The organism is Pseudomonas sp. FG29, assembly GCF_057809355.1.
Genome location: NZ_JBMDJU010000029.1, coordinates 1 through 50,741, shown reverse-complemented (window position 1 = coordinate 50,741; position 50,741 = coordinate 1). Strand labels below are relative to the sequence as shown.

Genomic DNA, 50,741 nt, shown 5'->3' with positions numbered 1-50,741 from the left:
ATCAGGCTCATTTCAGGCCTCAAGTGACTTGACGCTGGACACGGTTGCTCGCCTGAGAAGGCGAAACCAAAAACATCAGCAGAAACGCGGCAATCCAGAACAAACACCCGAACAACCAGCAAGCCAACACAAACTTGCCAGTCCAGTCTCAACCCAAAAATTCGATACTCCATAAAAAACGCCCCGCAATGCGGGGCGTTCGTTTATCCGGCGTATGGCTCAGCGTGCATCAATCTGCTGCTGCAGATTCACCACCTGACTCTGCAGGGTACTGATATTACGCGTGACCTGCGCACGGAAGGCATCGAACTCGGCGGTGTTCGGGCCAGCACTGGCAGCCGGGCGATTCTCCATCTCGCTGCGCAGCACCACCAGATCCTGCTCCAGGCTCTGGATCGCTTGGCTCGGGTTGCCCTGCTTCTTCAGCGCCTCGATATCGCTGCTCAAGCTCTTGATCCGTGCATCGAGTTTGCCTACTTCGGCCTGCGCCGCCTTGGTATCGGCCTGGGCGGTTTTCAGGGTGCTCTGCTCGCTGCTCAGCGCCTGCAGGCGCTTGTCGAAGTCGGTACTGGCACCGATGCCGCTCTTGAGATCCGCGCCCAATTGCTCGACGCGCTTGTCCAGCGCGGCCTGGGCAGTGGCGCTCTGTTGCTGCTGCTTGGTCAGCTCGGCCACACGGTTCTCCAGTTGCTTGACCTGCAACTTGAGTGCCTCGCTGCCGGTGGTGACGTTCGACTCGGTGGCCACCACCTTGCCGGAGATGTCCTGAATGCGCCCGGCAGCTTCCTCGCTGATGCGCGCGAAGCTCTCTTGGGTCGCCACCAGGCGCTGCTCCATCAGGCCGATCTGCTGCAGGCTCCACCAGCCGAGGCCGGCCAGGGCGAAACTCAGCGCCCCGACCAGCGCCCATAGCGGGCCGGTGCTGCCGCCCTTGGCGACGGGCACCTTGGCGCTGGCGGCGCGCATGGAGCGCGGCGCGGGTTCATCCATGGGTTCGGCGAATTCCTCACGGCGCTCAGGGGTCAGGCTGGGCAGATTGTCGAACTCATCGTTGGCGTCGTTGCGCATGATCGAACCTATGGTTGGAGCTGGGTAAGCGGAAATGCCGCGCAGTATACCGATTCGCCATCATCGCTTCAGCGTCGCGCCAAGCCGGTGCGCGGCGCACCGACGAAGGGCGCGACAGGGCCATCGACCCGCCGACAGCCCAGCAGTTCCGCAAAGTTTGAACTGGTACGCACTTTGCTTCTCCGTTGTCGTGAGGCGCCACGTAGATGTCGCTCATGAGCCAGCAGGCGGCTAACTGTTCTGCACCGCACGAAGATGCGTCTCCAGCCGCTGGATAGCAGGCTGGTTCGGTTACGGAGGGCGACGGACGCTCACTGCCGTGACCTTTCGAATACACGGGGGTAGTTGGCAATGGAACTGAACAAAGAGGTACTGGACTGCATGAAGGCATTGCGTCGCCGCCTGCGCGAAGAACAGGCCGTCGACATTCGCCTGAGCCAGCCTGACGCGATCACCGCGATGCTCGCCGGCAGCCTGCGCTCCAGCGACGAGCAAACCCGCCATCTTGGCCTGCGCCTGGCCGAGCTCTCGGAACAGCCCCAACCCACCACCCCGTCCAGGCCGCAGCCCAGCGTCGAGCGAGCGACGGCCGAACCAGCCGGCTCGGTACGGATCTATCGCGGCCAGCGCATCTACGCCTGATCGCCCGTCTGCGCCTGCCACCAGGCGCAGAACTCATCCAGCGCATCCCATAGGCTCGCCTGCGGTTGATAGCCCAGGTACTCGCGGGCACGGCCGATATCCAGGGAGAAGTCGCGCGCCATCACCGCCACGCCCAGGCGAAACAGACTGGGCTCAGGCCTACCGGGCAGCACGCGGCAGATACCCTCGTTCAGCGCCGCCACGCCATAGGCCAGGCCGAATGGCAGGTGGCGGGTAACCGGTGGCAGGTCGAGGCGGCGCAGCACGTAGTTGACCACGTCCCACAGCGGCACCGGCTCGCCATTGCTGATGTTGTAGGGCTTGCCCAGCGCGGCACCCTCGGCCCTTAGCGCGCACAGCAGCGCAGCATTGAGATTGTGCACGCTGGTGAAATCGACCTTGTTCAGGCCATTGCCGATGATCGACAGGCGCCCCTTGCGCTGCATGGCGATCAGCCGGGGAAAGATGCTGGTATCGCCCGCCCCGGTGACGAAACGCGGGCGCAGCGCCAGCACCTCCAGGCCTTCGCGCTGGGCGGCGAACACCCGCTGCTCGGCAAGGAATTTGGTGCGCCCGTAGTGATCGGAGAAGCGCCGGGGCAACTGGTCTTCACGCACACCGACATGGGCGCGCCCGTCGAAATAGATCGACGGCGACGACAGGTGCACCAGGCGTCGCACCTTCTGCCGCAGGCAGGCGTCGACGACATGTTCGGTGAGGGTGACGTTGCCTCGGTGAAAATGCGCATAGTCGCCCCACACCCCGACCGCGCCGGCGCAGTGCACCACGGCCTCGACACCCTCGCACAGCTGCTGCACCAGTTCGGCATCGGTCAGGTCGCCCTGGATGAACTCGGCGCCACGGCTGATCAGGTGCTGCACGCCCTCGGCGCGGCGCCCGTTGACGCGCACGTCCAGCCCCTGCTCCAGGGCGAAACGGGCGAAGCGCCCGCCGATGAAGCCGCTTGCTCCGGTGACCAGGATTTTCATTGCTCCCTCCATACCCTGCATCGTGTCGGCGAAATGTAGCAGCGTGGACGCCGCTGCGCCCTGGCAGCGCGAGCCAGAACGCCGGCTGCTGAAGCCGGCACGCTCATCCCGCCTGCACCAGCGCCCCCGCTGCGGCGCGGCGCAGGTGCTCGGTCAGGCCGGCCAACAGTTCACCGCCGTTACGCCAGTGATGCCAGTACAGGGGCACATCAATGGCGTGCCCCGGCAGCAACTCGACCAAGGCGCCGCTGGCCAGTTCGCCGCGCACCTGCAACTCCGGCACCAGCCCCCAGCCCAGGCCGCTTTCGGCCAGACGCACGAAGCCTTCCGAGGAGGGGCACAGGTGGTAGGCAAAGCTGCCGGTAATGCCCAAACCCACCAGGTAACGGTGCTGCAATTGATCGTCCGGGCCAAAGACGATGGCCGGTAGACGCGCCAGGTCGGATGCTTGCCGCGTAGCGCCGAAATGCCGGGCGATGAAATCCGGGCTGGCTACCGCCAGATAGCGCATCGAACCCAGCGCCAGGCTGCGCGCACCCGCAACCGGACGCTCGGCCGCGCAGATGCAACCGGCCACTTCGCCAGCACGCATGCGCTTGAGGCCGACCTCCTGATCCTCCACCACCAGATCCATCAGCAGACGCTGCTCGGCACAGAATTCGGCGACCGCAGCCGCCCACCAGGTGGCCAGGCTGTCGGCGTTGATGGCGATACGCAGGCGCTCGGGCAAGGCCTGTTCGTCCAGCCCCGGCACCTGGCCCTGCAGATCGCGCTCGAGCAGGCGCACCTGCTGCACATGGTTGAGCAGGCGCCGACCGATCTCGGTGGGTGCTGGCGGCGTGGCACGCACCAGCACCGGCTGGCCGACCCGCGCCTCGAGCAGCTTGATGCGCTGCGACACCGCTGACTGCGACAAGCCCAGCACCTGCGCCGCCCGCTCGAAACCGGCCTGCTCCACCACCGCCGCCAGCGCGGCCAGAAGTTTGTAGTCGAACAATCGATTTTCCTAATGAGCAATCAGCAATATTGGTTTCTCTTATACATCCGCACGCAGCAGACTCGCCAGCATTCAGCCTCATCAGGAGCCCGCCATGCCCGGCGAAACCCATCTCGCACGCCTGCTGCAAAGCATGACGCCGCAACTCAACCCCGGTCAGTACGTGTTCTGCTGCTTGCCGGCCGAGCAGGACTGCAACGCCCTGCAGCCCATCGCCAGCCTGCGCGAGGGCGAAGGCCTGAGCCTGATCCTGGCGCGCGACACCGCCGATGCACACGGCCTGAGTTACGACTACGTCGCCGCCTGGATCACCCTGCAGGTGCATTCGTCGCTGGCTGCCGTGGGTTTGACCGCCGCCTTCTCCGCCGCCCTGGCGCAGGCTGGCATCAGTTGCAACGTGGTCGCCGGTTTCCACCACGACCATATTTTCGTCCCTATCGAGCGCGCCGAACGGGCGCTGTCCACCCTGCGCGCCCTGTCAGCGGCATCCATGCCGGAGCCTGCGTAATGTGGCAGAGCTACAGCAACGGCCTGCTGGTCGCCATCGGCCTGATCATGGCCATCGGCGCGCAGAATGCCTTCGTCCTGGCGCAGAGCCTGCGCCGCGAACATCACCTGCCGGTGGCGGCGCTGTGCATCCTTTGCGATGCCATCCTGGTGGCGGCTGGCGTGTTCGGCCTGGCCAGCCTGCTGGCGCAAAGCGCGACGCTGCTGGCCATCGCTCGCTGGGGCGGCGCGGCGTTTCTGCTCTGGTACGGCAGCCAGGCACTGCTGCGTGCCGCACGCCCGCAATCGTTACAGGCAGCCGGCAGTGAACCGCGATCATTACGCGCCGTGCTGCTGACGGCGCTGGCGGTCACCCTGCTCAACCCACACGTTTATCTGGATACCGTGCTGCTGATCGGCTCGCTCGGCGCTCAGCAAGTCGAGCCTGGCGCCTATGCCGCAGGTGCCGCCAGCGCGTCTTTCCTCTGGTTCAGTACCCTGGCGCTCGGTGCGGCGTGGCTGGCGCCCTGGCTGGCCCGACCACTGACCTGGCGGCTGATCGATCTGGGCGTGGCGGTGATGATGTTCAGCGTGGCGGCGCAACTTGTTCTGGGCTCGCTGTAATCGCGCATAATGCGCCTGACTCATTACGTCAGGAGCAACAATGGACGCTCTGCATGCGATGCGCGTGTTCGTTCAGGTGGTCGAACGCGGCAGCTTCACCGCGGCTGCGCAGGCGCTCGATCTCTCCACCGCCCAGGTGTCACGGCTGATCACCGATCTTGAGCAACACCTGCAAGCGCGCCTGTTGCAGCGCACCACACGGCGTCTGGCACTGACCGAAACCGGCGAGCGCTACCTGGAGCGCTGCAGACAGATTCTCGGCCAGATCGACGAAGCCGACGCCGAAGCACGTGGCGCCCATCAAACGCCCAGCGGACGCCTGCGCGTGCACACCATGACCGGCCTCGGCCTACAACACATCACCCCGTTGATCGCTCGTTATGCCGAGCGCTACCCGCAGGTGGTGATCGAACTGACCCTGGCGCAACGCACGCCGGATCTGCTCGAGGATGGCCACGACGTGACCATCGCCTTCGCGCAGGATCTGCCGGACTCACAGCTGGTCGCCCAGCGCCTGGGCGCGATCCACAGCGTGATCTGCGCAGCCCCCAGCTACCTCGCCGAGTACGGTATACCCGAGCACCCGCAGGATCTGCAAAAGCATCGCCATCTGCGCCTCACCGACCCGCTGTATCGCGGCCAATGGGATTTCGGCGACGAGCAACTGGAAGCCCTGCCGGCCGAGTGCTTTCAGGTCAACGTAGCTGAAGCACTGGTCAAGGCGGCGCAGGCGGGCATGGGTTTCTGCCTGCTGCCGTCGTTCGTCGCCAGCCAGCCTCTACGCGAAGGACGCCTGCTGCGCCTTCTGCCGCAGCGGCGCCTGCGCGCCCTGAATATCTACGCCATGTACCCGTCACGGCGCTTTCTCGATGCCAAGACGCGCACCTGGGTGGACTTCCTCAAGGAGGAACTGCCGCCCCTGCTGCACAGCGACGAAACCGTGCTGGAAAACCCTCAATGCTGGGCGACACCGCAAGCATTGTTGCGCCAAAGGTAACGGTGATTCACCCGGAACGCGCTTTTTCGGCAGGGTGCGCCTCTCTAGGATGACTTCGACCCCACGAAGAATCCGCCAGAGGATCGCATCATGAAAAACCTGTTCACTGCCACTGCCCTTTCCCTCGCCACCCTGCTCGGCGCCCAGGCCTGTTTTGCCGAAGAATCTGCCGCCTTCGTCGCGCAATCGCAGGCTCATCAGCACCTGCAGCAGAGCGCCGACGCCGAACAGCAGGCGCAATCGACGCATTCGGACACCACCGACCAGCGCGGCTGAAACCCTCACCTGGCGCTGGCCTCCCCCCGCTCCTGGCCAACGCCCTTCGGGCCGGCATGCCGGCCCTCTTTACTCACATCGGAGGTCATCATGCAACGTATCGCCTGCCTGCTCGCCCTCGGCTGCGCCGCCACCCTGGCTCATGCCGAAACACCCGAGCACTATCACTACGGCATGCAACTGGATATCGCCCAGGTCATCAGTCAGAGCCTGCCTCAGGGCTGCGACGTGGGAGAGGCTCGTATGGTCTACCTGGACTCCAAGGGCGAACAGCACACCCTCATCTATCAACGCCTCGGTGATGACTGCCGCGGCTGAGCCTGACCCACACACCTGCAGTCCGTCACCCCCGCCCCTCCGCCTCGCCATGGCGGTCTACCCTGAATCAAGGGCCAGCACCCTCGCACCGGTACAACCCTGGTTGCACCCAAGCCCGAATCGACACCGCTCCAGCGCTGCCTAGCGCATGCAAACGCCCTACGCAGCGCGGTCTGCAGGCTTGGCCCGCACCCTGTCGTTCGTCGCCCGGCATCCTTTATAGGTTGCACCTAGTTGCACCTTGCGTATTCTCGGGTTTACTCTCCCGCAGCTTTTTTGCTGGCCGCTGATTCGGGCCGTCGCAAGCGACGTCAAAAATTGCTCCGGCAGTTTTGTACCGTGCATAACTGACAAGTAGGACTCACCATGGCTACTACCACTCTTGGCGTAAAACTCGACGATGCCACCCGCGAACGCCTGAAACAGGCTGCCGCGCAAATCGACCGTACGCCGCACTGGATGATCAAGCAGGCGATCTTCAATTATCTGGAGCAAGTCGAGAGTGGCCTGACGCCCGCCGAGCATGCCGGCCTGGCCGCTGCCGCCGGTGAAGAGGCGCTGGAGTCGCTGACCGAGCAAGGTCTGCAGGTGTTCCTCGATTTCGCCGAAAGCATCCTCCCGCAATCCGTCCTGCGCGCCGCCATCACCAGCGCCTACCGCCGTCCGGAAACCGAAGTGGTGCCTATGCTGCTGGAGCAGGCGCGCCTGAACCCTCAGCAGGCCGAGGCTTCGCAGAAGCTGGCCCTGGGCATCGCCGAGAAGCTGCGCAACCAGAAGAACGCCAGCGGCCGTCAGGGCCTGGTGCAGGGCCTGCTGCAGGAGTTCTCGCTGTCGTCGCAGGAAGGCGTGGCGCTGATGTGCCTGGCCGAAGCCCTGCTGCGCATCCCCGACAAGGCCACCCGCGACGCGCTGATCCGCGACAAGATCGCCAACGGCAACTGGAGCCAGCACCTCGGCCAGAGCCCGTCGATGTTCGTCAACGCGGCGAGCTGGGGCCTGCTGATCACCGGCAAGCTGGTGTCGACCCACACCGAAGCCGGCATGACCTCGGCACTCAACCGCATCATCGGCAAGAGCGGCGAGCCGGTCATCCGTAAGGGCGTGGACATGGCCATGCGCCTGATGGGCGAGCAGTTCGTCACCGGCGAAACCATCGCCGAAGCCCTGGCCAACGCCTCCACCCTGGAAGCCAAAGGCTTCCGCTACTCCTACGACATGCTCGGTGAAGCCGCGCTGACCGAGGAAGACGCCAAGCGCTACCTGGCCTCCTACGAGCAGGCCATCCACGCCATCGGCAAGGCTTCTCATGGTCGCGGCATCTACGAAGGCCCCGGCATCTCGATCAAGCTCTCCGCCCTGCACCCGCGCTACAGCCGCGCGCAGTACGAGCGCGTGATGGACGAGCTGTACCCGACGCTGCTGGGCCTGACCCAGCTGGCCAAGCAGTACGACATCGGCCTCAACATCGACGCCGAGGAAGCCGACCGCCTGGAGCTGTCGCTGGATCTGCTCGAGCGCTTGTGCTTCGAGCCGAGCCTCGCTGGCTGGAACGGCATCGGTTTCGTCATCCAGGCCTACCAGAAGCGCTGCCCGTACGTGATCGACTACGTCATCGACCTGGCCAAGCGCAGCCGCCACCGCCTGATGATCCGCCTGGTGAAAGGCGCCTACTGGGACAGCGAGATCAAGCTGGCCCAGGTCAATGGCCTGGAAGGCTACCCGGTGTACACCCGCAAGCCGTATACCGACGTTTCCTACATCGCCTGCGCACGCAAGCTGCTGGCCGCGCCGGAAGCCATCTACCCGCAGTTCGCCACCCACAACGCCCACTCGCTGTCGGCCATCTACCACCTGGCCGGACAGAACTACTACCCGGGCCAGTACGAGTTCCAGTGCCTGCACGGCATGGGTGAACCGCTGTACGAGCAGGTGGTGGGCAAGATTGCCGATGGCAAGCTGAACCGTCCGTGCCGCATCTACGCACCGGTGGGCAGCCACGAAACCCTGCTGGCCTATCTGGTACGCCGCCTGCTGGAAAACGGCGCCAACACCAGCTTCGTCAACCGCATCGCCGACCACAGCATCTCGCTGAAAGACCTGGTGCTCGACCCGGTGCTGCAGGTCGAGCAGATGGCCGCGCAGGAAGGCACCATCGGCCTGCCGCATCCGCGCATCGCCCTGCCGCGTGATCTGTATGGCAAGGAGCGGGTCAACTCGTCGGGCCTGGATCTGGCCAACGAACACCGCCTCGGCTCGCTGTCCTCGGCGCTGCTGTCGACCGCCAACCACAGCTATCTGGCCGAGCCGATGCTCGGTTGCGATGGCGCCAATCAGGGCGAGCCGGAGCCAGTGCGCAACCCGGCCGATCACCGCGACCTGGTCGGCCATGTGCGCGAAGCCAGCGTCAAGGACGTCGACAGCGCCATCCTCTGCGCCCTGGCCAGCGGGCAGATCTGGCAGTCCACCCGTCCCGCCGAGCGCGCCGCCGTGCTGGAGCGCGCCGCCGACCTGATGGAAGCCGAGCTGCAGCAACTGATGGGCCTGCTGGTGCGCGAGTCCGGCAAGACCTTCGCCAACGCCATCGCCGAAGTGCGCGAGGCGGTGGACTTCCTGCGTTACTACGCGATCCAGGCACGCAGCTTCGGCAACGACAGCCACCGCCCACTGGGCCCGGTGGTGTGCATCAGCCCGTGGAACTTCCCGCTGGCGATCTTCAGTGGCCAGGTGGCCGCTGCGCTGGCCGCCGGCAACACCGTGCTGGCCAAACCGGCCGAGCAGACCCCGCTGATCGCCGCCCAAGCCGTGCGTATCCTGCGCGAGGCCGGCGTGCCGGCTGGCGCCGTGCAGTTGCTGCCGGGCCGTGGCGAAACCGTCGGTGCGCGCCTGGTGGGTGACGAGCGCGTGCGTGGCGTGATGTTCACCGGCTCCACCGAAGTGGCTGGCATCCTCCAGCGCAACATCGCCGGTCGCCTGGATGCCCAGGGCCGCACCATTCCGCTGATCGCCGAAACCGGCGGCCTCAACGCCATGATCGTCGACTCCTCGGCACTGACCGAGCAGGTGGTGATGGACGTGGTCGCCTCTGCCTTCGACAGCGCCGGCCAGCGCTGCTCGGCTCTGCGCGTGCTGTGCGTGCAGGACGACGTGGCCGACCGCGTGCTGACCATGCTCAAGGGCGCCATGGCCGAATACAGCCTGGGCAACCCGGAGCGCCTGAACACTGACATCGGCCCGGTGATCGACGCCGAAGCCAAGGCAGGTATCGACACCCACATCGCCAAGCTGCGCGAGAAAGGCCGCAAGGTCACCCAGCTGGCAAGGGTCAACGGTGAGGAGATCAAGCGCGGCACCTTCGTCGTGCCGACCCTGATCGAGCTGGACAGCTTCGATGAGATGAAGCGCGAGATCTTCGGCCCGGTGCTGCACGTGGTGCGCTACCAGCGCGCGGATCTGGGCAAGCTGCTGCAGCAGATCAACGACAGCGGCTACGGCCTGACCCTCGGCGTGCACACGCGCATCGACGAGACCATCGCCCAGGTGGTCGGCACCGCCAAGGTCGGCAACCTGTATGTGAACCGCAACATGGTCGGTGCCGTGGTCGGCGTGCAGCCGTTCGGCGGCGAAGGCCTGTCCGGCACCGGCCCGAAAGCCGGTGGCCCGCTGTACCTGTTCCGCCTGCTGTCGACTCGCCCACAGGAAGCGGTCGCCCAGTATCTGCAGCAGGCCGAGGTGCAGACCCTGCCGACTCCGACCGAGCTGGACAAGGTGCGCGCTGCCTTCGCCGAATGGGCGGGCAAGCAGGAGCCGGCCATCGCCGCGCTGTTCGAGCAGTACCGCGGCCTGTCGCAGAGCTACAGCAGCCACACGCTGACCGGCCCGACCGGCGAGCGCAACAGCTACACCCTGCTGCCGCGCGAGCACGTGCTGAACCTGGCCGACGAGCGCGGTGATCTGCTGGCGCAACTGGCGGCCACACTGGCCGTCGGCAGTCGGGCGATCTGGCTGGAAAGCCAGCGCGCGCTGTACAGCGAGCTGCCGAAGGAGGTGCAGAAGCACATCCAGCTGGTGGCCGACTGGAACAGCGTCGACGTGGAGCTGGACGCCATCCTGCACCACGGCGACTCCGACCAGTTGCGCGCAGTCAGCGAGCAGGCAGCGCAGCGCAAGGGCGCCATCGTGGGTGTGCACGGCCTGAACAAGGGCGAGACCGACATCCCGCTGGAACGCCTGCTGATCGAGCACGCGCTGAGCGTCAACACCGCAGCCGCTGGTGGTAACGCCAGTCTGATGACCATTGGTTAAACGCCAGGGTCTTCAATAAGTCATGGCGTGGAAAGCTTGCTGAAAGCTTCCCACGCCATGCTGTACCCACATGACGCAACTGCCTGCAGGGGCTACCCGCCCAGTGTCATGTTCTTTCCTTCCGACCTTCGGGTCTGCGCCAGCCTATCCGGCCGGCGCGTCGAGCGGGGCCAACCGCCCCGCCCGCTCCCTTCCTATCGCAAAAAGCCACCATTGCATCCCGAAAAATCAGGACTATGGTGTCCGTACTGACGTACCACTACGCCAGCCAGAGCTGCAGTCCTGATATTCGTCAGGTACTCGACAACGCTTACTACACGGATGTGCGTTGACGAATCCCGACTGTTGACTCATGTCAGGATGCAGTGCTCGCCAAACGCGCTCAATGCCTATGTCCCCTCGTGACACGGAGGTAATTGAGATGTCTGACTCGACGCAAAAACTCCGCCTCGGCGCGCTGATCGCGCTGGTCGTCGGCTCCATGGTCGGCGGCGGTATCTTCTCGCTACCGCAAAACATCGCCGCCAGCGCCAGTGCTGGCGCCACCCTGATCGGCTGGCTGATCACCGGGGTCGGTATGCTGACCCTGGCCTTCGTCTTCCAGACCCTGGCCAACCGCAAACCCGAACTCGACGGCGGCGTATACGCCTACGCCAAGGCAGGTTTCGGCGACTACATGGGCTTCTCCTCGGCCTGGGGCTACTGGATCAGCGCCTGGATCGGCAACGTCAGCTACATGGTGCTGCTGTTCTCCACCCTGGGTTACTTCTTCCCGGTATTCGGTGAAGGCAACACCCTGCCGGCAGTGCTCGGCGCCTCGGTGCTGCTCTGGCTGCTGCACTTTCTGGTGCTGCGCGGGATCAAGGAAGCGGCCTTCATCAACACCGTGACCACCATCGCCAAGATGCTGCCGCTGGCGCTGTTCATCGTCATCGCCGCCATCGCCTTCAAGCTGGACGTGTTCACTACGGACTTCTGGGGCGCTGGCAATCCCGAACTGGGCAGCGTGATGGATCAGGTGCGCAACATGATGCTGGTCACCGTCTGGGTGTTCATCGGTATCGAAGGCGCGAGCATCTTCTCCGCCCGTGCCGAAAAACGCAGCGATGTGGGCAAGGCCACGGTGATCGGTTTCGTCGGCGTGCTTCTGCTGCTGGTGCTGGTCAACGTGCTCAGCCAGGGCATTCTCGCCCAGGCGCAACTGGCCGGGCTGAAGAACCCGTCCATGGCCAGCGTGCTGGAGCAGGTGGCTGGCCCCTGGGGCGCGCAACTGATCTCCATCGGCCTGATCGTCTCGCTGGCCGGTGCACTGCTGTCCTGGACGCTGCTGTGCGCGGAGATTCTTTTCGCCAGCGCGCGCGACCACACCATGCCGGAGTTCCTGCGCAAGGAGAACGCCAACCACGTCCCGGCCAATGCGCTGTGGCTGTCCAACGGGCTGATCCAGCTGTTCCTGATCATCACCCTGTTCAGCGCCTCCACCTACCTCAGCCTGCTGTACCTGGCCACCTCGATGATCCTGGTGCCGTACTTCTGGTCCAGCGCCTATGCGGTGCTGCTGGCGGTGCGCGGCGAAACCTACGAAAACGCGGCGGGCGAGCGCAACAAGGATCTGCTGATCGCGCTGGTTTCAACCCTCTACGCGGTCTGGCTGGTGTATGCCGCCGGCATCCAGTACCTGCTGCTCTCCGCGCTGCTCTATGCCCCCGGCGCGATCCTCTTCGCCAAGGCCAAGCACGAACTGGGGCAAGCCATTTTCACCGGCATCGAAAAACTGATTTTCGCGGCCGTGTTGATAGGCGCCGCCATCGCGGCCTATGGGCTGTATGACGGTTTCCTGAGTCTGTAAGACCCCGTTTGCGACCTGCTGCGCGTCGGCCCTACTGCGTTAAAGACGGGCTCAGACTGCTCATTTACAGCTCGTAAACTCCGCATCCTCGCCCGTCTTTGCCTTGTATGGCTCTAGCTCGCGAGGTCGAAAACACGCTCTACGAGAAGGAGTTCTTTCATGAGCAAGAAACCCCTCGGCGTTCATTCCGAAGCCGGCAAACTGCACAAGGTAATGGTCTGTTCGCCGGGCCTGGCGCACCTGCGCCTGACCCCCGCCAACTGCGACGAATTGCTGTTCGACGACGTGATCTGGGTATCTCAGGCCAAGCGCGACCACTTCGACTTCATGACCAAGATGCGCGAGCGCGGCATCGAGGTGGTGGAGATGCACAACCTGCTGGAAGAAACCGTCAGCAAACCCGAAGCATTGAAGTGGATCCTCGACCGCAAGATCACCGCCAACAGCGTCGGCCTCGGCCTGCTGACGGAAGTACGCGATTTCGTCGAATCCCTGGAGCCACGACGCATCGCCGAATTCCTTATCGGCGGCGTGTCCGGCGCCGACCTGGCCAAGCACAAGGACTCCGAGGCGGCGAAGATGTTCAACGCCTACCTGGGCGAAGCCAGCTTCATCTTCCCGCCGCTGCCCAACACCCAGTTCACCCGCGACACCACCTGCTGGATCTACGGCGGCGTTACCCTCAACCCCATGCATTGGCCGGCTCGCCGTCAGGAAACCCTGCTGGCCAGCGCCATCTACAAATTCCACCCGGACTTCGCCGAGGAACCCTTCGAGATGTGGTACGGCGACCCGGATCAGGATCACGGCTCGGCCTCGCTGGAAGGCGGCGACGTCATGCCCATCGGTAACGGCACCGTGCTGATCGGCATGGGCGAGCGCACCTCGCACCAGGCCATTGGCCAGGTCGCCCGCGCGCTGTTTGCCAAGGGCGCGGCAGACAAGGTCGTCGTCGCCGGCCTCGATCGCTCCCGTGCGGCCATGCACCTGGACACGGTGTTCAGCTTCTGCGACCGCGACCTGGTGACCATCTTCCCGGAAGTGGCCAACAGCATCGTGCCCTTCACCCTGCGCCCGGACGAAAGCCGCCCCGGCGGCATCGACGTGCGCCGCGAAGACAAACCCTTCGTCGAGGTGGTCGCCGAATCTCTCGGCCTCAAGCAACTGCGCGTGGTGGAAACCGGCGGCGATGCCTACGAGGCCGAGCGCGAGCAATGGGATGACGGCAATAACGTGGTCTGCCTGGAGCCCGGCGTGGTCATCGGCTACGACCGCAACACCTACACCAACACCTTGCTGCGCAAGGCTGGCGTCGAGGTCATCACCATCAGCGCCAGCGAACTGGGACGCGGACGCGGCGGCGGCCACTGCATGACCTGCCCGATCATCCGCGACCCCATCGACTACTGACCCCGCCAACCCCGGCGGCCATCCGCTGCCGGGGTGCTTCGACGACCTACAAGGAGAGAGAACCATGGCGCTCAACATGCACAATCGCCACCTGCTCAGCCTGATGCACCACAGCACCCGTGAGCTGCGCTACCTGCTCGACCTGTCGCGCGACCTCAAGCGCGCCAAGTACACCGGCACCGAGCAACAGCACCTCAAGCGCAAGAACATCGCGCTGATCTTCGAAAAAACCTCCACACGCACCCGCTGCGCCTTCGAGGTGGCGGCCTACGACCAGGGCGCCAACGTCACCTACATCGACCCCAACTCCTCGCAGATCGGCCACAAGGAATCGATGAAAGACACCGCCCGCGTGCTCGGGCGCATGTACGACGCCATCGAGTACCGTGGCTTCAAGCAGGAAATCGTCGAGGAGTTGGCCACCTATGCCGGCGTGCCGGTGTTCAACGGCCTGACCGACGAATATCACCCGACACAGATGCTCGCCGACGTACTGACCATGCGCGAGCACAGCGACAAGCCGTTGCACGACATCGCCTACGCCTACCTCGGTGACGCGCGCAACAACATGGGCAACTCGCTGCTGCTGATCGGCGCCAAGCTCGGCATGGACGTGCGCATCGCCGCGCCCAAGGCACTCTGGCCGAGCGACGAACACGTCGCCGCCTGCAAGCAATTCGCCGAGGAAAGCGGTGCACGCATCCTGCTCACTGAAGACCCGAAGGCAGCCGTCAAGGGCGTGGATTTCGTCCACACCGACGTCTGGGTGTCCATGGGCGAGCCGGTGGAAGCCTGGGGCGAGCGTATCCAGGAACTGCTGCCCTACCAGGTCAACGCCGAGATCATGAAGGCCGCCGGCAACCCACGGGTGAAATTCATGCACTGCCTGCCCGCCTTCCATAACAGCGAAACCAAGGTCGGCAAGCAGATCGCGGAAAACTACCCTTACCTGGCCAATGGCATCGAGGTCACCGAAGACGTCTTCGAGTCGCCCTGGAACATCGCCTTCGAGCAAGCGGAGAACCGCATGCACACCATCAAGGCGATTCTGGTGGCCACTCTGGCTGATATTTAGGTTCACGTAGGGCTTGTCTCCCCTCTCCCATCAATGGGAGAGGGGCCGGGGGAGAGGGTCTGGCCGGCGACGCCGAGCCCAGACCACGCCCCGGATTCAATCCGAACGCCAAGGAGAACAACATGCGACTCGTCATCGCCCTGGGCGGCAACGCCCTGCTTCGTCGCGGTGAAGCCATGACCGCGGACAACCAACGTGACAATGTGCGCGTCGCCTGCCAGCAGATCGCCAAGGTGGCACCCGGCAACGAGCTGGTGATCGCCCACGGCAACGGCCCGCAGGTCGGCCTGCTGGCTCTGCAGGGCAACGCTTATGACGCCGCCAACCCCTACCCGCTGGACGTACTCGGCGCCGAAACCGAAGGCATGATCGGCTACATGATCGAACAGGAACTGGGCAACCTGCTGCCCTTCGAGGTGCCCTTCGCCACCATCCTCACCCAGGTGGAAGTGGACGGCGCCGACCCGGCCTTCAAGCACCCCAGCAAGCCCATCGGCCCGGTCTACAGCCGGGAAGAGGCCGAGCGCCTGGCCGCCGAAAAAGGCTGGAGCATCGCCGCCGACGGCGACAAGTTCCGCCGTGTGGTGGCCAGCCCGCGACCACAGCGCATCTTCGAGATCCGCCCGATCAAATGGCTGCTGGAAAAAGGCAGCGTGGTGATCTGCGCGGGCGGTGGCGGCATCCCGACGATGTACGACGGCAACCAGTTACGCGGCGTCGAGGCGGTGATCGACAAGGATCTGTGCTCGGCGCTGCTGGCCGAACAGCTCAACGCCGACCTGCTGGTGATCGCCACCGATGTCGACGCCGTCTACATCGATTGGGGCAAGCCAACACAGCACTCCATCGCCGAAGCCCACCCCGATGCCATCGAAACGCTCGGTTTCGCGGCCGGCTCAATGGGACCGAAGGTACAGGCCGCCTGCGAGTTCGCGCGCAATACCGGCAGCGCTGCGGTAATCGGCTCGCTGGAAAACATCGACGCCATCGTCCAGGGCCGTTCCGGTACGCGTATCAGCCTGGCCTGCAACGGCATCACCCATCGCTGAGGGAGGTTCGTCATGTTCACCCCTGGCCACCTGCACCGCGACAACCTCGACCTGCCGCCCGCCATGCGCCATGCCCCGCCCTTCTCGGTGGATTTCGACTATGCCGTGCGCCAGGATGCCGAGCGTGGCCCCATGCTGCACATGCGCCTGGCCGGCGAAGTCGATGGCAAGCCATTCACGGAAGAGTTCGAGCTGTACCGTGATGTCGCCTACAACTTCGCCAGCGTGGCCACCCGCATCGCCGCGCGCCACGGCCTGCCGATCAAGGCCAGCCCGGTGATGCGCGGCCACGACGAATACGACAAGGTTTTCGCCGATATCCGCGCCAAACTGCATGCGAAACCGGGGGAGCCGGTCAATCTCGATCACGTGATCTGAGGTCTTGCCTCGCGTTCAGGCCTGCATCGTCCAGCCATGCACACCCATCGCCGCCTGGCGCCCGGCCTCCGAGCGGGTCGGGTGCGGGTGGCAGGTCAGGGCGATGTCCTCGGCCGAGGCGGAGAACTCCATGGCCACGCAATACTCGCCGATCAGCTCGCCCACGCTCGGGCCGATCATGTGCACGCCGAGAATCTGGTCGGTATTGGCATCGGCGAGGATCTTCACGAAGCCTTCGGTCTCGTGATTGATCTTCGCCCGGCTGTTGGCCGTGAAAGGAAACTTGCCAACCTTGTAAGCGCGGCCTTCGGCCTTCAGCTCCTCCTCGCCCTTGCCGACACTGGCTACCTCCGGGCGGGTGTAGATCACGCCTGGGATCACTCCGTAGTTGACCTCCGCCTTGTGCCCGGCGATGCGTTCGATGCAGGCCACGGCCTCGTCCTCGGCCTTGTGCGCGAGCATTGGCCCGGAGGTGACGTCGCCGATCACCCATACGCCGGGTACGCCGCTCTGGTGTTTTTCGTTGGCGAGCATGCCGCGCTTGTCGGGGGTCAGGCCGACGCTTTCAAGCCCCAGTCCCTTGGTGTAGGGGCGCCGGCCGATGGCCACCAGCACGTAGTCGGCTTTCAGGGTTTCACTCGCGCCGCCTGCGGCAGGCTCCAGAGTCAGAGCCACGCCGGACTTGCTCGTCTGTGCGCCCGTGACCTTGGTGCCCAGCTTGAAACTCATGCCCTGCTTGCCCAGGGTGCGTTGCAGGGTCTTGGCCGTTTCGCCATCCAGGCCGGGGCAGATGCGGTCGAGGTATTCCACCACGGTCACCTGGCTCCCCAGGCGGCGCCATACCGAGCCCAGCTCCAGGCCGATCACCCCGGCGCCAATCACCACCAGGTGCTTGGGCACCTCAGGCAGCGACAACGCACCGGTGGAGTCGAGGATGCGCACATTATCGATGCTCACCCCAGGCAGCGGCGTCGGTTCGGAGCCAGTGGCGATGACGATGTTCTTCGTCTCCAGCAGGCGCTCGCCGCCCTCGTGCAGCTTGACCTGCACCCGGCCAGGGCCGTCGATGCACGCCCAGCCCTTGACCCACTCCACCTTGTTCTTGCGAAACAGGAATTCCACCCCCTTGGTCAGCGCTTCGACGCTGTCGGCCTTCTGCTTCATCATCTGCGCCAGGTTGAGCGTCGGCGTAACTTCCACACCCAACGCACTGAGCTCACCACCTGCCGCCGCCTCGTAGAGTTCGGAGGCGTGCAGCAGCGCCTTGGACGGCATGCAACCGACGTTCAGGCAGGTGCCGCCGAGAGTTTCACGTCCCTCTACGCAGGCCACCTTCAGCCCCAGTTGACCAGCACGAATGGCGGCGTTGTAGCCGCCGGGGCCGGCGCCGATGATGACCACGTCATAGCTGCTCATTGCTTTGTCCTCGAATCAGGGAAGTTTGCCGACCACCGCAGCCGTAACGACCGGGCGGGCGCGCAGAAGGTGGAAGAATAGAAACGCCAGCACGGCGAATAGCGCGTTCAGGGCAACCATAGGCCAGGCCGAGCCATCCTGCAGGGCGCCGAGCAGCAACCCTGCCAAGGTGGCACCAGCCATCTGCGAGAAGCCCATCAGGCCCGCCGCCAATCCGGCGCGTTGCGGGTTGGGAATTACCGCGCCTGCCACGGCGGCGGGCAGCAACATGCCACCGCCCAGCGTTACCAACACTTGCGGCAGCGACAGCCCCAGCAGCGAAAGGCCGAACAGCAGGTAGAACGCCAAGGTCAGCAGCGACCCGAGCAGCACCAGCGCCACACCAATGCCGACTACCCGCAGCGGCCCCAGACGCTGCACATTGCGCAGGGTGAACAGCGCACCACCGAGCAGGCCGGAAACGATCAGGCCGAAGGTCAGCCCGTACTGCACCGCGCTCAGCCCCAGCAGACCGATGTACACCGACGACGAACCGGCTACCACGACAAACATCGCGCCGTAGGTACAGGCGATGGTCAGCGCCAACGCGCGACAGCTGGGCCAGACCTGCAGATAGTTGGCCAGCAGTCCCTTGAGCCGGCCCGCCTGTGGATCACGCTGAAGATGCGTCTCGCGGTAGCGGCCAAGCGCCGATAGCAGAGCCAGGCTACCGAGCAGCAGGGTCGCCAATAGCGGTGCGCGCCAGCCGCCGTATTGAGTGAGCAGGCCACCGACCACCGGCGACAACACGATGGCCGCGAACATGCCCAGCACCGTCAATGCCAGCGCCGGCCCCGCACGCTCCTGCCACACATCGCGGACGATAGCCCGCGCCAACACCAGCGCTGCACAGGCGCCCAGGCCCTGCAGCACACGCATACCGATCAGCATCTCGATATTGGATGCCAGCAACATGCCCAGGGTCGCCAGCAGATAGAGGCTCAAGCCGGCGAGCAATACCGGCCGCCGCCCCAGGCGATCCGACAGCGGCCCGAGCCACAACTGGCCAAGGCCAAAGGCGCCGACGAACAACGACAGCGCCAGCAGGCTGCTACCCGGCCGGGCATGCAGGCCGCGCTCCAGCTCGCCCAGCGCAGGGATCAGCAACTGCGTGGAGGTTTCGCCCAGCGCAGTGAGCAGCATCAGGATGATCAACAGAACACGGGAAGGCTGCATGGCGGAACTCCGATCGACAGCGACTGGCAGCTATTTATATTTCGACCATAATATGAAACATTGAATGTCGTCCATCATATTTACCTGGAGCCTGTATGACCGCCTTATCCCGAGATGCCCGCCTCGCCACCTGGATCGCCGAAGAACAGGCGGTGCGCAACCAGCTCGCCGCCCCCGGCACCCTCAGTCTGGCGGAAGTGGCCGCCATGCCGCCGATGGACTTCTTCGACGGTATCGGTCGTGGCGACCTGCCCTCACCACCGATCAATGCGGTGCTCGACTTCACCCCGGTGCAGTGGGCCAGCGGCCTATTCGTGTTTCAGGGCACGCCCGACCAGCGCCACTACAACCCGCTAGGCAGCGTGCACGGCGGCTATATCGCCACCCTGCTCGACTCCTGTATGGGCTGCGCCGTACACACTCAGCTCAAGCCAGGCCAGGGTTACACCACCGCCGACCTGCGGGTGAGCTACATCCGCGCGCTGCGCAGCGAGGCCGGCCCGGTACGCGCTGAGGGCCGCATCATCCACCTCGGTCGCTCCACCGCCCTGGCCGAAGGGCGCCTGTACGACGTCGACGATCGCCTCTACGCCGTCGCCTCCACCACCTGCCTGATTCTCGACATGAGCCACTGAAGGAGTTCGCCATGACCCTCGCCGTGATCGCCGGCTTCGCCCGCTCACCCTTCCACTTCGCTCGCAAGGGTGCCCTCATCGACCTGCGCCCGGACGACCTCGCCGCCCAGGTGCTACGTGGCCTGGTCGAGCGCCTCGGGCTCGATCCAGCACGACTCGAGGACGTGATCATGGGCTGCGCCTACCCCGAGGCCGAACAGGGCATGAACATCGCCCGCATCGCCAGCTTCCGTGCAGGCTTCCCGGAAACCCTCGGCGGCGCCACGCTGAACCGCTTCTGCGGCTCGTCGATGAGCGCCGTACATTACGCCGCCGGGCAGATCGCCATCGGCGCCGGCGAGGCCTTTCTCTGCGCCGGGGTGGAATCCATGACCCGCGTGCCCATGGGCGGCTTCAACCTGTCGCCCAATCCAACCCTGCTGGCCGACTACCCCGAGATGTACATGGCCATGGGGCATACCGCCGAGGAAGTCGCACGGCGCTACGCCATCAGCCGCACCGACCAGGAGGCCATGGCCGTCGACTCCCACGCCAAGGCCGCACGTGCCCACGCGTTGGGCCTGTTCGCCGATGAGCTGCTGACCATCGACACACCACAGGGCCGCGTCGATGAAGACGGCTGCCTGCGGCCGGGCACCAACCTGGAGGCACTGGCGCAACTCAAACCGGTCTTCGGCGGCAGCGTCACCGCCGCCACCTCGTCACCACTGACCGACGGCGCAGCCGCCGTGCTGGTGTGCAGCGAGGCCTTCGCCCGCGAGCATGGTCTGAGCATTCTCGCCCGCATCAAGGCGGTGGCCGTGGCCGGTTGCGCGCCAGAGATCATGGGCATGGGGCCGGTGGCAGCGACCCGTAAGCTGCTGCAACGCACCGGCCTGTCGATTAGTGACATTGACCTGGTGGAAATCAACGAAGCCTTCGCCAGCCAGTCGCTGGCCTGCGTGCAGGAACTGGGCCTGGACATGGCCCGGGTCAACCTCGACGGCGGCGCCCTGGCCCTTGGTCACCCCCTCGGCGCCACCGGCGCGCGCATCACCGGCAAGGCTGCCAGCCTGCTGCGCCGCAGCGGCGGGCGCTACGCCATCGCCACCCAATGCATCGCCGGTGGCCAGGGCGTGGCGACCCTGCTCGAAGCTGTCGACGCCTGAACCATTCCCCCGGCTGCGCCACAAGTGCGCCGGGGTGTAACATGACGAGCAACATTTCACAGACGGGGATCGCCATGCGCTATTCGGAAGACCACAAGGCCAAGACCCATCAACGCATCATCGAAGAAGCCGCACTGCGCTTTCGCCGCGATGGCGTGAGCGCCACCGGCCTGCAACCGCTGATGAAGGCTCTGGGCCTGACTCATGGCGGCTTCTATGCGCACTTCAAGTCCAAGGACGATCTGGTGGAAACCGCGCTGCAGCATGCCGTGCAACAGCTTGAGACGAGCACCGCGGCGATGAGCGAAGGCGACACGCCATTGCAGAATTTCATCAGGGGCTATCTGTCGACGCGGCACCGCGACAACCCCGGAGCCGGCTGCCCGCTACCGACCATCTCCGCCGAACTGGGCCAGCGCGGCCAGGCCAGTGCAAGCACCGATGCCCTGGTACGCAACCGTCTATCCATGATCGAGCAGAACCTGGCTGGCGAAGAGGCCGCCGACGAGAGCGTGCTACTGCTGTCGGCCATGGTCGGCGCGCTGCTGCTTTCACGCAGCGTTCAGGATCCGCAACTGGCCGATCGACTGCTCAAGACCACGCGCGCGCAGCTACTGGCCAGAACCACTGGCGTCGATGCCTGAACGCCGGGTACCGCGCGGCACCCGGCACGGCCATCATTTGTAGCGAGCAGCCGCCTGGTTGTGCGACAGGTTCGGCCCCAGCACTGCGCGAGCAGCGACGAAGGCCTCCCAATCGGCGGCATCGGGCAGCGAGGGAATGGTCACCAACTCCTGTTGATCGAAACCCGCCAACGCGGCATCGACCAGTTCCTCCACCGCCATGATCATCGACGGCGGCAGCAACGAAGCATCGGTACCGCTGCGCTCGAAAATTTCGGTACGGGTAAGGCCCGGCAGTACGGCCTGCACCTGCACATTGGCGCTACGCAGCTCAGCCGCCAGGGTCTGGCTCAGGTTCAGCACATAAGCCTTGGTGGCGCTGTAGACGGCATTGAACATTTCCGGAGCCAGCGCCACTACAGAGCCAAGGTTGATGATGCCGCCACGCCCAACTGCAGAGAAATTGGCCGCAGCAGCAGCGGCCAGACGCGTCAGGGCAACCACATTGAGTTCGATCATCTGCTCGGCGTATTCCAGATCGGCTTGCGCCAGGGTTCCGTTCATCGAAACCCCCGCGTTATTCACCAACAGGCCGATTGCCGCATCCTCACGTAGGCGTTGCTCCACCTTCCGGACATCCGTCTTCTGCGTCAGATCGGCTGGCATCACCTCGACGGCAATGCCATAGGCACTGCGCAGACGCTCGGCCAGCACCTGCAGGCGCTGCGCGTCGCGGGCCACCAGCAGCAGGTCATGACCACGCCTGGCCAGACGGTCGGCATAGGTCGCGCCGATACCGGACGAAGCGCCGGTGATCAGGGCAGTGGGGTGGGCTTGAGTATTCATGGAGCTTCTCCTGGGGATGAAAGACGAGCGAGATCATTGCAGCAATTAAATTATAGTCATAATTCAATATTTATATGACACCCATAATCAAAACAATCAAACCAATGCCCTGGGTCTGCCAGGCAGACACGCACCAAGTTATGGCCATTTTTGTCCTTTCGGTCAGAAAAGAGTGCACCGCGTGCGTTCTTCAAGCTCACGGAACGTCGTGCATCCGATTGATTTGCAACGGATAAGCACAATCATGAGAATTGGCGCCGTTTTTGCTCTAGCAGCACCAGCCTGACCAGGCGGACAGGTTCATAACCATAACGACACGACATCCATCAGGAGCTCCGATGAACCGCACACTCTCTTCCCTGATCCTCGCCGGCGGCCTGCTTGCGGGTGGCCAGGCCAGCGCCGACGATCTGCTGCAGTGGCAGAACAATAGCCTCACCTACCTGTACGGCCACGACTTCAAGATCGACCCGGAAATCCAGCAGACCATCACCTTCGAGCATGCCAGCGGCTGGAGCTTCGGTGACCTGTTCTTCTTCACCGATCTGATCAAGTACAACACCGACGCCAAGAATGGTAACGGCGACGGCCACAGCTACTACGGTGAATTCAGCCCACGCCTGTCGTTCGGCAAGATCAGTGGTCACGACCTGTCGTTCGGCCCGATCAAGGACGTGCTGCTGGCCTTCACCTATGAATTCGGCGAGAAGGACAATGAGTCCTACCTGATCGGCCCGGCAGTGGATCTGGACATCCCTGGCTTCGACTACTTCCAGCTCAATACCTACCTGCGCACCACCGACGGCAGCCGTCCGGGCGACAATGTCTGGCAGATCACCCCGGTGTGGGCCTACACCCTGCCGGTGGGCGATTCGGACATCCTCATCGACGGCTTCATGGACTGGGTCGTCGACAACGACGAGAACCGTCGTGGCGAGTACCACGCCAACCTGCACTTCAACCCGCAGATCAAGTACGACCTGGGCAAGGCGCTGAAATGGGGCGAGAAGCAGCTCTATGTCGGCATCGAGTACGACTACTGGAAGAACAAGTACGGCATCAAGGATGGTGGCGCCGTCAGCGAATTCGTCGGCCCGACCGACCAGAACACCGCCAGCCTGCTGGTCAAGGTGCACTTCTGATCCCCCGCCGCGCCGGCTCTCGTCCGGCGCACGCCTGGCCAAGGTCGCAGACACTTGCGACCTTCCGCCAATGCCGCCACCCCTTCGAACATGCTTAGCTCTCTGGCATCCCAGACCTGCGCCAAAGGATGGACGATGCCACCGCGTACCCTGCTGCTCACCGCGCTCGCCATGCTGGCGTTCGCCGGCAACTCCCTGCTCTGTCGCCTGGCATTGCGGGAAACCGAGATCGACGCCGCCAGCTTCACCGCCGTGCGCCTGACCTCGGGGGCCTTGATGCTGGCCGTGCTGCTGCGCTTGCGCAGCGGCTCACGCCCCATGGCCGGCAGTTGGCCGGGAGCCCTCGCGCTGTTCACCTACGCGGCGGCGTTCTCCTTTGCCTATCTGCATCTGGATACCGGCATCGGCGCCCTGCTGCTGTTCGGCGCGGTACAACTGAGCATGCTGCTGTGGGGCCTCTGGCGCGGCGAACGCCTGCCGGCTCTGGCCACGCTCGGCACGCTGCTGGCGGGTGGCGGCCTGCTGTTTCTTCTGTTGCCCGGAGCCAGTGCACCGCCCCTTTCGGCAGCGCTGTTGATGCTGTTGGCCGGTTCGGCCTGGGGTGCCTATTCACTGCTCGGCCGGGGTCAGGGCGATCCACTCGCGGTGACCGCCGGCAACTTTCTGCGCGCCACTGCGCTCGGCCTGCTGCTCGCCGTGCCGTTGTTCGCCCAGTTGCAATGGGATGCTGCGGGCCTGTTCTATGCCGTGCTGTCAGGCGCGCTGACTTCCGGGATCGGCTACGCCATCTGGTACAGCGCCTTGCCAGGATTGCGCGCCAGCCAGGCGGCCACGGTGCAGCTCAGCGTGCCCATTCTCGCGGCGCTGGCTGGCAGCCTGGTGCTGGGCGAGGCACTCAGCTTGCGCCTGATGCTCAGCGCGGTTGCGGTATTGGGCGGCATCGCCCTGGTGCTGGGCAGTCGTCAGCCCCAGCAGAAGAAGTGAGCAAAAGGCTGATCGGGGTGGTCTTCTATGCTGAATCCATCACCGACGGGTGACTACCGTGCCTCGTTTGTTGCGCCTTGCCCTGACAACGCTGCTGGCCTTTGCCATGACCGGCTGCGCCAGCCTGCTCGACCAGGATCCCCTGCGCGTCGATCTTGCCGGACTGGAACCCCTGCCCGGCCAGGAACTGGAAATGCGCTTCGCGGTGAAACTGCGGGTACAAAACCCAAATGACCACGCCGTCGACTTCGACGGCGTAGCTCTGGATCTCGATATCAACGGCCAGCCGCTGGCCAGCGGCGTGAGCGATCAGCGTGGCAGCATCCCGCGTTTCGGCGAGACGCTGGTCACGGTGCCGCTGAGCATTTCGGCGTTCTCTGCCGTTCGCCAGGCCTGGGGGGCAGCCAATTACCAACCCGGCCAGGGCCTGCCCTACAGGCTGACGGGCAAGCTGGCGGGAGGCCTGTTCGGCACGCACCGCTTCAACGACAGCGGCACCCTGACCTGGCCGGAACCGGTCAACCCTTACTGAGCGGCCTCAGGCCGCACAGGCCGGTTGCTTGCCACGCTGCACCATCTGACGCCGGCAGGCCTCGCCGAAGGCCTGGAAGATCTTCACCGAGTCAGGATTGCTGGCCGCGCGCCATTCTGGGTGCCACTGCACGGCGAACAGGAACGGAGACAGTCGCGGCGCATGAATCGCTTCGATCAGCCCGTCCTCAGCGGTGGCCAGCACTTCGAGGCCCTTGCCCAAGGTGCGGATGGCCTGGCCATGCAGCGAGTTGACGCGAATTTCCGGCGCCCCCATCAGTTCAGCGAACCAGCTGCCTGGCACCGGACGCACCGCGTGGCTCGGCGCGTACTGCACCTCGACCGGGTCGTCGGGGTTCTCGCGGTGATCGTTGAAACCGGGCTCGGCATAGACCTTCTGATAGATATCGCCGCCCAGTGCCACGTTGATTTCCTGCATGCCACGGCAGATGGCGAAGATCGGCAGGCCACGGGCGATAGCCGCCTTGATCAGCGGCAGGTCGAACAGGTCGCGGTCGCGATCCTGAGTCTTGTCGGGGGTGAGGTTCTCCTGGCCATAGAGGCTCGGGTCGATATTGCTGCCGGCACCGGTCAGATAGATGCCGTCGGCCATATCCAGATACTGTTCGAGATCATCGGTACCACAGCAGGTGGGCACCAGCACCGGCACACAGCCGGAGAATTCGACCAGCGGGTTGATGTATTTGTGAGTCATGACCTGATAGTCGTGGCCCTTGCGCTCTTGAGCGCCCATGGACATCAACACGACGGGTTTGCGCGGGGTACTGCTCTTGTTGTTGGACATACGTCACCTTGGGACAGGCCGGGCCTGTCGTTGCTGTACAGGCGGGGCAAAAGCCCGTTGCCTGGTTGGCTAACTCCGCACGCAACCGAGCGTCCTGCACGCTGGCCACCTTCCGACGGCGACATGACCCAGGCCTTTTCACTCCATGAAAAGGGTTGCCCAGTGTGGCAACCGGCACCCGAACCAGTAGCGGAATCTGCAGCCAGTGTGCCTCAGCCGTAAAATATGTCAAACATTTAGCATCTATAGCTGCCGTACCAGATAGCGACCGAATAACCTCACAGAAAGCTATATCTGCACTTCCAGGCCTAAAAGGCCTGGCAGGCATGCTTCAGAAGTCCAATATTTTTGACACTGAAATTCGGAGTGCCTGATGACAGAACGGACAGGACAGAGCAAGACCCCATATACTATGCGGTTTCTACCAGCCACCGAGGACACCCCTTGAGCACCTTGCCGCCCTGCCCCAAATGCAATTCCGAATACACCTACGAAGACGGCGAGCAACTGGTCTGCCCAGAATGCGCCCACGAGTGGAAAGCCGGCGAAGCCAGCGCCAATGACGATGACGCGCGCGTGATCAAGGACTCGGTGGGCAACCTGCTGCAGGACGGCGATACCATCACCGTGATCAAGGATCTCAAGGTCAAGGGCTCGTCGCTGGTGGTCAAGGTCGGCACCAAGGTGAAGAACATCCGCCTGGTCGACGGCGATCACGACATCGATTGCAAGATCGACGGCATCGGCGCCATGAAGCTCAAGTCCGAGTTCGTCCGCAAGGTCTGAACCCTCCAAGCGCCGCGCTCGCGGCGCTTCGACTTCCCGCCTGCCCGGCACCACTCGGTGCTAGCCTCAAAGGCAGGACAGTCCCAGGAAACACCCCCATGCGCCATCTGCTCCCCCTTCTGCTGGTTCTGCTAAGCCCTGCACTGCATGCGCAGACCTGGCGCGTGGTGGGTGACGAACAATTCGCGCCCTATAGCTTCGTCACCGATGAAAACGAGACGCCTCAGGGCCTGGACGTGGAGCTGGTCGATGCCGTCCTGCGGCAGACCGGGGTGGCCTACGACATTCGCCTGTATCCCTGGGAGCGGGTCAAACGCATGCTCGACCGTGGCGAGGTACGCATGGCCTTCCAGTTCGCCGGGACGCCACAGCGCCAGGCGCAGTACGAGCTGGTCGGCCCATTGCGCACCGGCACCACGGTATTCATGACCACCGCCAAGACCGCCATTGATGATTGGCAAACGCTTGAGGATCTGAGCCCCTACGTAATCGGCCAGGTGCGCGGCTACGCCTATCAGGAAGATTTCGATCAGGCCGACCTGGCCCGTGACATCTCGGCGCAGAACCCGCGCCAACTGGTGTCGATGCTGCTGGCCGGACGCATCGACATCATCGTCGGAGACCGCGCGCAACTGCTGTATTTCGTCCGTGAGCAACGCGCGCAGGATCGTGTGCGCATTCTGCCCAGGCCGCTGGCACAGATGCCGCGCTTCGTCGCGTTCACCAAGGGCGACATCGAGCACGCGCGGCAGTTTTCCGAGGCGCTGGTGAAACTGCGGAAAGACGGCACGCTACAGCGAATCGAGCAGCGCTGGGCGCAGTGAAGGCTATTGCACCGGCAGGAAGTTAATCAGGAACAGACTCTGCGCATAGTTGGCCCCCATGCGCCGGTAGCGCTCCTCCAGCACATGGGTGAGGAGATCGAGACGGGCCACCATCTTGCCGAACTCCACCGCATAACTGAGGTTGCTGCCCAGGTCGGACACCTCGTTGGACAACAGCAGGGGCTGACCGCTGGCGTCACGCCGCTGCCCCAGCATCCAGGCAGCCTTTTCCAGATTGCGTGCGGCGTTGTAAATGAACTGCGCATTGAAGCTGTCGGTCAGGTAGAACTCGGTGCGTCCGCCATGCGCGGTGACCAGCATGCTGCCGATGGCGTAGGTGAAGGCGGCGACCCGGTCACCGCGAAACGCCGGGCTCAGGGCGTAATCCAGCGCCGCCACGTCATGCCGACCACCCAGGGTCGGCCAGTCCTCGTTGTGCTCGATGGCGTACTGGATCTTGCGCTCCATACTGACGCTGTCCGGCATGGCGTTCTTGCGCCATTCGCGCGGGTTGCGCTGGTAGAGCTTGTGCATCAGGCGATAGAGGCTGTTGAGGTTGTTGCGCATGGCCAGCGTCGCCATGCGGTCGACGTCGGTTTGCAGCAACTCAGCGGGTTTGACCGGGTTGCGTGTGTTGATGATCGAGTCGTTATCCAGGCGCCCGCTGCAGCCGGCGAGCAGCGACAGCAGCCCCAGCACCGGCAGCAGCCACTGCCAGCGTGCGGATAGGGGTGTCCGATTTCGTTCTGAACGCATCGCGCCAATCCCTGCAGCTTCGATCCCGCCAGCAGGCGGCACCGTTCAGATACCCAGTAAAGCGCAAAATTCCCTTGCCTGAGCGATGAAGCACACATGCGCCGACCGCAGATATTTACGCAAGACTTACACTGGCCCGGGTAACGAAGCTGAATGAAGGCTGTCTGATCCATCAGGCGGAGACCTTCCGCTTTCACAGGAGATAGCCAACATGCACTCGCGCATCCCTCTCATCACTGGCCTGGTGCTCAGCCTGGCGCTGGCCGGCCAGAGCACTGCCCAGGCGTCCGGTCGCAGCGATGCCGCCATCGCTGGTGTGGTGGCAGGTGCGGTCATCGGCGGCGTGATTGCTTCCAGTCGCCCCGCCCCGGTCTATCAGCCGGCGCCACCGCCGCCAGCCGTGGTGTACTACCCGCAGCAACCGGTGTACTACTCCCCACCACCGGTGTACTACGCGCCGCCGCCTCCGCCACCACCGGCCTACTATTACCCGGCACCGACAGTGGTGGTCGCCCCCGGCTATCGGCCCTATCCACCGCCCCGCTATCACCACGGTGGCTGGCGTCATGACGGCCGCTGGTAAGCCTTGAAAACAAAAGCCCGCATCCGAAGATGCGGGCTTTTGTTCATGAGCGACGCCGAATCGCGACCTTACACTGCGACGGGCGCGCGCTCGCAGAGGGTTTTCAGGGCTGCCGCCCATTGCGGGTGGTCGTTCAGGCAAGGCACCAGTTGCAGGCTCTCGCCCCCGGCCTCGACGAACTGCTCGCGGCCACGGTCGCCGATTTCCTCCAGCGTCTCGATGCAGTCGGCGACGAACGCCGGGCACATCACCAACAGCTTCTTCACCCCCTGCGCAGCCAGCTCGTCCAGACGATTCTCGGTGTAGGGCTCGATCCACTTGTCACGCCCCAGGCGCGACTGGAAGCTCACCGACCACTGCCCGGCCTGCAGGCCCATGCGCTCGGCGAACAGCTCGGCGCTGCGCAGGCACTGGGCCCGATAACACTTGGCCAGCACCTCTGGCGACGCCGTGCGGCAGCAGTCCGGCCCCTTCAGGCAGCGGCCGGTGGCGTCGAGCTTGCGCAGGTGGCGCTCCGGCAGGCCATGAAAACTCAGCAGCAGGTGATCGAAGCCCTGCTTCAGATACGGCTTGGCGCTGGCCACCAGAGCATCGAGGTATTCGGGTTGTTCGAAGAACGGCGGCAGGATGGAGAAGCGCATGTCCAGCCCATGCTCGCGAACCACCCGCTTGGCCTCTTCGATCACCGTGGTGGTGGTGCTGTCGGCGAATTGCGGGTAGAGCGGCGCCAGGGTGACCTCGCGGATGCCCTGCCCGGCCATGCGCAGCAGGGTCGATTCGATGGACGGCTGCCCATAACGCATGGCCAGCTCGACCGGGCCACGCGTCCAGTGCGCCTTCATCGCCTCCTGCAGGCGGCGGCTGAGCACGATCAAGGGCGAGCCGTCCTCCCACCAGATCGACGCGTAGGCATGCGCCGAGGCCGCCGGACGCTTGATCAGGATCAGCGAGACCAACAGGCGGCGCAGCGGCCAGGGCAGATCCACCACATACGGATCCATCAGAAACTGGTTGAGGTAACGCCGTACATCGGCCACCTCGGTGGACGCCGGGGAGCCCAGGTTAACCAGCAGCAGTGCGTGATCGGTCATGCGAAGTCCTAGTCGGTAACGTCAGTGGCCGAGCAGATCTGCCAGCGCCACATCCAGATGGGTAAAACGGAAATTGAAGCCGGCATCGAGCAAACGGCTCGGCAAGGCGCGTTGCCCGCCCAGCAGCAGCTCGGCCATTTCGCCCAGGGCCGCGCGCAGTACGAACGCGGGCGCCGGCAAGATGGTCGGGCGGCTCAGGGCCTGGCCGAGCGCGCGGGTAAATTCGGCGTTGCGCACCGGTAGCGGCGCGCAGGCATTATAAGGACCGCGCGCGTCGTCATGCTGCAAGAGAAAATCGATCAGCTCGATTTGATCGGCGATATGGATCCAGGGCATCCACTGCTGCCCATTGCCCAGACGCCCGCCCAGCCCCAGGCGAAAAGGCGTGCGCAAGCGACCAAGCAGGCCACCCTCAGGGGCCAGCACCAGACCGGTACGCAGCAGCACCACGCGAATGCCGAGTGCTTCGGCGCGCTGCGCCGTTTCCTCCCAGGCTGCGCAGAGCTGTGCAGCGAAGTCATTGCCCAGCGGCTGCATGTCTTCGCGCAGCTCAAGGTCAGCGCCATCGCCATACCAACCGACGGCAGAGCCGGACAGCAGCACCGACGGGCGTTGCTCGCGTTGCGCCAGCCAGCTCAGCAACTGCTCGGTCAGCCCGACACGGCTGGCCCACAGCAGTGCCTTGCGCTTGTCACTCCAGGGGCGGTCGGCAATCGGCGCACCAGCAAGGTTGATCACCGCATCCACGACTTCGCCGTCGAGCTCTTCCAACTGCGCAATGCCGCGTACCTGCGCACCACAAAGCGACGGCACCTTGGCTGGCTGACGACTCCAGACCGTCAGGCGATGGCCCTTGTCGATCCAGTTGGCGCACAGGGCGCGGCCAATCAGCCCGGTACCGCCGGTCAACAGGATATGCATGGCATCCTCCTCGCATGGCATTGGGTCAGTGCGCTGCCACAGTCTGGTCGATCAGTGCGACAAGTGTCTTTATTCATTGCCGGGTTTGTCCTAAACCTTAAGCAGGAGCGCTCGAAGGCAATACTGTACATCAAAACATTCTTGTATAGCTTTTGTCTAAAACGTAGCCTGTATAGCATTCAGCGCTGACGAGGTAACCATGAACGCATCCATTGCCATCATCGGCACCGGCCTGGCCGGGTTGTCTGCCGCCCAGACACTCACCGCTGCGGGTCACGACGTCCAACTGTTCGACAAGAGCCGAGGTAGCGGTGGACGCATGGCCAGCAAGCGCAGCGACGCCGGCAGCCTCGATCTGGGCGCACAGTATTTCACCGCGCGTGATCGCCGCTTCGTCGAGGTCGTGCAGCAGTGGCAGGCACGCGGCTGGGTCGAGGAATGGACGCCCAGCCTCTACAACAGCCAGGCCGGCCAGCTCAGCCCGTCACCGGATGAACAGGTGCGCTGGGTCGGCACCCCGCGCATGAGCGCGATCACCCGCGCCTTGCTCGGCGCCCTGCCGGTGCACTTCTCCTGCCGTATCACCGAAGTCTTTCGCGGCGACCAGTACTGGACGCTGCTCGACGCCGATGGCGAGAGCCATGGCCCCTTCAGCCACGTACTGGTGGCCACACCCGCGCCACAGGCCAGCGCCCTCCTGGCCGCAGCACCGAAGCTGGCAGGCGCCGCCGCCAGCGTGGCGATGGAGCCGACCTGGGCAGTCGCCCTGGCCTTCGACACGCCACTCGACACCCGCGTCGAAGGTTGCTTCGTGCAGGACAGCGCCCTCGACTGGCTGGCACGCAATCGCAGCAAGCCAGGCCGTGATCGTCAGCTCGACACCTGGGTGCTGCATGCCACCAGCGCCTGGAGCCGCCAGCATCTCGATCTGCCCAAGGAAGCCGTGATCGAGCAACTGCATGGCGCCTTTGCCGAAATGATCGGCTGCGCCGTACCGCCCCCCAGCCTCACGCTGGCTCACCGCTGGCTTTATGCCCGCCCGGCCCAGGCCCACCAGTGGGGCGCCCTGGCTGATGCCGACCTGGGGCTTTATGCATGCGGGGACTGGTGCCTGTCCGGGCGTGTCGAAGGCGCCTGGCTCAGCGGCCAGGATGCCGCCCGCCGTCTGCTCGAACACCTGGCATGAACACCCACTCCAGGCGCCGCCTGAACCCCCGCAAGCTGCTGCTCTCGAAGTGGACGGCCAGCCGTCCACAGAATCGCGAGCGGCACTTTCTGGTCACCGAACTGCTGCGCGATGAACAGGAACAGATCATCGGCGTCGAGTTGCAGGCCGTGCTGACCGGGCGCAGTGAGCACATCGACTGGCATCAGTTGCTGGACATGGAGCGCTGGCAGCAAGGCTGGCGCTGATCAGCCTTTACACAAAGCAATACAAAAGCTGTACAAGAATCTTGTATGCGTACAACTTCACGCCTATGATTGCCCCATAATTGTACAAGACCTTTACAAGGTACAAGTTCAGAGGGTATCAGCGATGCAAGCGATCAAACCCAGCCTGGGTATCAGCGCCTGCCTCATGGGCGACGAGGTTCGCTACAACGGTGGCCATAAGTTGTCGCAGCTCTGCAGCCGCGAGCTGACCCAGCATTTCGACTTCATCAAGGTCTGTCCCGAAGTCGGCATCGGCATGTCCACCCCGCGCGAGCCCATCCGCCTGGTGGGCGATCCGCAGATGCCGCGCGCCGTGGGCACGGTGGATCGCTCGCGCGATGTCACCGAAGCCCTGGCCAGCTATGGCGAGCGCATCGCGGGCGAACTGCAAGGGATCAGCGGCTACATCTTCATGCAGCAGTCGCCCTCCTGCGGCCTGTTTCGCGTCAAGGTCTACCAGGACGGCGGTCGCCCCAGCGAGCCGGGGCGTGGCATCTTCGCCGCGCACTTCTGCGCACGCCATCCGGATCTGCCGGTGGAGGAAGCCGGCCGCCTGATGGATCCGGTGCTGCGCGAAAACTTCATCACCCGCGTATACGCCTATGCCGAATGGCAGCGGCTGCTCGCCGAGGGCCTGACCCGCCGTTCGCTGATCGCCTTCCACTCGCGCTACAAGTACCTGCTGATGGCCACCGACCCGGCGCGCTACAAGTCCCTCGGCCGCCTGCTCGGCGACCTTGCCCAGCATGACCTGGCCAGCCTGGCGCCGCGCTACTTCAGCGAGCTGATGACCGCCCTGCGCAAGTGCGCCACGCGCGGCACCCACAGCAACGTCCTGCAGCACCTGAGCGGCTACCTCAAACGCGCCCTCAGCCCCGATGAAAAACAGGAAATGCAGCAACTGATCGGCCAGTACCGCGATGGCGTCGTACCGCTCGTCGTGCCGCTGACCCTGCTCAAGCATCATTTCCGCCGCCACCCGGATCGCTACATCGCCGACCAGGCGTATCTGCAGCCGCATCCGGAACCGCTCAGCCTGCGCAATGCGCTGTGATCCCATGACGACCGAAGACATCGCCGATGAAGAGATCGGCAACGACTACCGCCAGGCCCTGGACGAAGGTTACCTGCCCATTCGCGAAGTGGCGCGCAGTACCGGCATCAACGCCGTTACCCTGCGCGCCTGGGAGCGCCGCTACGGCCTGATCGTGCCCTACCGCACGCCCAAGGGGCATCGCCTCTACTCCCCCGCCAACCTCGAGCGCATCAACGCCATCCTCTCCTGGCTGGCACGCGGCGTCGCCGTCGGCCAGGTCAAGGCGCTGCTCGATCACGGCCAGATTCCGCAGGCGACGAGCACGGACAACTGGTCGCGCTTGCGCAATGAGCTACTCGGTTGCATTGCCCAGCTCGACGAGCGCCGCCTGGACGACCGCTTCAACGCGTCCCTGGCGCTCTACCCGGCGGCAACCCTGGTCGAGCAACTGCTCTGGCCACTGCTCGGTGATCTGCGCCAGCGCTGGCAGGGACAGTTCGGCGCGCGTGCCGAGCAGGTGTTCTTCTTTTCCTGGCTGCGCAGCAAGCTGGCCACGCGCATTTATCACAGCAATCGCCAGATCGGCGGCCCGCCCCTGCTGCTGATGAACCTCGGTGAAGCCCCGATGGAGCCCGGTTTGTGGTTGAGCGCCTGGCTGGCCAGTGCGGGCGAATGCCCGGTCGAGGTGTTCGACTGGCCGCTGCCGCCCACCGAACTGCTGGCAGCCCTGGAACACATCGCACCACGCGCCCTGCTGCTCTACGCCGAACAGGCGCTGGACGGCACGCTGGTGCGCCGCCAATTGCCGCGCCTGGCCGAACAATGCCCGGTACCACTGCTGATCGCCGGCCCCGCCGCCCACATTCACCGCGATGCGCTGGTCGATCTGCAGTCAGCCATCGACCCCCTGGCTGCACATGCCTGGCTGACCAACCAGGGCCTGCTCGGTGTTCGCGAGGTAACCCCATGCGCCGACTGATGTGGTTTCGCACTGACCTGCGCAGCCAGGACAACACCGCTCTGAGCGAGGCCATGCGTGCCGGCCCGACGCTCGCCCTGTACCTGATCACGCCCGAGCAATGGCAGCGTCATGACGACGCGCCGAGCAAGGTCGACTTCTGGCTGCGCAACCTCGCGCAATTGAGCCAGGCGCTAGCGGCGCTGAACGTGCCGCTGCTGGTACGTCACTGCGCGGACTGGCAGCAAGCACCGGCGGTAATCGCCGAGGTGTGCCACGAGCATGACGTCTGCGCGGTGCACGCCAACGAGGAATATGGCGTCAACGAAACCCACCGCGACCGCACCGTGGCGGCCTACCTGGCGCAGCAGGCCATCACCTGGCACAGCCACCTCGACCAGGTGTTCTTCCCGCCCGGCAGCGTGTTGACCCGTTCCGGCGGCTACTTCCAGGTCTACAGCCAGTTTCGTCGGGTCTGCTACGAGCGCCTGCATGCGGCGCTGCCAGCGATCGTCCCGCTACCGGCGGCGCAAACGCCATTGAGCATCGCCAGCGATCCACTGCCGACCGAGGTCACGGGTTTCGCATTACCCAGCGAGGTACTGCGCAGCCTCTGGCCAGCCGGCGAGCACGAGGCTCTGCAACGTCTTGCACGCTTCGCCGACGAGCAGGTCGCCTACTACCAGGACGAGCGCGATTTTCCCGCCAAACCCGGCACCAGCCAGTTGTCGCCCTACCTGGCCGCTGGCGTGGTATCGTCACGCCAGTGCCTGCATGCGGCGCTGGCGGCCAATGCCGGCGAGTTCGACAGCGGCAATCCCGGTGTCGTTACCTGGATCAACGAGCTGCTCTGGCGCGAGTTCTACAAGCACATCCTGGTCGGCTACCCGCGCGTTTCGATGCACCGCGCCTTCCGCCTGGAAACCGAAGCGGTGCCATGGCGCCACGCCCCTGACGAGCTGGCCGCCTGGCAGGAAGGCCGCACCGGCCTGCCGATCATCGACGCCGCCATGCGCCAGTTGCATGAAACCGGCTGGATGCACAACCGCCTGCGCATGATCGTCGCCATGTTCCTGACCAAGAACCTGCTGATCGACTGGCGTGAGGGCGAGCGCTTCTTCATGCGTCATCTGATCGACGGCGACCTGGCGGCGAACAATGGCGGCTGGCAATGGAGCGCCTCGACAGGCACCGACGCCGCCCCCTACTTCCGCATTTTCAACCCGATCAGCCAGTCGCAGAAATTCGACCCGGACGGTCGCTTCATCCGCCAATGGGTGCCGGAGCTGGCCGGCCTGAACAAGCGCGACATTCATGACCCGGCCAGCCTTGGCGGGCTGTTCGCGCCAGGCGGCTATCCGCGCCCGATCGTCGATCTGTCGCGCTCCCGCGAACGCGCCCTGGCGGCCTTCAAGAACCTGGCCGGCAGCGAAGAGGCCCTGGCATGAGCGACTTTCTCCGCCAGTTCGGCGAGCGCTTCGCTACGCTGAACAAGGACAACCTCGACCTGCTCGGCGAGCTGTACAGCGATGACGTGCTGTTTCGCGATCCTCTGCACGAGGTGCATGGCCTGAGCGCGGTGCGGCGCTACTTCGCCGAGTTGTACGCCAACGTCGAGGCCCTGCAGTTCGAGTTTCACGGGTTCGACCGGGTCGCCGAAAACGAAGGCTACCTGCGCTGGACCATGCGCTATCGCCATCCACGTCTGCGCGGCGGGGCCGAGATCGCCGTCGAGGGCTGCTCGCACCTGCGCTGGCGCGACAAGGTCTACCAGCACCGCGACTATTTTGACGCCGGTGCCCTGCTCTACGAACACCTGCCGTTGCTCGGCGGGGTCATCGGCTGGCTGAAGCGGAGGTTGGCATGAAACGCATCTGGCTCACCGGCGCCAGCAGCGGTATCGGCGCGGCGCTGGCCGAAGAGCTGCTGAGCGCTGGCCATCGCGTCGCACTCAGTGCCCGCAGCATCGAGCCGCTACAGGCGCTGGCCAAGCGCTACGGAGAGCGCGTGCTGGTTGCCCCGGGCGACCTCACCGATGCCGCCCAGGTGCGCGCCATCGGCCAGCGCATCGAACAGGTCTGGGGCGCGCTGGACTGCGCGATCCTCAATGCCGGCACCTGCGAATACGTCGAGGTGCGCCAGTTCGAGGCGGCGATGATCGAGCGCGTGGTAAGCGCCAACCTGTTCTCCGCCAGCCATTGCATCGAGGCCGCGCTGCCCCTGCTGCGCAATGGTCAGCGTCCGCATCTGGTCGGCGTCGGCAGTTCGGTGACCTACCTGCCTCTGCCGCGCTCCGAGGCCTACGGTGCCTCCAAGGCAGCCCTGCGCTACTTGCTGCAGAGCCTGCGTGTCGACCTCGCGGCGGAAGGCATCGACGTCACCCTGGTCAGCCCCGGCTTCGTCGACACACCGCTGACGCAGAAGAACGACTTTCCCATGCCCATGCGCTGGCCGGTGCAGCGCGCCGCGCGGCACATCGCCGAACGCCTGGACAAACGCCCGCACGAAATCGCCTTCCCCACTCCCTTCATCACCGTGCTGAAACTGCTCGGCAGCCTGCCCAGCCGCCTGCAACTGGCCATCGGCCGGCACCTGGCACGCAACGAGGACACTCCATGAGAATCGCCATCGTCGGCAGCGGTATCGCCGGCCTGACCTGCGCCTACCTGCTCAACCGCCACCACGACATCCAGGTGTTCGAGGCCAGCGACTGGATCGGCGGCCACACCCATACCGTCGACGTCGAGGTGAATGGCCGTCCCTACGCCATCGACACCGGCTTCATCGTCTTCAACGACTGGACTTACCCCAACTTCATCCGCCTGCTGAACGAACTGGGCGTGCCCTTCAAGCCCACCGAGATGAGCTTCTCGGTCAGCGATCCGGTGAGCGGTACGGAGTACAACGGCCACGACCTCAACACCCTGTTCGCCCAGCGCAGCAACCTGGTATCGCCAGCGTTCTGGGGCATGGTGCGCGACATCCTGCGCTTCAACCGCAACGCTCTGGACGACCTCGACCAGGGCCGCATCGCCGCCGACATGACGCTCGGTGACTACCTCACCCAGAACGGCTATGGCCGGCGCTTCATCGACCACTACATCGTGCCCATGGGTGCGGCGATCTGGTCGATGTCGCTGGTCGACATGCTCGCCTTCCCGCTGCAGTTCTTCGTGCGTTTCTTCAAGAACCACGGCCTGCTGTCGGTGAGCAATCGCCCGCAGTGGCACGTGGTCGAAGGGGGCTCGCGCAGCTACGTGGCGCCACTGACCGCCAGCTTCGCCGAGCGTATTCGTCTGAACTGCCCGGTGCTGCGCGTCGAGCGTGATGCCGAGGGCGTGACCCTGCACAGCGCCGCCGGCAGCGAGCGTTTCGACAAGGTGGTGTTCGCCTGCCACAGCGACCAGGCCCTGGCGCTGCTGGCCGAACCGACCCCGCTTGAGCGCGAGATCCTCGGCGCCCTGCCCTACGCCAACAACGACGTGGTACTGCACACCGACACCCGCCTGCTGCCCAAGCGCCCTCTGGCCTGGGCCAGCTGGAACTACCGCCTGGGCGGCCCCAGCGAGCACCCGGCGGCGGTCACCTACGACATGAACATCCTGCAGGGTATCGACAGCGACAGTACCTTCTGCGTCAGCCTCAACCAGACTGCCGCCATCGACCCCAGCAAGATCCTCGGCCGCTTCCAGTACGCTCACCCGCAATACAGCCTGGCCGGCATCGCCGCGCAGGCGCGCTGGCAGGAACTGCTCGCCGCACCGCACAGCTACTACTGCGGCGCCTACTGGGCCAACGGCTTCCACGAAGACGGCGTGGTCAGCGGGCTGCGCGTGGCGCGCGAGCTGGGGGAAAGCTGGTGATCAGCGCCCTGTACAGCGGCTGGGTGCAGCATCGCCGCTTCGCCCCGCGCGCGCATGCCTTCCGCTATCGCATGGGCCTGCTGTACCTGGATCTGAGCGAACAGGCGCAACTGTTCGCCCTGTCACGCCTGGCCGGTGCCAGTCGCTGGGCGCCCTTCACTTTCCGCGAAACCGACTACCTGCCCGAGGCCACGCGCCAGGGCACGCCGCTGCATGAGGCCGTGCGCGACCGCGTACAGGAGGCACTCGGCATCCGCCCGCAAGGACGTATCTGCGTGCTGACGCAACCGCGCAGCTGGGGCCTGGCGTTCAATCCGGTGAGCATCTTCTACTGCCACGACGCCGAACAGCGGCTGATGGCAGTGCTCTGCGAAGTGAGCAACACGCCCTGGCGCGAACGTTATCACTACGTCCTGCCGGCCACAGGCGAGGGGCGCCAACAGGTTCGCGTGGACAAGGCCTTCCACGTCTCGCCCTTCCTGCCGCGCGAGCTGGAGTACCGCATGAGCCTCAGCCCGGTGGGCGAGCGCCTGGGCGTGCATATGGCCGACTGGCAGGGTGAGACCAAGGTGTTCGATGCCAGCCTGGCCCTGCAGCGCCAGCCACTGACTCGCGCCAGCCTGCACCGCTACCTGCTCAGTTTTCCCTGGATGACCGGCAAGACCTTGCTGGCCATCTACTGGCAGGCCCTGCGCCTGCTGCTCAAACGCATCCCTATTTTCGACCACAGGCCCGCGGAAGGCAGCTTCCGCGTTGCCCGCCCGCTAGCGAAGGACATGCCTCATGAAAAGCTCTAGCCTGAACTCCGCGAAGAACCTGGTACGCAGCGGCAACGGTATCGGCGCCGGCCTGCTGCGCCGCGCCGTGCTGCGCCAGTTGCAGAACCTGCGACACGGCCTGCTGGTCATCCAGGAGGCCGGCGACAGCCTGCACTTCGGCGACCCGCATTCACGCCTGCGCGCCGAGATCAAGGTGCATGACCCGGCCGTCTGGGGCCTGGTGGCCGGCAACGGCTCGATCGGCTCCGGCGAGGCCTATATCCACGGCTACTGGAGCACGCCGGATCTGACGGCGGTGATCCGCATCTTCGTCGCCAACCTCGACGTGCTCGATGCCATGGAAGGTGGCCTGGCGCGCCTGGGTCGCCCGTTGATCCAGGGCCTGCACTGGCTCAACCGCAACACTCGCAGTGGCTCGCGGCGCAACATCGCCGCGCACTACGATCTGGGCAACGACCTGTTCGAGCAATTCCTCGACCCGACCATGATGTATTCGGCGGCCATGTTCCGCAGCGACGAGGACAGCCTGGAGCAAGCCCAGCTGAACAAGCTCGAACGCATCTGCCAGAAGCTCGAGCTCAAACCCGGCGACCACCTGCTGGAGATCGGCACCGGCTGGGGCAGCATGGCCATTCATGCTGCGACACGCTTCGGCTGCCGGGTGACGACCACCACCCTGTCACGCGAACAGTACGCCCATACCGAACGACGCATCCGCGAACTGGGTCTGGAAGATCGTGTCACTCTGCTGCTCGAGGATTACCGCGACCTGACCGGCCAGTACGACAAGCTGGTCTCCATCGAGATGATCGAGGCCGTCGGCCACCGCTTCCTGCCCACCTACTTTGAGCAGTGCGCGCGCCTGCTCAAGCCGGACGGGTTGATGCTGCTGCAGGCCATCACCATCCGCGATCAGCGCTACGAACAGGCACGCCGCAGCGTCGACTTCATTCAGCGCTACATCTTCCCCGGCGGCGCCCTGCCGTCGGTGCACAAGATGCTGGAGGTGGTCAGCCGCCATACCGACCTCAACCTGCATCACATGGAAGACTTCGGTCTGCACTACGCGCGCACCCTGCGCCTGTGGCACGACAACCTGCGCCGCGCCCGGCACAAGCTGGAACAGCTGGGCTACGACGATTACTTCTACCGCCTGTGGGAGTTCTACCTGTGCTATTGCGAGGGTGGCTTCCTGGAACGCACCATTGGCACCGCCCAACTGCTGCTGGCCAAACCCTCGGCGCGGCCTGCCCCCCTGCTAGGAAACCTCGATGTCTAAGCTGCTCGCCAACGCCCTCCTGTTCCAGCTTGGCTGGTTCGCCTGCGTGCTGGGCGGCGACAGCCCCTGGTTGCTGGTAGTGGCCGGCGTGTTGGCGGTGCATCTGTTGTGGATCAGCAGTTGGCCAGCGGAAGGCAAGCTGCTGCTCAGCATCTTTCTCGCGGGCAGCGCGCTGGACAGTTTCCTGCTCAACCTGGGGGTCTACGACTTCGGCGCGCAGCGCCAACTGATCCCACTGTGGCTGGCCCTGCTCTGGCCGTTGCTGGCGACCACCCTCAACCATTGCCTGGCCTGGACGGCGCAACCCTGGTGGCGCGCCAGCCTGCTCGGCGCCATCGGTGCGCCGCTGTCCTACTACGGTGGTGCACAGCTTGCCGGTGTCGGCCTGCCACTGGGCACCACGCCGACCCTGGCCCTGCTGGCCGTGATCTGGGCAGCGGTAATGCCCGTGCTGCATGGCTTCGCCAAACTCTATCGCGCACAGTACGAACAAAGCCTGCGCAGCCGCCAATCGGCCTAGCCGACAACCCTGTAGGAGCGGCGCCCCGCCGCGAACCCGCACGGCACGACCTCAAAGGCTTCGCCCCTAGGCGGGGCTCCCATGAAATGCTCCGACGCCTGCACCTGTAGGAGCGGCGCCCCGCCGCGAACCCGCGCGGCACGGCCTCAAAGGCTTCGCCCCGGGGCGGGGCTCCTACGAAAAGCGGCTTGCTACCAGCGGAAATGGCGGCACGCCCCCTGTCTGCCCATGCCCCGCGTATCCACCGCATGGCGTACACTGCGACGCCATGAGCCAGACCATCCCCCATACCCAACTGCCCACCGAGCCCGAGATCAGTTGCAGCACCTGTGCAGCCTGCTGCTGCCAACTGGAGGTGATGCTGTTTGGCGATACCGACATCCCCCAGCGCTTCATCGAGACCGACCAGTGGGGTGGCGAGGTGATGCGGCGCCTGGACGACAATTGGTGCGCGGCGCTGGATCGCAATAGCATGCGCTGCACCATCTACGAGGTGCGCCCACTGATCTGCCGGGAGTTCGAGCTGGGCGCCAGCGAATGCCTGGAAGAACGTCGAGGCATCGCCCAGGCCTATCGATAACGGTACAAAAGGCACGATGAAAAAGACCGGGGCTCGCCCGGTCTTTTTTATTCAGAAGCTCATGCGGTAATGCAGGGTGTAGGCTTCGACGCCATCGTTGGGCTGCTTGAGCCCGGCGTTGGAATAGTGAATGGCGCGCAGGCCGATTTCCTGGCCGGAGAAGCGCAGGCCGACACCCAGACGATCCTCGAACTGGAAGGAAGAGCCCAGGTCGTTATCTTCCAGCTCGGTGCTGGAGAAAGCCGCCACGCCGATACCGGCCTCGACGTAGGGGCGCACGCTCTGACCAGCGAACTCGTAGACGAATACCGGTGCGAACGACAGGCTGTGGTTGCTGGCGGTCTTGTCACCGTCCCAGTAGGTGTAACCCAGATCCCAGTAGCCGGTCAGGCGACCGACGCTGCTCTGCATCCAGCTCTTGTCCCAGTCCCACTGCGCACCCAGTCGATAGACCATGGTGGAGTCGCCAGACTGACCGATTGCCGCCGTCACGTCCGCCGCTTGCGCGGCATGGCTCACCCCGAACGAAAAGACCGCCAACGCCGCAAAGGCACAGAACTTCTTCATGATTGATTCCTTTTAGCGAGAAGTGTTGTATCTGGCTCGCTACAAACTATAGAAGCTTTGGGAATGAGGCAAAGATAAATTCCGCCGAACATCGCTAAAGCGAAGCGACTTCGCTGTCATCGTTCAGTAAAACGGGCAGCACCCGACGCAGTTTTTCCGGCTCGCCGCTGCTCCAGTAACGCGTCGGCTGAGCCGGGCCGAGCGCCCGCAGATCATGCTGATCGAGCAAACGCTGCAGTTGCCGCGCCACTGCAGCGCCGGTGTCCACCAGGCTCACGCTCTCCGGCACCAGGCTGTGCAACAGAGGACGCAGGAAGGGGTAGTGGGTGCAACCGAGGATCAGCGTATCGCAGCCCTCGGCCAGCAACGGCGCGACATAGCCCTGCAGTAGCTCGCGGGTTGCCGGCGCCTGCAGCTCACCGGCCTCGATGCACTCCACCAGCCCCGGGCAGGGTTGGGTGACCACGCGCACATCGTTGGCGAAGCGATCGAGCAAGGCGGCGAAACGAGCGCTCTTCAGTGTGCCGGTGGTGGCCAGTACGCCGACCACGCCCGAGCGCGTAGCGGCCGCTGCCGGCTTGACCGCCGGTTCCATGCCGACGATGGGCAAAGCTGGATAGCGCTCACGCAGCTCGGCGGCAGCCGCCGCCGTGGCGGTATTGCAGGCCAGCACCAGGGCCTTGGCGCCCTGCGCCAACAGGTGCTCGGTAATCAGCACGCAACGCTCGCGGATGTACTCCGGGCTCTTCTCGCCGTAGGGCACGTGGCCGCTGTCGGCGACGTAAAGCAGTGACTCGTGCGGCAACAGTTGGCGAATCTCGCGCAACACCGACAACCCGCCGACGCCGGAGTCGAAAATGCCAACTGGCGCTTGCGACTGAGTCATTTCAAGCCGTCCTCGCTCCCACGATCCTTAACGCTCACCGCAAACCTCGCAGGCCGGATCGCGCTTGACCCGCAGCTCACGGAAACGGCTGCCCAGCGCGTCGATCAGCAGCAAACGCCCCACCAGCGGCTCGCCGAATCCGGCCAGCAACTTCAGCGCCTCCAGCGCCTGCAGGCTGCCGACCAGCCCGACCAACGGGCCGACCACCCCCGCCTCGCTGCAGGTCAGCTCGGCCTCGCTGCCGTGGCCGTACAGGCAGTGGTAGCAGGGGCTGGCATCGTTGCGCGGATCGAATACCGACAGCTGGCCTTCCAGACGGATCGCCGCGCCGGACACCAGCGGCTTGCCCGCCTTGAAACAGGCAGCGTTGACCGCCTCGCGGGTGGTGAAGTTGTCCGAGCAGTCCAGCACCAGATCGACGGCGCTCACCGCAGCGACCAGCGAATCGACATCCAGTGCCTGACGATGCGGCACCAGGCTGATCTGCGGGTTGATCGCGGCCAGGCGCGCCATGGCCGAATCCACCTTGGTCTGGCCGATGCTGGCGGTGTCGTGGGCTATCTGCCGCTGCAGGTTGGTCAGATCGACCGTATCGAAGTCGGCCAGGTGCAGTTCGCCGACACCGGCAGCCGCCAGGTACAACGCCACGGGCGAACCCAGGCCGCCGAGGCCAACGATCAGCACACGCGCCTGCTTCAGGCGCAACTGCCCCTCGACCTCGATCTGTTTCAGCAGGATCTGCCGGCTGTAACGCAGCAGTTCGTCATCGCTCAACATCGCTTCACTCATGCTCGAAACGTCCCAGGCTGATACGTTCATGGCCGCCCAGGTCTCGCCGGCTGTGCACCTCGACGAAACCACCGGCGGCCAGCAATTCGCGCACCGCCTCGGCCTGGTCGAAGCCGTGTTCCAGCAGCAGCCAGCCGCCAGGCAGCAAATGCGCTGGCGCAGCCTGGATGATCGCGCGGATATCGTCCAGCCCATCACGGCCGGCCACCAGTGCACTACTTGGCTCGAAACGCACGTCGCCCTGATCGAGGTGTTGGTCATCCGCGCGAATATAGGGCGGATTACTCAGGATCAGGCCATAGCGCTGCCCGCTCAGGGCAGAGAACCAGTGGCTGTGCAGAAAGCGGGCGTTGCCCAGTTGCAGGCGCTGGCGATTGCGCTCGGCCAGGGCCACGGCCTCCTCGACGCGATCCACCCCGGTCACCTGCCAGGCCGGGCGCTCGCTGGCCAGAGCCAGAGCGATGGCGCCCGTGCCGGTGCCCAGATCCAACACGCTCAGCGGTGTGGCGGGCAGCAGTTCGAGAGCAGATTCCACCAGCAGTTCAGTGTCCGGGCGCGGGATCAGTGTATGCGGCGCCACTTCCAGATCCAGGCTCCAGAAGCCCTGGTGACCGAGGATGTAGGCCACCGGCTCGCCCTGGCGGCGGCGTTGCAGACTTGCGTGGAAGCGAGTCAGTTGCTCGCCATCCAGTTCGCGCTCCGGCCAGGTACGCAGGTAGCTGCGCGGCTTGCCCAGGGCATCGGCCAGCAGCAGCTCGGCGTCCAGCCGTGGCGTGGGCGAGTCGGGCAGGTCAGCGCTGTCGAGCAAAGATTCGATGGTGGCCATGGTTCATCCTGGCGGCGTTCTTCTCCCCTCTCCCGCTTGCGGGAGAGGGGCCGGGGGAGAGGGTGTACATTGCGCCCCCTCTCCCTAACCCTCTCCCCGAGGGGAGAGGGGACTGCTCGGCGCTACGTTAGCGCTTGCTGTCAGCTCTTCCCGGATTGCTCCGGATACGGTGCGCACGGCGCACCCTACGCGGCGTCAGCCATGCGCACCGCTGCAATCAATCGCCCAGCGCCGCCAACTGGTCGGCCTGGTATTCGGCCAGCAGCGGTTCGATCACCGCTTCCACGCTCCCGGCGATCACTTCGTTCAGCGAATACAGGGTCAGGTTGATGCGGTGGTCGGTCACCCGGCCCTGCGGGAAGTTGTAGGTGCGGATGCGCTCGGAGCGGTCGCCGGAGCCCACCAGCAGCTTGCGCGTCTCGGAGATTTCCTTGTGCGCGGCCGCCTCCTGCTGATCCTGCAGCTTGGCCGCCAGCCAGGCCATGGCCTTGGCGCGGTTCTTGTGCTGCGAGCGCTCTTCCTGGCATTCCACCACCGTGCCGGTGGGAATGTGGGTGATGCGGATCGCCGAGTCGGTGGTGTTGACGTGCTGACCACCGGCGCCGGAGCTGCGGTAGGTGTCGACGCGCAGATCGGCCGGGTTGATCTCGATGGCCATCTGCTCGTCCGGCTCCGGCAATACCGCCACGGTGCAGGCGGAGGTATGGATGCGGCCCTGGGATTCGGTCTCCGGCACGCGCTGCACACGATGAACGCCGGACTCGAACTTGAGCTTGGCGTAGACGTTGTCGCCCTCGACGCGGGCGATCACTTCCTTGTAGCCGCCGTGCTCGCCCTCGTTGGCCGACAGCACCTCGACGTGCCAGCCCTGCTTCTCGGCATAGCGCGAGTACATGCGGAACAGGTCGCCGGAGAAGATCGCCGCCTCGTCGCCACCGGTGCCGGCGCGGATTTCCAGGTAGACGTTGCGACCGTCATTGGGATCCTTGGGCAGCAGCATGCGCTGCAGCTTGTCTTCCAGGCCAACCAGCGCCTCCTTGGCCTGATCCACTTCCAGTTCGGCCATCTCGCGCAGATCCGGGTCGCTGTCCTTGAGCAGCGCCTGCGCGCCTTCGAGGTCGCCCTGCACCTTGCGCAGTTCGCGGAAGGTGGCGATTACCGGCTCGATCTCGGCATATTCCTTGGAGTAGGCGCGAAACTGGCTCTGCTTGGAAATCACCTCGGCATCGCCGAGCAGCGCCGTGAGTTCCTCGAAGCGGTCGCTGAGGTTGTCCAGCTTGTTCAACAGTGAAGCTTTCATTGCAGACCTTTGTCCTGCGGCGCGCTCTCGTCGAGGGCGAACAATTCCTGGGCCAGGTTGAGCGCGTCGATGCGCCCCTCGGCGGTGAGTTTCTTCATGCGCACGCTGGGTGCGTGCAGCAGCTTGTTGGTCAGGCCGCGCGCCAGTTGCGCCAGCACGTCTTCGGCATTGGCGCCGTTGACCAGCATGCGCTGCGCCTTGGCCAGTTCCTCGTCACGCAGACGCTCGGCCTGCTGGCGGTAAGCCTTGAGCACGTCCACCGCAGCCAGCTCGCGCAGGCGCTGCATGAAGTCGTCAGTGCCGACGGCCACCAGCTCTTCGGCGGCCTGCGCCGCGCCCTGGCGGCTCTTGAGGTTTTCCTCGATGACTTCGTGCAGGTCATCGACGGTATAGAGGTAAACGTCGTCCAGCTCACCCACCTGCGGCTCGATATCGCGCGGTACGGCGATGTCGACCATGAAGATCGGTTTGTGCTTGCGCTTTTTCAGCGCGCTTTCCACCGCACCCTTGCCGAGAATCGGCAACTGACTGGCCGTGGAACTGATGACGATGTCGCTGTGCGCCAGTTCGTCGGGGATGTCCGAGAGCAGCACGGCATGCGCGCCGAACTGCTCGGCCAACTGGCTGGCGCGCTCCAGCGTGCGGTTGGCGACGACGATACGCTTGATGCCCTGGTCGTGCAGATGGCGTGCGACCAGGCTGATGGTTTCGCCGGCGCCGATCAGCAGCGCCTGGCTACGGTGCAGGTCGGCGAAGATCTGCTTGGCCAGGCTCACGGCAGCGAAGGCCACGGACACCGGGTTCTCGCCGATGGCGGTGTCGGTGCGCACGGTCTTGGCGGTACTGAAGGTGGCCTGGAACAAACGCCCGAGCAACGGGCCGACGGTGCCGGCCTCGCGCGCCACGGCGTAGGCGGACTTGAGCTGACCGAGGATCTGCGGCTCGCCCAGCACCATCGAATCCAGCCCGCAGGCCACGCGCATCATGTGCCGCACGGCGTCGTTGTCGCTGTGCACGTAGGCGCAGGCGCGCAACTCGTCCAGGCTCAGGCGGTGATAGTCGGCCAGCCACTTGAGCACTTCGTCGGCCTGCAGGTGCTCCTGCTCCAGATACAGCTCGCTGCGATTGCAGGTGGAGAGGATCGCCGCCTCGCGGCTAGGGGTCAGCCGACACAGCTGCTGCAGCGCCTCGACCAGTTGTTCGGGGGTGAAGGCCACGCGCTCGCGCACCTCTACCGAAGCGGTCTTGTGGTTGATACCGAGGGCGATGAAGGCCATGCAGGGTCGCTGAGGGGCAATACGGAAGCCGGCAATTGTCCTACTTCGCTTCGGCGAGAACAACTCCCGCGACCTATTGTCCCAATAGACGCGTCGCGACATCACCCGCCCCATGGGCTTGCCCCGAGGCTTGTGTCATGATGCCGCGACAGTCGCCAGGGCAGGGCCGCCAGAACGTGGCAGTGCCCCGCCCGCCATCATGCACGACAAGGCACTATGAATAGATCCTTCGCGTTAATCACTGCTTTCGCCATCCTCAGCGGTTGCCAGACCTTTGCCCCCAACGAGCCGGACGGCACCCCGCCGATCCAGGAAGCCGACCAGGTCGCCAAGCCGGCACCGGACGAATACAGCTCCTTCAGCGAAGAGACGCTCTATTCGCTGCTGACCGCCGAGCTGGCCGGGCAGCGCAACCGCTTCGACATCGCCCTCGGCAACTACGTGCAGCAGGCTCAGGCCACGCATGACCCGGGCGTCGCCGAGCGGGCGTTTCGCATCGCCGAGTACCTCGGTGCCGATCAGGCCGCGCTGGACAGCGCGCTGATCTGGGCCGATGCCGCGCCGACCGACATCGACGCACAGCGTGCCGCCGCCGTGCAGCTGGCGCGCGCCGGCCGCTATGACGAATCCATGACCTTCATGGAGCAGGTGCTGCAACGTCAGGGCAACACCCACTTCGACTTCCTCGCACTGTCTGCGGCGGAAACCGACCCGGACACCCGCGCCGGCCTGCTGCAAGGCTTCGACCGCCTGCTGCGCAAATACCCGGACAACAGCCAGTTGCTGTTCGGCAAGGCCATCCTCCTGCAACAGGACGGCCGCGCCGAGGAAGCCCTTGAGCTGCTCGAAGATCAGCCCGCCAGCGCTCATGAAGTCTCCCCGCTGCTGCTGCGTGCACGCCTGCTGCAGAGCCTCGGCCGTGGCGAGGAAGCCCTGCCACTGCTGGAAAAAGGCATCCGCCAGAACCCCGAGGACAAGCGCCTGCGCCTGACCTACGCGCGCCTGCTGGTCGAGCACGACCGCCTGGACGACGCCAAGGGCGAGTTCTCCAAGCTGGTGCAGGAAAACCCCAACGACGACGACCTGCGTTTCTCCCTGGCGCTGGTGTGCCTGGAAGCCGAAGCCTGGGAAGAAGCCATCGTCTACCTGGAAGAACTGATCGAACGCCGCAGCCACGTCGACGCCGCCCACTACAACCTGGGCCGCGCCTACGAAGAGCTGAAGGACAACGACAGCGCCCTGCTCGAATACGCGCTGGTCGGCCCCGGCAATGAATTCCTCTCGGCGCAACAGCGCCAGACCGAACTGCTGATCGGCGCAGGCCGCCACGAAGAGGCCTCGCGGCGCCTGGCCAAGGCGCGCGATGCCCAGCCGGACTACGCCATCCAGCTCTACCTGCTGGAAGCCGAGGCACTGAGCAATGCCGGCCAGATCGAGGCAGCCTGGGCCACCATCAACCAGGGCCTGGAACAGTTCCCGGACGAGCTGAACCTGCTCTATACCCGCGCCATGCTGGCGGAAAAACGCGATGACCTGGCGCAACTGGAAACCGACCTGCGCTTCATCCTCGAACGCGAGCCGGAACACGCCATGGCCCTCAACGCCCTGGGTTACACCCTGGCCGACCGCACCACGCGCTACGCCGAAGCCCGCGAACTGATCGAACGCGCCCACCAGCTCAACCCGGACGACCCGGCCATCCTCGACAGCCTGGGCTGGGTCAACTACCGCATGGGCAACCTCGATGAGGCCGCGCGCCTGCTCACCGAAGCGCTGAAGAAATTCCCCGACCACGAAGTCGCCGCCCATCTCGGCGAAGTGCTCTGGGCACAGGGCCGCCAGGACGAAGCCAAGCGCGTCTGGCGCGCCGCCCTGGAAGGCAACCCCGACAGCCCCATTCTGCGTAGCACGCTGCTGCGCCTGACCGGTTCCGAGAAACTCTGATGTTGCGCAACCTGCTCGTATTCAGCCTTATTGCCCTGCTCGCCGGCTGCGCCGGCCTGACCTCGCGCGAAGTCGTCGACGGCAAGGGCGACCCTGCCCAGTGGCAAGCCCACAAGCAGCAGATCGCCCAGCTCGACGGCTGGCAGATCAACGGCAAGATCGGCATTCGCGCCCCGCGTGACTCCGGCAGTGCCACGCTGTTCTGGCTGCAGCGCCAGGACTACTACGACATCCGCCTGTCCGGCCCACTGGGCGGCGGCGCTGCACGCCTGACCGGCCGCCCGGGCGACATCCTGCTGGAAGTCGCCAACCGTGGTCGCTACCAGGCCGAGTCGCCGGAAGCCCTGCTGCGCGAACAACTGCGCCTGGAACTGCCGGTATCCAACCTGCTCTGGTGGATACGCGGCCTGCCCGCGCCTGAGAGCAAGAGCCGCATCACCCTGGATGGCGCCAGCCACCTGGCTCGCCTGGAGCAGGACGGCTGGCAGGTCGAGTACCTCAGCTACACCGAGCAGAACGGCTACGCCCTGCCCGACCGCCTGAAGCTGCACGGCCAGGATTTGGACGTGACCCTGGTGATCAAGGACTGGCAACCGCGCCAGCTCGGCCAGTAAGCCCACCCCAACCCCGTAGGAGCGGCTGAGCGGCATCCCGTTTTAGCCGCGATAGTTTTCCAAGCAATCGCCGCTAAAGCGCCGCCCACGACGCCGGAGTGACAACCGCTCCAAACCCTGTGGGAGGGGCTTTAGCCGCGACGCTTTTTAGACCCAAGCAGACCCAGTAGCCGGGATGAAATCCGGGAACCATCGCCACCAAGCCCCGGATTGCATCCGGGCTACGTCGTCCATGCCACCTATGACCGCCATCCCCACCCACGCCGAACTCACCCTGCCCGCCCCCGCCAAGCTCAACCTGATGCTGCATATCCTCGGCCGCCGCCCCGACGGCTATCACGAGCTGCAGACCCTGTTCCAATTCCTCGACCACGGCGACGAGTTGGGTTTCAGCGTGCGCCAGGACGGCGAAATCCACCTGCACACCCCCATCGACGGCGTACCGCATGACAGCAACCTGATCGTGCGCGCCGCCAGAAGACTGCAGCAGGCCTCCGGCACCAGGCTCGGCGCCGATATCTGGCTGGACAAGCGCCTGCCCATGGGCGGCGGCATCGGCGGCGGCAGTTCGGACGCCGCCACCACCCTGGTCGGCCTCGATCACCTGTGGAACACCCAATTGGGCGAGGATCGCCTGGCCGAAATAGGCCTGGCCCTGGGCGCCGACGTGCCGGTATTCGTGCGCGGCCACGCGGCCTTCGCCGAGGGCGTTGGCGAGCGCCTGACCCCGGTGGAACTGGACGAGCCCTGGTTTCTCGTCGCCATACCGCAAGTCTTTGTAAGCACAGCAGAAGTTTTCGGCTCGCCCGAGTTGACACGCGATACGCCGCCCATTAAAGTTCGCAGCCTTCTTGCGGGGGGTGGTCGAAACGACTGCCAGCCGGTTGTAGAGAAGCGTTACCCAGAAGTTCGTAACGCTTTGATCTTGCTGAACAAATTTGTTCCAGCTAGATTGACCGGCACTGGAGCTTGCGTATTTGGGAGCTTCCCAAATCGGGACGATGCTGATAAAGTCGCCCGCCAACTTCCAGGCACTCTGCCGAGCTTTGTCGCTCAAGGTCGCAACATCTCGATGTTGCACCGCAAGCTCCAAGCATTGGCCAAGAAGTGAATGCTCAGCATTCGGTTATACGATACAGGGGCGTCGCCAAGCGGTAAGGCAGCAGGTTTTGATCCTGCCATGCGTTGGTTCGAATCCAGCCGCCCCTGCCATAACCTCCCACGGGAGGCATCGAAAACCGAGTCGCACGACATTCGACACAGAATATAGGGGCGTCGCCAAGCGGTAAGGCAGCAGGTTTTGATCCTGCCATGCGTTGGTTC

General features: G+C 64.8%; 52 protein-coding genes and 1 tRNA gene. 37 read left to right on the top strand and 16 right to left on the bottom strand.

Annotated features, from left to right (window positions below; genetic code table 11):
• Positions 1-219 precede the first annotated feature (219 nt).
• Complete coding sequence (locus ACODS1_RS21385) at positions 220-1,068, bottom strand: ATPase (RefSeq protein WP_489087238.1); 849 nt, start codon at positions 1,066-1,068, stop codon at positions 220-222.
• A gap of 351 nt (positions 1,069-1,419) precedes the next feature.
• On the opposite strand from ACODS1_RS21385, the gene ACODS1_RS21380 reads away from it, so the two are divergent.
• Complete coding sequence (locus ACODS1_RS21380; protein ID WP_322980848.1) at positions 1,420-1,710, top strand: hypothetical protein; 291 nt, start codon at positions 1,420-1,422, stop codon at positions 1,708-1,710.
• Here the strand turns inward: ACODS1_RS21380 and ACODS1_RS21375 are convergent.
• Positions 1,701-2,699: an NAD-dependent epimerase/dehydratase family protein gene (locus ACODS1_RS21375; protein WP_489087237.1), complete on the bottom strand. Its 999-nt coding sequence runs from the start codon at positions 2,697-2,699 to the stop codon at positions 1,701-1,703. The two genes, ACODS1_RS21380 and ACODS1_RS21375, sit on opposite strands and share 10 nt — an antisense overlap.
• Positions 2,700-2,802: 103 nt before the next feature.
• Positions 2,803-3,696 (bottom strand): LysR family transcriptional regulator ArgP, encoded by an 894-nt coding sequence (locus ACODS1_RS21370; protein ID WP_489087236.1) that lies wholly within the window; start codon positions 3,694-3,696, stop codon positions 2,803-2,805.
• Between the two features lie 94 nt (positions 3,697-3,790).
• On the opposite strand from ACODS1_RS21370, the gene ACODS1_RS21365 reads away from it, so the two are divergent.
• From ACODS1_RS21365 to ACODS1_RS21315, 11 genes are all read left to right on the top strand, one after another.
• The gene (locus ACODS1_RS21365) at positions 3,791-4,204 is read left to right on the top strand and encodes an ACT domain-containing protein (protein ID WP_489087235.1); all 414 of its coding nucleotides are present in this window, start codon (positions 3,791-3,793) and stop codon (positions 4,202-4,204) included.
• Complete coding sequence (locus tag ACODS1_RS21360) at positions 4,204-4,806, top strand: LysE/ArgO family amino acid transporter (RefSeq protein WP_489087234.1); 603 nt, start codon at positions 4,204-4,206, stop codon at positions 4,804-4,806. Before ACODS1_RS21365 ends, ACODS1_RS21360 begins: the two co-directional genes overlap by 1 nt.
• A 40-nt stretch (positions 4,807-4,846) precedes the next feature.
• The gene (locus ACODS1_RS21355; protein WP_489087233.1) at positions 4,847-5,803 is read left to right on the top strand and encodes a LysR family transcriptional regulator; all 957 of its coding nucleotides are present in this window, start codon (positions 4,847-4,849) and stop codon (positions 5,801-5,803) included.
• Between the two features lie 90 nt (positions 5,804-5,893).
• Positions 5,894-6,079: a hypothetical protein gene (locus ACODS1_RS21350; protein WP_489087232.1), complete on the top strand. Its 186-nt coding sequence runs from the start codon at positions 5,894-5,896 to the stop codon at positions 6,077-6,079.
• 90 nt (positions 6,080-6,169) lie between these two features.
• Positions 6,170-6,397 (top strand): DUF2790 domain-containing protein, encoded by a 228-nt coding sequence (locus ACODS1_RS21345; protein WP_489087231.1) that lies wholly within the window; start codon positions 6,170-6,172, stop codon positions 6,395-6,397.
• 366 nt (positions 6,398-6,763) lie between these two features.
• A complete protein-coding gene (gene putA, locus ACODS1_RS21340; RefSeq protein WP_489087230.1) occupies positions 6,764-10,699 on the top strand; it encodes a trifunctional transcriptional regulator/proline dehydrogenase/L-glutamate gamma-semialdehyde dehydrogenase in 3,936 nt (1,311 codons plus the stop codon).
• A 421-nt stretch (positions 10,700-11,120) separates the two neighbouring features.
• Positions 11,121-12,548 (top strand): arginine-ornithine antiporter, encoded by a 1,428-nt coding sequence (gene arcD, locus ACODS1_RS21335; protein ID WP_489087229.1) that lies wholly within the window; start codon positions 11,121-11,123, stop codon positions 12,546-12,548.
• Positions 12,549-12,707: 159 nt separating this feature from the next.
• Complete coding sequence (gene arcA / locus ACODS1_RS21330; RefSeq protein WP_489087228.1) at positions 12,708-13,958, top strand: arginine deiminase; 1,251 nt, start codon at positions 12,708-12,710, stop codon at positions 13,956-13,958.
• 64 nt (positions 13,959-14,022) lie between these two features.
• A complete protein-coding gene (locus ACODS1_RS21325) occupies positions 14,023-15,033 on the top strand; it encodes an ornithine carbamoyltransferase (RefSeq protein WP_489087227.1) in 1,011 nt (336 codons plus the stop codon).
• Positions 15,034-15,155: 122 nt separating this feature from the next.
• On the top strand, positions 15,156-16,082 hold the full coding sequence (gene arcC / locus ACODS1_RS21320; protein ID WP_489087226.1) for a carbamate kinase: 927 nt from the start codon (positions 15,156-15,158) through the stop codon (positions 16,080-16,082).
• A gap of 12 nt (positions 16,083-16,094) precedes the next feature.
• Positions 16,095-16,460, top strand: a complete 366-nt coding sequence (locus ACODS1_RS21315) for a DUF5064 family protein (protein WP_489087225.1) — start codon at positions 16,095-16,097, stop codon at positions 16,458-16,460.
• A gap of 15 nt (positions 16,461-16,475) precedes the next feature.
• Here the strand turns inward: ACODS1_RS21315 and lpdA are convergent, their stop codons facing one another.
• On the bottom strand, positions 16,476-17,876 hold the full coding sequence (lpdA, locus tag ACODS1_RS21310; RefSeq protein WP_489087224.1) for a dihydrolipoyl dehydrogenase: 1,401 nt from the start codon (positions 17,874-17,876) through the stop codon (positions 16,476-16,478).
• 15 nt (positions 17,877-17,891) lie between these two features.
• Positions 17,892-19,091, bottom strand: coding sequence for an MFS transporter (locus ACODS1_RS21305; protein ID WP_489087223.1), 1,200 nt, complete (start codon positions 19,089-19,091; stop codon positions 17,892-17,894).
• 95 nt (positions 19,092-19,186) lie between these two features.
• Between ACODS1_RS21305 and ACODS1_RS21300 the strand changes: the two genes are divergently transcribed.
• The 3 genes from ACODS1_RS21300 to ACODS1_RS21290 all read left to right on the top strand — a co-directional run bounded on the left by ACODS1_RS21300 (position 19,187) and on the right by ACODS1_RS21290 (position 21,518).
• Entirely contained in the window at positions 19,187-19,726 is a 540-nt protein-coding gene (locus ACODS1_RS21300) for a PaaI family thioesterase (protein ID WP_489087222.1), read from the top strand.
• Positions 19,727-19,737: 11 nt separating this feature from the next.
• Complete coding sequence (locus ACODS1_RS21295; protein WP_489087221.1) at positions 19,738-20,874, top strand: thiolase family protein; 1,137 nt, start codon at positions 19,738-19,740, stop codon at positions 20,872-20,874.
• A 74-nt stretch (positions 20,875-20,948) separates the two neighbouring features.
• Complete coding sequence (locus tag ACODS1_RS21290; RefSeq protein ID WP_489087241.1) at positions 20,949-21,518, top strand: TetR/AcrR family transcriptional regulator; 570 nt, start codon at positions 20,949-20,951, stop codon at positions 21,516-21,518.
• Positions 21,519-21,551: 33 nt separating this feature from the next.
• Here ACODS1_RS21290 and ACODS1_RS21285 read toward each other — a convergent pair whose 3' ends face one another.
• A complete protein-coding gene (locus ACODS1_RS21285; protein WP_489087220.1) occupies positions 21,552-22,343 on the bottom strand; it encodes an SDR family NAD(P)-dependent oxidoreductase in 792 nt (263 codons plus the stop codon).
• A 338-nt stretch (positions 22,344-22,681) separates the two neighbouring features.
• On the opposite strand from ACODS1_RS21285, the gene ACODS1_RS21280 reads away from it, so the two are divergent.
• The 3 genes from ACODS1_RS21280 (at position 22,682) to ACODS1_RS21270 (ending at position 25,001) form a co-directional block, all read left to right on the top strand.
• Complete coding sequence (locus ACODS1_RS21280; protein ID WP_322980868.1) at positions 22,682-23,485, top strand: outer membrane protein OmpK; 804 nt, start codon at positions 22,682-22,684, stop codon at positions 23,483-23,485.
• 135 nt (positions 23,486-23,620) lie between these two features.
• Positions 23,621-24,469, top strand: coding sequence for a DMT family transporter (locus ACODS1_RS21275; protein ID WP_489087219.1), 849 nt, complete (start codon positions 23,621-23,623; stop codon positions 24,467-24,469).
• 106 nt (positions 24,470-24,575) lie between these two features.
• Positions 24,576-25,001, top strand: a complete 426-nt coding sequence (locus ACODS1_RS21270) for an LEA/WHy family protein (protein ID WP_489087240.1) — start codon at positions 24,576-24,578, stop codon at positions 24,999-25,001.
• A gap of 6 nt (positions 25,002-25,007) precedes the next feature.
• Here ACODS1_RS21270 and ACODS1_RS21265 read toward each other — a convergent pair whose 3' ends face one another.
• Entirely contained in the window at positions 25,008-25,805 is a 798-nt protein-coding gene (locus ACODS1_RS21265; RefSeq protein ID WP_322980871.1) for a gamma-glutamyl-gamma-aminobutyrate hydrolase family protein, read from the bottom strand.
• Positions 25,806-26,249: 444 nt separating this feature from the next.
• On the opposite strand from ACODS1_RS21265, the gene ACODS1_RS21260 reads away from it, so the two are divergent.
• Together ACODS1_RS21260 and ACODS1_RS21255 are read left to right on the top strand one after the other, a co-directional pair.
• Positions 26,250-26,591, top strand: coding sequence for a zinc ribbon domain-containing protein YjdM (locus ACODS1_RS21260; protein WP_322980872.1), 342 nt, complete (start codon positions 26,250-26,252; stop codon positions 26,589-26,591).
• 98 nt (positions 26,592-26,689) lie between these two features.
• Entirely contained in the window at positions 26,690-27,415 is a 726-nt protein-coding gene (locus ACODS1_RS21255; RefSeq protein WP_489087218.1) for a substrate-binding periplasmic protein, read from the top strand.
• Between the two features lie 3 nt (positions 27,416-27,418).
• Here the strand turns inward: ACODS1_RS21255 and ACODS1_RS21250 are convergent, their stop codons facing one another.
• Positions 27,419-28,171 (bottom strand): hypothetical protein, encoded by a 753-nt coding sequence (locus ACODS1_RS21250; RefSeq protein WP_489087217.1) that lies wholly within the window; start codon positions 28,169-28,171, stop codon positions 27,419-27,421.
• A gap of 211 nt (positions 28,172-28,382) precedes the next feature.
• On the opposite strand from ACODS1_RS21250, the gene ACODS1_RS21245 reads away from it, so the two are divergent.
• Complete coding sequence (locus tag ACODS1_RS21245; protein WP_322980875.1) at positions 28,383-28,754, top strand: hypothetical protein; 372 nt, start codon at positions 28,383-28,385, stop codon at positions 28,752-28,754.
• A 68-nt stretch (positions 28,755-28,822) separates the two neighbouring features.
• Here ACODS1_RS21245 and hemH read toward each other — a convergent pair whose 3' ends face one another.
• Positions 28,823-29,845: a ferrochelatase gene (gene hemH / locus ACODS1_RS21240; protein ID WP_489087216.1), complete on the bottom strand. Its 1,023-nt coding sequence runs from the start codon at positions 29,843-29,845 to the stop codon at positions 28,823-28,825.
• A gap of 21 nt (positions 29,846-29,866) precedes the next feature.
• Positions 29,867-30,766 carry a TIGR01777 family oxidoreductase gene (locus ACODS1_RS21235; RefSeq protein WP_489087215.1) on the bottom strand — a complete coding sequence of 300 codons (900 nt, stop codon included), beginning with the start codon at positions 30,764-30,766 and terminating at the stop codon, positions 29,867-29,869.
• Positions 30,767-30,965: 199 nt separating this feature from the next.
• Between ACODS1_RS21235 and ACODS1_RS21230 the strand changes: the two genes are divergently transcribed.
• From ACODS1_RS21230 to ACODS1_RS21175, 12 genes are all read left to right on the top strand, one after another.
• Positions 30,966-31,952: an NAD(P)/FAD-dependent oxidoreductase gene (locus tag ACODS1_RS21230; protein WP_322980878.1), complete on the top strand. Its 987-nt coding sequence runs from the start codon at positions 30,966-30,968 to the stop codon at positions 31,950-31,952.
• Entirely contained in the window at positions 31,949-32,179 is a 231-nt protein-coding gene (locus tag ACODS1_RS21225; RefSeq protein ID WP_489087214.1) for a TIGR02450 family Trp-rich protein, read from the top strand. The genes ACODS1_RS21230 and ACODS1_RS21225 overlap by 4 nt, the downstream gene beginning before the upstream one ends.
• A 124-nt stretch (positions 32,180-32,303) precedes the next feature.
• The gene (locus ACODS1_RS21220; protein WP_489087213.1) at positions 32,304-33,254 is read left to right on the top strand and encodes a YbgA family protein; all 951 of its coding nucleotides are present in this window, start codon (positions 32,304-32,306) and stop codon (positions 33,252-33,254) included.
• Between the two features lie 4 nt (positions 33,255-33,258).
• Positions 33,259-34,215, top strand: coding sequence for a MerR family transcriptional regulator (locus ACODS1_RS21215; RefSeq protein ID WP_489087212.1), 957 nt, complete (start codon positions 33,259-33,261; stop codon positions 34,213-34,215).
• Positions 34,203-35,642 (top strand): deoxyribodipyrimidine photo-lyase, encoded by a 1,440-nt coding sequence (phrB, locus tag ACODS1_RS21210; protein ID WP_489087211.1) that lies wholly within the window; start codon positions 34,203-34,205, stop codon positions 35,640-35,642. Before ACODS1_RS21215 ends, phrB begins: the two co-directional genes overlap by 13 nt.
• Positions 35,639-36,061, top strand: a complete 423-nt coding sequence (locus ACODS1_RS21205) for a nuclear transport factor 2 family protein (protein ID WP_322980883.1) — start codon at positions 35,639-35,641, stop codon at positions 36,059-36,061. The genes phrB and ACODS1_RS21205 overlap by 4 nt, the downstream gene beginning before the upstream one ends.
• Complete coding sequence (locus ACODS1_RS21200) at positions 36,058-36,813, top strand: SDR family NAD(P)-dependent oxidoreductase (RefSeq protein WP_489087210.1); 756 nt, start codon at positions 36,058-36,060, stop codon at positions 36,811-36,813. Before ACODS1_RS21205 ends, ACODS1_RS21200 begins: the two co-directional genes overlap by 4 nt.
• Entirely contained in the window at positions 36,810-38,057 is a 1,248-nt protein-coding gene (locus tag ACODS1_RS21195) for an NAD(P)/FAD-dependent oxidoreductase (RefSeq protein WP_489087209.1), read from the top strand. The genes ACODS1_RS21200 and ACODS1_RS21195 overlap by 4 nt, the downstream gene beginning before the upstream one ends.
• A complete protein-coding gene (locus tag ACODS1_RS21190; RefSeq protein ID WP_489087208.1) occupies positions 38,054-38,854 on the top strand; it encodes a DUF1365 domain-containing protein in 801 nt (266 codons plus the stop codon). Before ACODS1_RS21195 ends, ACODS1_RS21190 begins: the two co-directional genes overlap by 4 nt.
• Positions 38,841-40,115 carry a class I SAM-dependent methyltransferase gene (locus tag ACODS1_RS21185; protein WP_489087207.1) on the top strand — a complete coding sequence of 425 codons (1,275 nt, stop codon included), beginning with the start codon at positions 38,841-38,843 and terminating at the stop codon, positions 40,113-40,115. The genes ACODS1_RS21190 and ACODS1_RS21185 overlap by 14 nt, the downstream gene beginning before the upstream one ends.
• Entirely contained in the window at positions 40,108-40,635 is a 528-nt protein-coding gene (locus tag ACODS1_RS21180; RefSeq protein WP_489087206.1) for a DUF2878 domain-containing protein, read from the top strand. Before ACODS1_RS21185 ends, ACODS1_RS21180 begins: the two co-directional genes overlap by 8 nt.
• A gap of 268 nt (positions 40,636-40,903) precedes the next feature.
• Complete coding sequence (locus tag ACODS1_RS21175) at positions 40,904-41,215, top strand: YkgJ family cysteine cluster protein (protein ID WP_322980889.1); 312 nt, start codon at positions 40,904-40,906, stop codon at positions 41,213-41,215.
• Between the two features lie 51 nt (positions 41,216-41,266).
• Here ACODS1_RS21175 and ACODS1_RS21170 read toward each other — a convergent pair whose 3' ends face one another.
• From ACODS1_RS21170 to hemA, 6 genes are all read right to left on the bottom strand, one after another.
• A complete protein-coding gene (locus tag ACODS1_RS21170) occupies positions 41,267-41,782 on the bottom strand; it encodes an acyloxyacyl hydrolase (RefSeq protein ID WP_489087205.1) in 516 nt (171 codons plus the stop codon).
• Positions 41,783-41,876: 94 nt separating this feature from the next.
• Complete coding sequence (gene murI, locus ACODS1_RS21165) at positions 41,877-42,668, bottom strand: glutamate racemase (protein WP_489087204.1); 792 nt, start codon at positions 42,666-42,668, stop codon at positions 41,877-41,879.
• Positions 42,669-42,695: 27 nt separating this feature from the next.
• Positions 42,696-43,445 (bottom strand): molybdopterin-synthase adenylyltransferase MoeB, encoded by a 750-nt coding sequence (locus ACODS1_RS21160; RefSeq protein WP_489087239.1) that lies wholly within the window; start codon positions 43,443-43,445, stop codon positions 42,696-42,698.
• 4 nt (positions 43,446-43,449) lie between these two features.
• Positions 43,450-44,283: a peptide chain release factor N(5)-glutamine methyltransferase gene (gene prmC, locus ACODS1_RS21155; protein WP_489087203.1), complete on the bottom strand. Its 834-nt coding sequence runs from the start codon at positions 44,281-44,283 to the stop codon at positions 43,450-43,452.
• 217 nt (positions 44,284-44,500) lie between these two features.
• Positions 44,501-45,583, bottom strand: coding sequence for a peptide chain release factor 1 (gene prfA / locus ACODS1_RS21150; protein WP_489087202.1), 1,083 nt, complete (start codon positions 45,581-45,583; stop codon positions 44,501-44,503).
• Positions 45,580-46,860: a glutamyl-tRNA reductase gene (gene hemA, locus ACODS1_RS21145; protein ID WP_322980894.1), complete on the bottom strand. Its 1,281-nt coding sequence runs from the start codon at positions 46,858-46,860 to the stop codon at positions 45,580-45,582. The genes prfA and hemA overlap by 4 nt, the downstream gene beginning before the upstream one ends.
• A gap of 216 nt (positions 46,861-47,076) precedes the next feature.
• Here hemA and ACODS1_RS21140 point away from each other — a divergent pair, with 216 nt between their 5' ends.
• From ACODS1_RS21140 to ACODS1_RS21125, 4 genes are all read left to right on the top strand, one after another.
• On the top strand, positions 47,077-48,804 hold the full coding sequence (locus ACODS1_RS21140) for a tetratricopeptide repeat protein (RefSeq protein ID WP_489087201.1): 1,728 nt from the start codon (positions 47,077-47,079) through the stop codon (positions 48,802-48,804).
• Complete coding sequence (lolB, locus tag ACODS1_RS21135; protein WP_322981012.1) at positions 48,801-49,418, top strand: lipoprotein insertase outer membrane protein LolB; 618 nt, start codon at positions 48,801-48,803, stop codon at positions 49,416-49,418. The genes ACODS1_RS21140 and lolB overlap by 4 nt, the downstream gene beginning before the upstream one ends.
• Before the next feature lie 241 nt (positions 49,419-49,659).
• Positions 49,660-50,529, top strand: a complete 870-nt coding sequence (ispE, locus tag ACODS1_RS21130; RefSeq protein WP_489087200.1) for a 4-(cytidine 5'-diphospho)-2-C-methyl-D-erythritol kinase — start codon at positions 49,660-49,662, stop codon at positions 50,527-50,529.
• 26 nt (positions 50,530-50,555) lie between these two features.
• Positions 50,556-50,630: transfer RNA gene (locus tag ACODS1_RS21125), tRNA-Gln, on the top strand.
• The last annotated feature ends 111 nt before the right edge of the window (positions 50,631-50,741 follow it).

Bases quoted from the DNA above. Each gene is read 5' to 3' on its own strand.
- ACODS1_RS21250 (WP_489087217.1), bottom strand. From the start codon at position 28,171: ATGCGTTCAGAACGAAATCGGACACCCCTATCCGCACGCTGGCAGTGG.
- ACODS1_RS21205 (WP_322980883.1), top strand. From the start codon at position 35,639: ATGAGCGACTTTCTCCGCCAGTTCGGCGAGCGCTTCGCTACGCTGAAC.
- prmC (WP_489087203.1), bottom strand. From the start codon at position 44,283: ATGGCCACCATCGAATCTTTGCTCGACAGCGCTGACCTGCCCGACTCG.
- ACODS1_RS21325 (WP_489087227.1), top strand. From the start codon at position 14,023: ATGGCGCTCAACATGCACAATCGCCACCTGCTCAGCCTGATGCACCAC.
- hemH (WP_489087216.1), bottom strand. From the start codon at position 29,845: ATGACCGATCACGCACTGCTGCTGGTTAACCTGGGCTCCCCGGCGTCC.
- ACODS1_RS21385 (WP_489087238.1), bottom strand. From the start codon at position 1,068: ATGCGCAACGACGCCAACGATGAGTTCGACAATCTGCCCAGCCTGACC.
- ACODS1_RS21180 (WP_489087206.1), top strand. From the start codon at position 40,108: ATGTCTAAGCTGCTCGCCAACGCCCTCCTGTTCCAGCTTGGCTGGTTC.
- ACODS1_RS21305 (WP_489087223.1), bottom strand. From the start codon at position 19,091: ATGCAGCCTTCCCGTGTTCTGTTGATCATCCTGATGCTGCTCACTGCG.
- arcD (WP_489087229.1), top strand. From the start codon at position 11,121: ATGTCTGACTCGACGCAAAAACTCCGCCTCGGCGCGCTGATCGCGCTG.
- ACODS1_RS21185 (WP_489087207.1), top strand. From the start codon at position 38,841: ATGAAAAGCTCTAGCCTGAACTCCGCGAAGAACCTGGTACGCAGCGGC.
- putA (WP_489087230.1), top strand. From the start codon at position 6,764: ATGGCTACTACCACTCTTGGCGTAAAACTCGACGATGCCACCCGCGAA.
- ACODS1_RS21225 (WP_489087214.1), top strand. From the start codon at position 31,949: ATGAACACCCACTCCAGGCGCCGCCTGAACCCCCGCAAGCTGCTGCTC.
- ACODS1_RS21300 (WP_489087222.1), top strand. From the start codon at position 19,187: ATGACCGCCTTATCCCGAGATGCCCGCCTCGCCACCTGGATCGCCGAA.
- arcA (WP_489087228.1), top strand. From the start codon at position 12,708: ATGAGCAAGAAACCCCTCGGCGTTCATTCCGAAGCCGGCAAACTGCAC.
- ACODS1_RS21160 (WP_489087239.1), bottom strand. From the start codon at position 43,445: ATGTTGAGCGATGACGAACTGCTGCGTTACAGCCGGCAGATCCTGCTG.
- ACODS1_RS21245 (WP_322980875.1), top strand. From the start codon at position 28,383: ATGCACTCGCGCATCCCTCTCATCACTGGCCTGGTGCTCAGCCTGGCG.
- ACODS1_RS21215 (WP_489087212.1), top strand. From the start codon at position 33,259: ATGACGACCGAAGACATCGCCGATGAAGAGATCGGCAACGACTACCGC.
- ACODS1_RS21255 (WP_489087218.1), top strand. From the start codon at position 26,690: ATGCGCCATCTGCTCCCCCTTCTGCTGGTTCTGCTAAGCCCTGCACTG.
- ACODS1_RS21275 (WP_489087219.1), top strand. From the start codon at position 23,621: ATGCCACCGCGTACCCTGCTGCTCACCGCGCTCGCCATGCTGGCGTTC.
- ACODS1_RS21200 (WP_489087210.1), top strand. From the start codon at position 36,058: ATGAAACGCATCTGGCTCACCGGCGCCAGCAGCGGTATCGGCGCGGCG.
- ACODS1_RS21280 (WP_322980868.1), top strand. From the start codon at position 22,682: ATGAACCGCACACTCTCTTCCCTGATCCTCGCCGGCGGCCTGCTTGCG.
- ACODS1_RS21315 (WP_489087225.1), top strand. From the start codon at position 16,095: ATGTTCACCCCTGGCCACCTGCACCGCGACAACCTCGACCTGCCGCCC.
- ACODS1_RS21235 (WP_489087215.1), bottom strand. From the start codon at position 30,766: ATGCATATCCTGTTGACCGGCGGTACCGGGCTGATTGGCCGCGCCCTG.
- ACODS1_RS21295 (WP_489087221.1), top strand. From the start codon at position 19,738: ATGACCCTCGCCGTGATCGCCGGCTTCGCCCGCTCACCCTTCCACTTC.
- phrB (WP_489087211.1), top strand. From the start codon at position 34,203: ATGCGCCGACTGATGTGGTTTCGCACTGACCTGCGCAGCCAGGACAAC.
- ACODS1_RS21345 (WP_489087231.1), top strand. From the start codon at position 6,170: ATGCAACGTATCGCCTGCCTGCTCGCCCTCGGCTGCGCCGCCACCCTG.
- arcC (WP_489087226.1), top strand. From the start codon at position 15,156: ATGCGACTCGTCATCGCCCTGGGCGGCAACGCCCTGCTTCGTCGCGGT.
- ACODS1_RS21375 (WP_489087237.1), bottom strand. From the start codon at position 2,699: ATGAAAATCCTGGTCACCGGAGCAAGCGGCTTCATCGGCGGGCGCTTC.
- ACODS1_RS21365 (WP_489087235.1), top strand. From the start codon at position 3,791: ATGCCCGGCGAAACCCATCTCGCACGCCTGCTGCAAAGCATGACGCCG.
- hemA (WP_322980894.1), bottom strand. From the start codon at position 46,860: ATGGCCTTCATCGCCCTCGGTATCAACCACAAGACCGCTTCGGTAGAG.
- ACODS1_RS21350 (WP_489087232.1), top strand. From the start codon at position 5,894: ATGAAAAACCTGTTCACTGCCACTGCCCTTTCCCTCGCCACCCTGCTC.
- ACODS1_RS21290 (WP_489087241.1), top strand. From the start codon at position 20,949: ATGCGCTATTCGGAAGACCACAAGGCCAAGACCCATCAACGCATCATC.
- ACODS1_RS21270 (WP_489087240.1), top strand. From the start codon at position 24,576: ATGACCGGCTGCGCCAGCCTGCTCGACCAGGATCCCCTGCGCGTCGAT.
- ACODS1_RS21380 (WP_322980848.1), top strand. From the start codon at position 1,420: ATGGAACTGAACAAAGAGGTACTGGACTGCATGAAGGCATTGCGTCGC.
- ACODS1_RS21230 (WP_322980878.1), top strand. From the start codon at position 30,966: ATGAACGCATCCATTGCCATCATCGGCACCGGCCTGGCCGGGTTGTCT.
- ACODS1_RS21170 (WP_489087205.1), bottom strand. From the start codon at position 41,782: ATGAAGAAGTTCTGTGCCTTTGCGGCGTTGGCGGTCTTTTCGTTCGGG.
- ACODS1_RS21220 (WP_489087213.1), top strand. From the start codon at position 32,304: ATGCAAGCGATCAAACCCAGCCTGGGTATCAGCGCCTGCCTCATGGGC.
- lpdA (WP_489087224.1), bottom strand. From the start codon at position 17,876: ATGAGCAGCTATGACGTGGTCATCATCGGCGCCGGCCCCGGCGGCTAC.
- murI (WP_489087204.1), bottom strand. From the start codon at position 42,668: ATGACTCAGTCGCAAGCGCCAGTTGGCATTTTCGACTCCGGCGTCGGC.
- ACODS1_RS21285 (WP_489087220.1), bottom strand. From the start codon at position 22,343: ATGAATACTCAAGCCCACCCCACTGCCCTGATCACCGGCGCTTCGTCC.
- prfA (WP_489087202.1), bottom strand. From the start codon at position 45,583: ATGAAAGCTTCACTGTTGAACAAGCTGGACAACCTCAGCGACCGCTTC.
- ACODS1_RS21175 (WP_322980889.1), top strand. From the start codon at position 40,904: ATGAGCCAGACCATCCCCCATACCCAACTGCCCACCGAGCCCGAGATC.
- ACODS1_RS21355 (WP_489087233.1), top strand. From the start codon at position 4,847: ATGGACGCTCTGCATGCGATGCGCGTGTTCGTTCAGGTGGTCGAACGC.
- ACODS1_RS21360 (WP_489087234.1), top strand. From the start codon at position 4,204: ATGTGGCAGAGCTACAGCAACGGCCTGCTGGTCGCCATCGGCCTGATC.
- ispE (WP_489087200.1), top strand. From the start codon at position 49,660: ATGACCGCCATCCCCACCCACGCCGAACTCACCCTGCCCGCCCCCGCC.
- ACODS1_RS21140 (WP_489087201.1), top strand. From the start codon at position 47,077: ATGAATAGATCCTTCGCGTTAATCACTGCTTTCGCCATCCTCAGCGGT.
- ACODS1_RS21265 (WP_322980871.1), bottom strand. From the start codon at position 25,805: ATGTCCAACAACAAGAGCAGTACCCCGCGCAAACCCGTCGTGTTGATG.
- ACODS1_RS21195 (WP_489087209.1), top strand. From the start codon at position 36,810: ATGAGAATCGCCATCGTCGGCAGCGGTATCGCCGGCCTGACCTGCGCC.